The following is a 54,406-nucleotide window of genomic DNA, read 5'->3' as shown; positions in this document are numbered from 1 at the left end:
GCAAAAATTCTGGCCGTATTCGTCGTCGATACCAAGGAAATGGAGCTGACAACCGCCGATCCTTGATCGCGAAGCTGATACGATGAGCGGGAAGGGGTGTTGACTCATCACCTTCCCGTATTTTCGGTTTTTTACAACGCCCTTCGTTGTCGCTCGGCGATGGAGGCGGGATTACGGCCGACCGGGCCTCGCGGGAACGGAAGCCACCAACCGCGCAAATGCCGCTTGAGATCGCACACCTGTCCTGGGCAGAAGCCTTGCCGTATGCGTTTCGACCGTGTTGGGAGAAAGGGCAAGGACTCTTGCGGTCTCCGGAACCGAGCATCTTCTGCCGACGAGCACAGCAACCTTCGTTTCCGCAACGGTCAGGCTAAAGAGGCTGCGAAGCTGTTCCGCCTGCCCGTGGCCCCGGCTTTCCGCATCGACGATCTGAAGAAGCACGCGGACGCCGGAATCTGTCGAATCCCAGGCGACGAGAGAATTTGGCGGCAGGGGAGTTACCTGTGCGAGATAGGGCGGCAGGCCTGACGGACGGTGGATCTGGATCGCCCCGTGCAATTGCGTGGGTTCCGCTTGCGACTTCGACGGCTTGCCGTATCGCCTGTGCCAGGGCCTTGGAACTGCTGGAAACGCTCGTCAGCGCCGAACGTTCATGCTTGTTGATGGAGAGACCGTTGCCCCCTTAAGGTGGCGGTTTCGAAATCAACAGGACAGCAAATGATCAGCAGCCTATATGAGAGCTTGGTCGTTTTTCCACGGCCAACGCCGCATTGGCAGCGAGATAACCTATGAGTTGTTTGGATAATATTGACTATTCAAAATTAAGTAAAAAACAAGTTTTTCCCTCAAGGATTAGGCTATTCGACGCATGAGGGAATAATATGAGTGAAGAGCAGATTAAGCGGCCGATTTGGATCCGCATCACAGCCTACGGGTTCGCCGCCGTTTTGTTTGCAAGCGTGGCAATCGGTGGTCTTGCCTGGTATCGCCAGAACGTGATGAGCGATCAATCGCTTCAGAAGGAGCTCTCGGCGGACCTGCACGTGATCCAGGCGGACATGGAGGCTCAGAAGCGGGCGGCAGCCGGGCTTGCGGTAGCCCTTGCCGGTGAGCCTGAAACTGCTGATCTGATTGCCAAGAATGATCGAGCAGCCATCCTGGCAAAATACACGGCCAGCCTGCCGGCAATTAAGGTGCAAGGTCTTCAGCTCATTACCTTCAGCAATTCCGACGGGTCCGCGGTCGCACGTATCCATTCGCCCGATACCTTCGGCGACGACCTCAAGGGACGTCGCAAGATGATCGTTGCGGCGCTGACGCAGGGCAAACTGAATGCCGGCATCGAACCTGGACGCACCGCGGTCAGCATGTTTGCCTCGGCACCAGTCATCAAGGACGGCAAGACTGTCGGTGTCGTCGATGTCGGCACGTCGCTCACGAATGACTATTTTGCTCCCCTGGCAAATGCCGTCGATGCAGAAGTTGCGGTCCATATCCTGCAGGACGGGAAATTTGTGCCGCAGGCTTCGACCTTCGGCGACAAGACGATCCTCACTCAGGAGCAATTGCAAGAGGGTTTCAACGGCGACCGCGTCCGAGTCCATGCTTCTCTCGGCGGCAAGGATTATGAAGTTGCCGCCATTCCCTTCGAAGATTTCTCCGGCCGCAAGATCGGTGTTTTTGAAATCGGCTCCGATGTGACGGAGATCGTGGAAGCATCGCAGCAGGCGCTCTGGATGGCGGCGATCGGCGCAGTTGTCGTTTCGCTCATTTCACTGCTCGGTTTCCTCGTCTTTGCGCGTTCGATTGCGTCGGTCATGAAGAAGACGACCGGCACAATGGCACGTCTGGCCGCAGGCGATATCAATGTCGAGGTCGAAGGTCAGGCCCGACCTGACGAAATCGGCGCAATGGCCCGTGCCGTGCAGGTCTTCAAGCAGAATGCGATCGAGCGGGTTCGCCTCGAGCAGGAGGCAGAAGCCAATCGCAGCATGAGCGAAAGAGAGCAGATCGAGCGCGAGAAGGAAAAGGCGAAGGATGCTGCCGATGTCCAGTTTGCCGTCGACAATCTCGCTGCCGGCTTGTCGAAGCTCGCCGACGGCGATGTGTCCTACCGGATCGCGCAGCCCTTTGTCACAAGACTCGATGGCGTGCGCAGCGACTTCAATGACTCCGCCGACAAGCTGCAATCTGCGTTGAACCGGGTATCGCAGAATGCTCGCGGCATCGATTCGGGAGCAAACGAGATCAAGTCGGCTGCCGACGATCTCGCCAAGCGCACAGAGCAGCAGGCGGCAGCACTCGAAGAGACGGCTGCGGCTCTCGAAGAAATCACCACGACCGTCAAGGGTTCCAGCAAGCGCGCCCAAGATGTAGGTCAGCTCGTGGCGCGTGCCAAGACCGGCGCCGAACATTCCGGCGAGGTGGTCCGCAAGGCCGTGCTCGCCATGGAGCAGATCTCCAAGTCTTCCGGTGAAATCGGCAACATCATCGGCGTCATCGACGATATCGCCTTCCAGACGAACCTGCTGGCGCTCAATGCCGGTGTTGAAGCAGCCCGCGCCGGCGAAGCGGGTAAAGGCTTTGCCGTCGTCGCGCAGGAAGTCCGTGAACTGGCACAGCGCTCCGCAACGGCTGCCAGAGAGATCAAGGATCTGATCACGGCCTCGAATGCGCAGGTCCATGCAGGCGTGCAGCTGGTCGACGATACCGGCAAGGCGCTTCAGGCGATCGTTTCGGAGGTTCAGGAAATCAACCGCCATATCGCTGCGATCGTCGAAGCATCGCAGGAGCAGTCGTTGGGCCTCGACCAGATCAACACCGCCGTCAATCAGATGGATCAGGATACGCAGAAGAACGCTGCCATGGTCGAAGAGTCGACCGCTGCAAGCTACAATCTTGCGAAGGAGGTTGCATCGCTCAACCAGCTTCTGGCTCAGTTCAAACTGAACGATGCAGGCTATGCTTCGCATTCCGCGCCTGTTCGTGGCGCCGGGCGAAACGATGCGCCGGCGCCGTCACCCGCCCGGGCGCTCGGCCGCAAGATTGCCTCCGCATTCTCGGGAAATGCCGCACTCGATACGAAGGGCGGCAACTGGGAAGAGTTCTGAGGTTCGACCCGTCAAAGCAAGCTACGGTGCGGCGTCATCGCCGCACCGTTTTCATTCGGTGACTCAACGCAGCCGCTAGTCGATCGACAGGCGCTTTTCGGTCTTGGCGTCGAAGAGGTGCAGTTTGCCGATATCCGGCGTCATCCTGACAGTGTCGCCGGCGCGTAGCGAAAGCCGCTCCCTGACAGTGGCCACCAGCGGATCCGATCCGAGCCTGGCGTTAATCTGGGTTTCGGCTCCGGTCGGCTCGATCACCGCCACCTCGGCACTCACGCCGTCCTGCGTGATAATCAGGTGCTCCGGCCGAATGCCGTAAACCACCTCCGCGCCGCGCGCAGCCGCAGCGCTCTCCGGCAGTGGCAAGCGGGCCCCTCCGTCGGCGATGAATTCAAGCGGTCCGGACGCGCTGATCTTGCCCTTGATGACATTCATGCCCGGTGAGCCGATGAAGCCGGCAACGAAGAGATTGGCCGGCCGATCGTAAAGTTCGAGCGGCGAGCCGATCTGTTCTACGTAGCCGTCCCGCATCACGACGATCCGGTCGGCCATGGTCATGGCTTCGATCTGATCGTGCGTCACGTAGACCGTCGTCGTTTTCAGCCGCTGGTGCAACTGCTTGATCTCCGCGCGCATCTGCACGCGAAGCTTGGCATCGAGATTGGACAGGGGCTCGTCAAAGAGGAAGACTTGCGGCTGGCGGACGATGGCGCGACCCATGGCAACACGCTGACGCTGGCCACCGGAGAGGTTTCGCGGATAGCGGTCGAGCAGATGTTCGAGGCCGAGGATCTGTGCCGCATCGCGGACACGCGCCTTGATCTGCTCCTTCGGGGCTTTCGCCAGTCGCAGCGAAAATCCCATATTCGCTTCGACCGTCATATGCGGATAAAGCGCATAGGATTGAAAGACCATGGCAATGTCGCGCTCCTTCGGGGCGACATTGTTGACGACCTTGTTGCCGATAGAGACGTTGCCACCGGAGATTTCCTCGAGCCCCGCGATCATGCGCAGCAAAGTCGACTTGCCACAGCCGGAGGGACCGACGAGGATGACGAATTCTCCGTCGCGGATGTCGACGTCGACCCCGTGTAAAACTTCGAGGTGACCATAGTTCTTGCGGACATTTGCCACGTTGACGGACGCCATAACTGTCTCCGGCTGAAAAATCTGATTTCGGATCTGCGCTCGCTCGGAAAGAGCGACATGCGATGCTTCTGTTACCGAGGCGCCGTCGCGGTGGCGTAAGGAGCCAGCGCCGCATCAATGGCGGCTAGGCAAAGATCGCGGGCTTTCGGCGCGACACGCTTTTCGACCACATCAGGGTAGAGGCGGGCGAGATGCTGGCTGATCAGCGTTTCCGGGATTGCCTCCGGCAGCCGGGCGAGCAGTTCGTCGACTGCCGTTGCTGCCCGCGCGTCGGGCCAATAGTACCGGATGCGATCGCTATAACTGAAATGTCGCTGCAGGCGCTGTTCGTCAGTCGTGCCGCTGTAATGGCCGGCCCAGTGGCTGGGCCGAGCAAGCATGATCTCTTCCATCGTCGCCGCCAGCCCGCCGGCTCTCTGGCCCCCGGAGAGAATATCGGCGATCGCGTCGAGACCGTAGAGCGCCTCCCGCAATGCAAAGGTCAGGCCGGGACCGACTTTCAGGATCGCAAACCCGCCATCGACCAGCGTCGAAAGCGCGGCTGCCGGCTGGTAGTCGGTGGAATGGGCCTCGAACAGCAGTCCCTTCATCTCATCGAGCGCGGAGATCAGCTTCCGTGCACGCTCGGGCCTGTAGAGCGCGACATTGGCGTTGCCGAACTCGACGCCCGGCTGAACGACGATCGCGATGACGCGTTCCATCGCCGAACTTACGCCGGCTTCGGCAAAGGCCTGGCGGTGAACATCAAGCGTCCTGAGAGCTGCTTCCCGTCGCGTGATCTCCAGCTCGTCCAGCGCATGCGTCGCGCCACCGGGCGGTGGCACCTCGGTGCCGATGACATAGACCGGCAGACGTCGACCACTCCGACGAGCCGCCTCTTCGGCAGCTTTCGCCAGACGTGCTGCTCTTGCGGCGGTCAGTTCGTCGGCAAGCGCCACAGGCTCGCCAGCACAGCCCATCGAAGTGTCGAGATGCAGCTTCTCGAACCCGGCTTCGACATAGGCCGCCACCATGGTTTCGGCGCGCGCCATCGCATCCTCTGCAGCGAGCTTTCGCCATGGGTTCGGGCCGAGATGGTCGCCCCCGAGAATGATGCGTTCGGCGGCGAAGCCGACGCTTGCCGCGATACGCTCGATGAAGGTTCGGAAGTCCGCCGGCTTCATGCCGGTATAACCGCCTTCCTGATTGACCTGGTTGCAGGTCGCTTCGATCAGGACCGCCTCATTCTGCAGCACCGCACGTCGCAACGTAGCCTCGATGACCAGCGGATGGGCAGAACAAATCGATGTGATGCCGCGGGGCAGGGGCAGGTCTCTTGCGCCGAACAGCTTTGCCAGGGCGATCTGGCGGTTCGGATCGATGGCCGCGCTCATACCAATGTCACCACCTTGGTGAGATGACGCGGCGAGACGGTATCGATCTGCCTTGCCTGTGCGGCGCGTTCGCCGAGGATCTGCAGTGCCGGCAGAACGACGAGACCTGCAAGCGACAGATCGACGTCGACCTTAAGCTCCAGATCGCCTGGGCCGCCGAAACCGATAACGACGGCGCCTTTTTCGCGAAGCTCACCGGCGAGCTTTGCCTCGGCTTGTCTCTGGTCCGAGCTGTAGAGCATGATGGCGGCCGTCTTCTCGTCAACAAGGCTGATCGGCCCGTGGCGATATTCGAGCGGATGAAAAGCCTGCGTCATCAGCTGGCTCATTTCCATCAGCTTGAGCGCGCCCTCGAGCGCAATGCCGAAAAGCGGGCCGCCGCCCAGAAAGACGAAGTGTGAACGATCCTTGATGATGTCGGGCAGAGCGGCATCGAGCGTATTGGCGAGTTGACGTGCCGATGCAACGGTCGAGGCAGGCACGGTCTGACCGATCAGCTGCAGGCTGAGCAACACCATCAGGCTTGCCGAAACCGTCATGACGATGCCCTCTTCGGGATGGGTCGGGGAGCAGATCAGCTGGTCACAGTTCTTGGCAAGGGCGCTCTCGGGCTCGACCGTCACGGCAGTCACGAAGGCACCGGCGGCGCGACTTGCCTTTGCCGCGGCGACCGTTTCCGTCGTCTCGCCACTGCGCGACAGCGCGACTACATGGGTCTTCTGCCATTCCGGCCAGAAGTAGGCGGGTCGGTTCAACCATTCCGCGCCCGGAACCGCGATCGCCTTGCGCTTCAGGCTGTTGGCATAGGCGGCCAGAGACAAGGCGAGGTTGAAGGAAGTGCCGCAGCCGACGAAGACAAGGAGATCGTCCGCGCTGCCGCTTGCCGTATTCGAACCGATGGCTGTTTCCCAATAGGGAAACTGCTCGAAGATTACCTTTTCGGTCGTGTTCATGATGTCTCCGATTATTTGACCGAACCTGCCAGCAGGCCGCTGACGAGGTACCGGTTGAGGAAGATGACGACCAGGGCAGGGATGACGATGGCGATCGATCCGCTTGCCGTGATCAGTCCGTAGTCGATGAAGTTCTTGGTGACGAATTCGGGAATGAGAACCGTCAGGGGTTTCGTCGCTTGCGGCGAGAAAATGAGGGGAACGAGGTACTGGCCCCAGGCCCCCAGGAAGGTAAGGATGGCCGCCGCCGTCAGGCCGGGTCCGGCGAGCGGCAGCACGATGTTGAAGAAGATGAAGAGGCGGCCCGCGCCATCGAGCTGTGCTGCCTCTTCGAGGGCGATCGGAAGCTGCTCGAAGACGCTGCGCAACAGCCAGAGCGAGAGCGGCAGATAGGCCGAGACATAGATCAGCGAGACGCCGGTATGCGTGTCGACCAGATGCATCTTGATCATGATCTGATAGAGCGGGATGAGCACCGCATAGGCGGGGATTGCGAGTGTCGCGACGACAGCACCGAACAGCAGGTTACGCCCGGGAAAGCGCATCCTGGTGAATGCATAGGCGCCGAGCGCCGAGATCGCGACGCAGAGAGCCGTGGCGGCGGCCGACGTGATCACGCTGTTGAGCAGCGCAGCGCGGAACTGCTTCCACACCTCCACACCCCCAATCCGCGAAATGTTGATGCCGAGCAGGCGCGAATAATGGTCGAGCGTGAAATGCTGCGGGAAGAAATGGATCGGCCGCGTGGAAAAATCTTCCGTCGGCGTCACGGAGCTTGCGATCGTCCAGTAGATCGGGCCAAGCGACCAGATCAGCAGCACGGCAAGACCCGTCCATATCATCAGGCGATAGAGAATGGTTGGTTTCATCAGTCGAACCGTGTGTTGCGATAAACGCGGAGGACGTAGACGAGCGAGACGAGCAGCGAGACCAGCGTGATGACGACCGACAGAGCCATGCCGTAGGAGAAGCGAAGGTTCTGGAATGTCTCGAGATAGATCTGCACGAGGATCGGCCGCGTTTCGAGGCTTGATCCGGCGAGCACCCAGGCCTCGTCGAAGAGATTGAAGGCATTGACCGTCGCATTCGTCATGGCAACGGCGATGGCGCTGCGCACGAGCGGAAGTGTGACCAGGCTGAACATCTGCACGCGCGTCGCGCCGTCGATGCGGGCAGCCTCATAGAGATGCGCCGGGATGCTCTGCATGGCGGCGAGCACGATGACGATCGTCAGCGGCATCATGCGCCAGACATGCACGACGGTGACCGCGACGATGGCACTCGTCCGGTCGTTGAACCAGACATGATTTTCGAAAGGCAGGCCAAGCGCGACGAGAATGCCGTTCAACAGGCCGGCGCCGGGCTGATAGATCCACAGCCAGATGACGGAGTTGACGACGCCGGGTAAGGCCCATGGCAGGATGACAGCCGCAAGCACCCATTGGCGCCCGACTTTCATCTGATTGATGAGAGCCGCAGCAAGCACGCCGAAGACGGTCTCGGCAACGACGGCAAGGACGACATAGATGAGCGTGTTCGCCCAGGTCGTCGCCAGCTGGGCGTCCGACAGCATGCGTGTGTAATTTTCCAGTCCGACGAAAGGCGTTCCGGCCTGCATCGGATTGACCCGGTGCAGCGAGTCCCAGACCGTCCGGCCCATCGGATAGAAGACCAGAGCTGCCATCGTCACGAGGATCGGCAGCACCAGCAGCAGTCCGAGCATGGTGTCGGCGTTGAGGCCGACACTACGCTTGGCTGCGACACCTTGGGCGGTGACGACTGTCATTGCGCCATCGCCTGCTTGGCTGCATCGGCGATGCTCTGCATGGCCTGATCAACCGTGACCTGGTCCTTTGCCGCGCTGTTGATCGCCGTGTTCACCGCGCTCGAAAACTGCGGATACCACGGCGGCGTTCCCTGCTGGAACAGAGGCTCGACGGTCTTGGACTGGGCAACAAGTGCGTCGCCGCTCGTCAACTTGCCTTCCGTATTGAGTTCGGAGAGAGCCGAAGTGCGGGTCGGCAGGAAGCCGTTTGCCGCGTTCTTCTTCTGGAACTCCTTGCTGGTGAACCACTTGACGAAGGCGACCGCCGCTTCCTTGTTCTGCGAAACATTCGGAATGGCAAGCGCTTCCGGAAGGCCGAAGCTGCGCGTCTGACCGCTTTCGGTCGGCACGAGGATCGCTTCCACCTGGCCGGCGACCTTGGACTGCTTCGGATCGTTCATCTGGCCCAAGCGACCCGGCTCACCCGAGATCATGATGCTGGTGAGGCCCTGGGCAAACATGCTCTCATTGATCTGGCTGTCCTTGAGACCTGTCGAGGCCGGGTCGACCAGACCGTCCTTCAAGAGTTTCAGTTCGAAGGCGAGCGCCTTGTAGCCGGCTGAATCCGGGGTGAGGAACAGCGGCTTGAAGTCCTTGTCGAAGAGTTCGCCGCCAAAAGCCTTGGTCAACAGATACCAGCTCGTCGAAGCGCCTTCGGTTGCCGAGAGCGGCAGGCCGATCGGATAGGTCGAAATACCCTTCTCCTTGATCTTCTTTGCCGCCGTGACCAGCGCGTCAAGCGTCTTCGGCATTTCGGTAATGCCCGCATCCGCTAAATGCTTCTTGTTGACGAGCATCACGCGGAAGTCGTTGGTATAGGGCACGCCGAGCAACTGACCACCGACGGTGAAGATCTTGGCAACGCCGATATCCTCGATTGATTCCTTGTCGATCACATCATTCAGCGGCATGTACCAGCCGGCGGCGCTGAACTGACCCGTCCAAGACCAGTCGAATTCGGTAACATCGGCCGGCGCCGTGCCGGCGACCAGTGCCGTTACCAGCTTTGGGCGAATATCATCCCAGGAGAGGGTCTGGAGATCGACATGAATGCCGGTCTCCGCTTCAAAATCTGCCGCAACCGTGGCCCCCTGCGGCGATGGCATGAGCACGGTGATCGATTGGCCGGCAAGCGGCTTGGCGTCGTCGGCCATGGCGGGCAGGGCAATCGCAAGGGCGGCTGAGGCAAGCAAAGGTAATATGAATTTACGCATGTTCCCATCCTTTATCGTTGACAGTCATTGTCTTGATCGCGCGATCACGGTGTCGGCCGCAGCCGCGATTTGCCCGAACCAGCGCTCGTTCAGCGGCCAGTCGAGAAGTTGGGCGGCCGCCAGAAGCGCGCCGCCAATGGGAGGAAGTACGGGTGAAATCGCCCGCCGGCCGATCCGCCGTTCGACAGCTTCAAGCAAAAGGCGGCTGGAAAAGGTGCCGCCTGCATAGGTCCAGTCGGAGCCGGTTTCACAATGGCCCGATATCGCCCAATGGTGCTTGGCAAGCTCCTCGGCAGCCTTCTCGATCAGGTCAATCGCCATTTCGTCGCCTTGCTGAGCGGTTCGGTCGACGAGAATGGAGAGCGCGGCGATACCAGCGCGCGGCCTCGCAAGCCCGTTGATCCAGCCACCGAGAGCATTGATCGGATCGGAAATATCGAGCCGGAGGTGATCATAAATCGCCCTCGCCAGCGCCGTCGGCTTGCCACGTCCATCGAGGCTCTGGCTGATGAGATGCAGGGCTGCACGACCGATCCAGTAGCTGCTGCCCTCGTCGCCGATCAGATCGCCCCAACCGCCGGCGCGTGCGGAGGCTCCTGCTCCGTTGCGCGCCCAGGACATGGAGCCGGTCCCCGACAGAACGAGGATGCCCGGGCGACCGGCAAAGGCGCCGAGATGGGCGGCATCGACATCGTTGAGGACGGTCCTGAGGGTATCCRGAAAAGCTTCGTCGATGCATTGCTTCTGGAGAGCGGAGAGATGCGCAACTTCGCCATAGGCGGGCAGGGCAGCGCCGACGGCTGCCAGTCCCGGCTCATTGCGGAAGGGTTCGATATGCCGCTCCAGTTCCCGTCGCCAGTCCGGATTGTCCATCGGATTGACGCCGCCGCCGAGCGCGGCTCGCAGAATGTGGCCGTCCTTATTGGTCAGCGTGACGAGCACCTTGCTGCCGCCGCCGTCGATGCCGAGGATCAGCTCGTCGCTCATTCCTTTGCTCCCAGCTCGGCAAAGGTCGCATCGACACCGAAATTGGTGAGCTCGGAACGCCATTGCGGCGTCAGGCTCTTGTCGGTGATGAGCTTCGCAACATTCAGCGGAGCGACCTTGTAGGTGGCCATCGTCCCGAATTTCGAGGAATCGGCGAGCACATAGCCGTTGGCAGAACGGGTGAGCATGCGCCGGTTCAGGCTGGCTTCGGCACTGTCCACGCTGTAAATCGCGCCGTCGGGGCTGATGGCGCTGGCTCCGAGAAACAGCTGATCGAACCAGATCGTTTCGAGCATCGCCTCGGCCTGCGGGCCGACGAGCGAAGCGTTTTCGCTGCGCAGCTGGCCGCCGAGAAGGACGACCTCAAGGTTCGGAATGTTCAGAAATTCCTGAGCGACGATCAGGCCGTTGGTGAAGATGCGCAGCGGTATCGGGTTGATGCGGATGAGCCGGGCAAGCTGAAGAACCGTCGTCCCGGCGTCGAGGAAGATAGCGGTTCGGGGCAGCAGCAGCTCGTAGGCCGCATTGGCAATCGCGCGCTTGGCCGAAAGCTGGCGCTTTTCCCGCTCCTGGAAGGCCATTTCGACCGAGGAACCCTCGGCGATGCGGGCGCCGCCATGCACGCGGTCGATTGCTCCATCCTGTTCCAGAATCTGCAGGTCTCGGCGCACGGTGGCCAGCGAAGCACCCACCGCATCGGCCAGATCCTGAATGGTGGAAAAGCCATTCGCATAGAGATGGCTTCTGATGGCATCGAGCCGGTCAGTTTTCACTCCGCCACTCTGGTTCACCGACCATCCCCTGTCGTAATTTCGTTTATTTGCGTCAAAGTTCTCACTCGATACGATCAATGTCAATCATAATTATGATCGTTTATGATTTTTTTGATAGCGCCAGCTGAGCGCTGAAAAAGCAAACGAAAGGCGCGCCGTCCCGAAAGACGGCGCGCCTCATGATGGATCTGGAAGCCTCTGACCGGGCTCAGTGGTACTTCGGCAGAAGGTCGCCATGTTCGTCGATCAGGTCGTCGACCAGGCTCCAGATCTCGTCTGGCGAGAGTTCGGCCGATGTATGCGGATCGAGGAKGGCTGCCTGATAGATGCGGTCGCGTTTCCCCGTCAGCGCTGCCTCGACTGTCAGCTCCTGAACCGAGATGCTGAGCTTCATGACAGCGGCGAGCTGCGAGGGGATCCTGCCGATGCGGGTCGGCTGGATTCCGTTCCTGTCGACATGGCAGGGCACTTCCACGATGCATTCGGCCGGAAGGTTTTCGATCAGGCCATTATTGGGAACATTGCCATAGATCAGTGCCGGATTGCCGGTAACGGCGGCGTGAATGATGCCGGCTGCATATTCGTTGCTGCGGCAGACGTCGATCGGTTTGTCGCCTTCGAGCTCCCGGCGAAGGGCATGCCATTCGGATATCTGCCTTTCACAGCGGCTGATATATTCGTCGAGCGGGATGTTGAGCTTTTCGATGAGCTCAGGGCGCCGGCCCTTGATATACCAGGACGTATATTCGGAGAAATGTTCGCTCGATTCCGTCACGAAATGGCCGAGCCGCTTGAGTACATCGAAGCGCACCCGGTCATCGGATGGCACGCGTCCCTCGCCGGCCAGAGCCCTCAGGCGGGGATAGAGATCCTCGCGTCTGCCATCGGCATGCAGTTTCTCGTATTTCAGGAAAAAGGCGACATGGTTGATGCCTGCCGAAATGTAGTTGATGTCGGCGATATCCTCGTCGAGGCACGAAGCGAGATGAGCGGCCGTATGCTGGACGCTGTGGCAAAGGCCGACCGTGCGGATGGATGGCGCCAGCTCCTTGATTGCCCAGCAATTGATCGCCATCGGGTTCACATATTGCATCAGCAGCGCATCGGGGCAGACCTCTTCCATATCGCGGCAGATTGCCTCCAGCACTGGAATGGTGCGAAGTCCGCGGAAGATCCCGCCGATGCCGAGCGTATCGGCAATGGTCTGCCGCAGACCGTATCTCTTCGGCACGTCGAAATCCGTCACGGTGGCGGGCTTGTAGCCGCCAACCTGCATCATCAGGATAACGAAATCCGATCCGCGCAGCGCTTCGCGGCGATCAAGGGTGGCCTCGACCTTGACCCTCTGCAGATTGAGCGCCTCGCAGATGCGGCGCGCAACGATCTCCGATGTCTTCAGCCGTTGGGGATCGATATCAAACAGGCTGATCACATAGTCGCTGCCCGAGGGGGTAGAGAGCACGTCCCCCAGAATGTTCTGTGCAAAAACGGTGCTGCCGGCACCCACGAGGCAAATCTTCGGCATTTCGGTCTCCCGCGATTTAAAGGTGCCATAGTCGTGCCTCTTCCAAATCAGAATTTCTTCCTGTTATTGAAGGGAGTATTCCCGGATTGAAGCGTGGCTGAGCATGAAAGACGATCAACACAACAACAGCGGCGAGTGGACGGGGTCGCCACGAGGCTTCCTGATCGAGCGTCATACGGCCGATGCCATGAGCGCCGCGCACTGGCACGATCATGTCGAGATCAACCTGCTTCTCGATGGCGCCATGACCTATCTCTTCAATGGTCGGCAGGAACGGGTTGAGGCCGGGCGCCTTGTCCTCTTCTGGGCGGCCATTCCCCACCAGACGATCCTGGTGACGCCGGAGGCGCCGCTCATCTGCATCTACCTTCCGCTCGTCGACTTTCTCGCTCTCTCCATCGACAAGAAGGCGAGACAGGCGATCATGCAGGGTGCCTTCGTGGTCGAACCCAGTCGTCGCGAGACGACGCCGCTCAATGTTTCTGCCTGGGCCGAGGAGTGGAGCGGGGGCGATCCCGTCCGGCGCCAGCTGATCGCCGAGGAGGCCAAGCTCAGGGTGCGTAGGCTCATCCTCGATCACGCCACTGATCAAGGCTCGTCCATTGCAGCCGTTGTGACACCCGTCAGCCCCGCCATCCGCCATTCGGAGGTGCTGACCGACCTGATCAACCGGCATTTTTCCGAGCCGCTCAACCTGGCGGATCTTGGAAAACGCGCCAATGTGCATCCAACCACCGCCAACCGGGCATTTCGCGACGTGCTCGGCATTTCTGTGATGGAATATCTGACGCGCTATCGCCTCGCGAGAGCAATGCAGCGGCTGGTCGAGACCGAGGACGCAATCCTGGAAATTGCCCTCGATTGCGGTTTCGGCTCCAGCAGCCGCTTCTACGACATTTTCAAACAACGGACCGGCTCGACACCCAGGCAGTTTCGCCTATCGCTCGGCAAGTCGTGAGGCATGACAAAGTTGGATCAGAATTTCGGCGAGGCGCAGCTTCGGGACGATGCGGCTATCGAATCTTCTCGCCAGCGCGCTAGAGTTTGCAGAGGATCCACCCGAACGGATTGAGGCCCATGACAAGTGACAGCAAAGATCCCGCCGGCACCCTGGCGTCCCTGGCAACGATCGAGGACTTTTGCCGAAAGATCTTCCTCGCCGCGGGTGCGGACCAGCAGACGGCGGATGCGGCGACACGGGGGATGCTGCATGGCACGCGCTACGGCATCGACAGCCACGGTGTGCGCCTTCTCCCACATTATGTGAAGGGCTTGACGGAAGGACGCCTCAATCCACGTCCTCATGTCGCACTGGCAAACACGTTCGGTGCCGTCGCCTCGCTCGATGCGGACAATGGCCATGGTGCGCTCGCGACCTATACGGGGATGGAGCATGCGACGCGCCTTGCCGGGGAATTCGGGATCGGTGCGGTTGCTATCCGCAATTCTTCGCATTTCGGACCGGCAGGTGCCTATGCATTCCATGCCGCCCTGCGTGGCTTCATCGGCTTTGCCTTCTGCAATTCCGACAGCTTCGTGCGTCTGCACGATGGCGCCATGCGCTTTCATGGCACCAATCCGATTGCCTGCGCCGTGCCGGTCAGGGGTGGTAACCCGTGGCTTTTCGACATGGCGACGAGTGCCGTGCCCTATAACCGGGTGCAGCTCTATCGCAGCCTTGGCCGCCAACTTCCCGAAGGCGTCGCCTCCGATGAGCGGGGTTACGACACGACCGACCCCGATGTGGCCGACATGCTGGCGCCGCTCGGCGGGGAATTCGGCTTCAAGGGCGCGGGGCTTGCGGGTATTCCGGAGATATTGAGCGCAGTGCTGACAGGCATGAAACTGAGCTTCGATATCGCTCCGATGCCCGGCCCTGATTTTTCGACGCCACGCGGCCTCGGTGCCTTCGTCATCGCGCTTAATCCCACCGCTTTTCTCGACATTGAAACCTTCGATGCCGCCATGAAGCGCTACGTCGAAACCTTGAGATCTTCCCCGGCGCGCGAAGGCTTCAGGGTGCTGGCGCCCGGAGACCGCGAATGGGCCGTCGCCGCCGAGCGGGAAATGCATGGCGTTACGCTCGACCCTGCGACAATCGAAGCCTTCAGAACGCTTGCTGCCACTTATCAACTGGTCAGCCCGGCCTGAATGCTTGCGACAGATTGACGCACAACTTTCCCAATGATACCTTTGGTCTAATTGGTCAGGCCAGTTGACCAGTTGTGCGCTTGAGGAGAAGCGCGCCGGGGAGGCCACAATGTTTTCGGCAGTTGAATCACGCCGCCTTTACAGGCAGGTGGCAGATCAGATTCGTCTGATGGTCATCCGGGGCGAACTCGTCGTCGGCCAACGGCTTCCCGCCGAGCGGGAGCTCGCGGAGCAACTTTCGGTTTCGCGCCCTACGCTGCGCGAGGCGCTGATCGTGCTTGAAGTCGAAGGCTACATCAACATTCGCATGGGCTCCGGCATCTACATAACGGGCAAACACGCCGCCGAAGTGACCGGCAACGAGCGTGAGCCGGCAGAAGGCCCTTTCGAACTGCTGCAGGCACGCGCCATCATCGAATGCGCGATATCGGAGGAAGCAGCAAAGAGCGCCCGTCCGGAAGACATTGCTGTTCTCGACGAGGCGCTGAGAGCGATGAGCGGCGTGGTGGAGGATGCACGCGCCGTCCTTGTCGCCGACCGCGCCTTTCATACCGGCATCGCCGCAATTATCGGCAATGCGACCTTGATCCGAGTCACCGGCGAAATGTTCGATATGCGCATGACGCCGTATTTCGAGAAGCTCGCCAGCCATTTCGAAGGGCCGGTGTCGTGGCGCAGCGCGCTGGAAGAGCACCGGGCTATCCGCGACGCGATCGCCGCGGGTGACGCGGCGGGGGCAAAGGCGGCTATGCGCACGCATCTCACGAATTCGCAGAAGAGATTTTCCGAAAGCTTCGGGGAGGAGTTTTCGGGCGAGGAGGGGCGCGGCCACGCGGCCGGGCCAAACAAGGGAAAAGCAGCCACTTAACGAGATCTCAAGAGGAGAGAGCGATGAAGTTGAAACTGACGACGATACTCTGCACTGCCGCCGCAATCATGGCGACGACGGCGATCGCACATGCCCAGACGGTACTGAAGTGGGCGCATGTCTACGAGACCTCGGAACCGTTCCACACCGATTCCCTCTGGGCCGCGGAAGAGATCAACAAGCGCACCAACGGCCGTTACAAGATTGAAGTCTATCCGGCCTCGCAGCTCGGCAAGGAAGCCGATATCAACCAAGGCCTCAAGCTCGGAACGGTCGACATCATCATTTCCGGATCGAGCTTTGCCGCCCGCGACTACAAGCCGATCGGCGTCACCTATTTTCCCTATATCTTCCGCAGCCCGGAACACCTGATTGCCTATACCAAGAGCGATGTCTTCAAGCGCCTCGCCAAGGGTTATGAAGACAAGACCGGCAACCATATCGCCGCCGTCAGCTATTACGGCACACGCCATACCACCGCCAACAAGCTGATCGCCAAATGCGCCGACATGCAGGGCCTGAAGATCCGCGTGCCTGACGTTCCGGCCTATCTCGCCATGCCGCGCGCGTGCGGCGCCAACACCACGCCGATAGCCTTTGCCGAAGTCTATCTCGCTCTTCAGAACGGCACGGTCGAGGCCCAGGAAAACCCGCTGACGACGATCGAGGCCAAGAAGTTCTACGAAGTGCAGAAGAACATCATTCTGACCGGTCATATCGTCGACCACCTGAATACGGTGATCTCGAAGACGCTTTGGTCGAACCTTTCGGACGAAGATAAGAGGACCTTCGGCGACGTCATGCAGGAGGCGGCCGAGCGCACGACCAAGACCATCGAAGGCAAGGAAAACAGCCTGATCACAACCTTCAAGGAGAAGGGTCTGAGTGTGACCGAGGTCGACAAGGCCGATTTCGAGAAGACGGTTGCGGAAAAGGTCAAGTTCGAGGATTTCGGCTACGAAAAGACCGATTGGGAAGCGATCCGCGCGATCCAGTAAGTGCCCGGGGGCGCGCCGCCTGAGCGCCGCGCGCCCTTCCTTCCCAACCGGAACAAGGCCGATCATGTCACAAGAAGTCCATACGCAAGTCACTGCCGAGGAGATCGGCCACGAATTCGAAGGGCATGCGCCCACCGCCAATATCTCGGACTACGCCATCGAAGACTGGATCACCCTGATCGTCTTCTGGCTGATGGCTGGTTGCGTCTTTCTGCAGTTCTTCACCCGCTATGTTCTGAACAACAGTTATGCCTGGACCGAAGAGATCGCCGTCAACTGCCTGATCGGCGTCGTCTTTCTCGGCGCCGTCATGTGCGTGCGCACATCGCGCCATATCCAGGTGGATGTCTTCTACCACTACATGCCGGCAGGCCTCGCGCGCGTGCTCGCAACCTTCGTGGACATCGTCCGCATCGGCTTCTTCACCTATGGCTGCTATCTGATGTGGCGCTATGTGCAGATCGTCGCCGACGAGCAGATGGTCACCGTCGACCTGCCGCGCAACATCGTCTTCTACAGCGTGCTTGCAGCCTTCGTGCTGATGCTGATCCGTGCGGTGATCGTCTTCATCGCCAATATGCGCCGCGGCTACTCCGTTCTGGAGCGCCCCGAAGAATTCCACGCTGTCGAAGGATGACCTGATGCTGCTCTTGCTTGGCTCATTTCTGGTACTGATGCTGATCGGCGTGCCCGTCGCGATCTCAATGGCCGTCGCATCCGTTCTCTATATCGTCCTTTACGGCGTTGCGCCCGACATCATTGTCGCCCAGCGCATGATCGCAGGCGTCGAAAGCTTCCCGCTTCTCGCCGTGCCCTTCTTCATCCTTGCCGGCAACCTGATGAATTCTGCGGGTGTCACAGGCCGCATCTATTCCTTCGCCGTCGCGCTTGTGGGCTGGATGAAGGGTGGTCTTGCACAGGTCAACATTATCGGTTCCGTCATCTTCTCAGGCATGTCGGGCACCGCGCTTGCCGATGCAGCCGGCATCGGCACAATCGAGATCAAGGCGATGAAGGATCACGGATACCCGGTTGAGGCCGCGGTCGGAGTGACGGCGGCATCCGCAACGCTTGGTCCGATCTTTCCGCCATCCTTGCCCTTCGTGATCTACGGCATGATGGCGAATGTCTCGATTGGTGCTCTTTTCATGGCCGGCATCCTGCCCGGCATCGTCATGACGCTGCTGATGATGATCACCGTCGCCGCTTTTGCTTATGTGAAGCGCTGGGGCTCCGATGCGCCGTTCGACGTCAAACAGCTCCTTTCCGCAGGTTTGGAGATCGTCGTCGTTCTGCTCGTGCCGCTGTCGATCTACGTGATGATGCGATCAGGCGTATCGATGAACGCTGCGGCCGGCATTGCCCTTGCCGTGCTTCTGGCGCTCGACTGGTATTTCCGCTTTTCCGCCGTCATGGCGCTGATGACGCCGGTCATCCTGATCGGCGGAATGACGATGGGCTGGTTCACGCCGACTGAGGCTGCCGTCGCCGCTGTCCTCTGGTCCCTGTTTCTCGGCCTAGTGCGCTACCGAACGATGACGTTCTCGACGCTTGCCAAGGCGAGCTTCGACACGATCGAGACGACAGCCTCCGTTCTCTTCATCGTCACTGCTGCCTCGGTCTTCGCGTGGTTGCTGACGGTGAGCCAGGCCGCACAGCTTCTGTCCGATACGATCCTGTCCATCACTGACAATAAGTGGGTTTTCCTGATCCTGGTGAATCTGTTGATGCTGTTCGTCGGCTGCTTCCTGGATACAATTGCTGCTATCACCATCCTCGTGCCGATCCTTCTGCCGATCGTTGCGAAGTTTGGCATTGATCCGGTGCAATTCGGCCTCATCATGACCCTGAACCTGATGATCGGGCTCTTGCATCCGCCGCTCGGCATGGTGCTCTTCGTGCTATCGCGGGTGGCGAAACTTTCCGTCGAACGGACGACGATGGCGATCTTGCCCTGGCTGGCACCGCTCTTCATCGCCCTGATCCTGATCACCTTCATTCCCTCCGTATCCCTCTGGCTGCCACAGCAGCTCGGATTGCTGAAGTAGGAGGGTTCGATGCAGACTCGGCTGGCACGGCTTTATGCAAAGGGCGATCTCAGGATCGAGACTGATCCGGTCGCAGCCCCCGGCCCGGGCGAGGTGCTTTTGAAGATGGCAGCCGCAGGTATCTGCGGCTCCGACCTGCATTATTACCAGGATGGCGGTTTCGGGCCGGTCAGGGTTCGCGAGCCGATGATCCCCGGCCACGAGGCCGCCGGAACCGTGGAGCAGGCAGGTGAGGGCGTCACCCTGAAGGCCGGAGCGCTGGTCGCAGTCAATCCGAGCCAGCCCTGCGGTGCTTGCGAATATTGCCGTATCGGCTTGCCGATCCACTGCCTCGAAATGCGCTTCATGGGCAGTGCGATGCGCCTGCCGCATGAGCAGGGCATGTTCCGGGAATGGCTGGTGGTGCCGGCCAGACAATGCGTCGAGGTTGGAGCCTCGACAACACCGGCGGAAGCGGCCTGCAGCGAGCCGTTATCCGTCTGCCTGCATGCCGCAACACGTTCGCCCGGCATTGCCGGCAAAAAAGTCCTGGTGACGGGCGCCGGACCGATCGGTTCCCTGATGGTTGCCGTTATCAGACATTATGACGCCGGCGAGATCGTCGTCACCGACCTTGCCGATGCGGCGCTCGCGCGGGCGAAAGCAATGGGAGCCAGCCGCACGATCAACGTGGCGCGGGATACAGCTTCATTTGCCGAATTTCAGACGGGAAAAGGCTATTTCGATCTCGTATTCGAATGTTCTGCAGCCGCTCCGGCCATCCACAGCGCAATCGCCGCAATCCGCCCCCGCGGCACCATCATCCAGGTCGGCGTCACCGGAGACGTTCCGTTGCCCCTCAACGCCATCGTCGGCAAGGAGCTGCACATCCACGGGACGCAGCGCTTTCACGAGGAGTTTACGACCGCTGTCGACCTGATTTCCCGCCGGAAGATCGATGTGCGGCCGATCATCAGCCACAGCCTGCCGCTCCAGGACGCCGTTTCAGCCTTTACCATTGCGGGCAACCGTTCGCTGGCCTGCAAGGTGCAACTGACTTTCCAGTCGTCCTAGACAACGGTCTCGCCGCCATCGACGACGAGGATTTGGCCCGTCATGTAGGAGGAACGGTCCGAGACCAGGAACAGGATCGGTTCGGCGATCTCCGAAACATCCGCCCAGCGGCCGAGCGGTACCTTTTCGGCAATGTAGCCTTCGATCGCTTCGCGGCCGCCCATCTGCGCAATGAATGGCTCATTGAATGGCGTGTCGACCCATCCGGGGCAAAGCGCATTCACGCGAATGCCGAATTTCGCATAGTCGCCCGCCATCTGCCGGGTCATGGCGATGACAGCATGTTTGGTCGTCGTATAAGCGATCATTTCGCGGTCGTAGAGCACGCCCGACGACGAGGACGTGTTGAGGATTACGCCTTTGCCTGCCTTTTTCATTATGGGCATGACGAAGCGCGCGGCCATGAAATGCGCCCGCACATTCAGGCTCCAGGACCTGTCGAAGCCTTCGACAGCAACCTGTTCCAGATCGCCGGCCACCTGTGCGCCGGCGTGATTGTGGAGGATGTCGATCCGGCCGTGGCGCGCGGCAACAGCGGCAATGCCGGTTTCAAGCGCCTTGTCATCGGTGACATCGACCACCAGGCTTTCGGCGCTGCCGCCCGCCTCGGCAATCTGGCTGACGGTCTCTTCAGCGTTCCGGAAATCGATATCCGCAGCGACGATATGGGCGCCTTCGCGCGCGATGATCAGCGCGCCGGCCCGCCCGATGCCTGAGCCTGCTCCGGTGACGATTGCAACGCGATCTCTCAGTATCATGGCATTTCCCCGGTCAGTTTGTCGTTGTCTTTTCGCGCATCAGGAAGCGCGCGATGAGAATGAGGGCAAGCGAGGCGATCAGCACCATCGTCGCGACTGCATTGATTTCAGGTGTCACGCCGCGGCGGATGGAGGCGAAGACATAGATCGGCAGCGTCGTGTTGGAGCCCGCCACGAAGAAGGCGATGATGAAATCGTCGAAGGAAAAGGTGAAGGCGAGCAGAAAACCCGCCAGGATCGACGGCATGATCTGCGGCAGTACGATCTGCCGAAAGGTCGTGAACGGTGTCGCGTAGAGATCGCTCGAAGCCTCGACGATATCGCGCCCAAGGCTCGCGATGCGCGCCTTCACGATCATCGTCACCAGAGCCATGGTGAAGAGCCCGTGGGCGGCAATGATCGAGCCATAGCCGAGTGCGAGCTTCGGAGGCTGGTCACCCGGCCAAAGAGCGGCGATAGCAGGGTTGATGAAGCCGAAGACTTCGACGAGGGCAACCAGCGTCGCAATGCCGATGACGACACCGGGCACGACGATCGCCGCAGCAAAGAGACCGTCGAAGATGGCGCGCGTCCGGGCACCGAGCCGCTCCATGCCGATGGCAGCCATGGTGCCGAAGATCGCGGCGAGTGCTGCGCTGGTAAAGGCGATGATCAGGCTGTTGCGCAGCGCTTCCATCAGGAAGGTGTTGGAAAGCGCTCGACCATACCATTGCGTCGAGAAGCCGGTAAACTCGCTGGCATTGCGTCCCGCGTTGAAGGAGAACAGCACGACGAGCGCGATTGGCGTGTAAAGGAACAGATAGACGAAGATCACGAGTGCGCGCATCAGATGAGATCCACCTGGCGGGTACCTGCGACGCGCCAGGCAATGCGCATGGCGACAAGCAGCACGATGACGACGACGGCAACCAGTGTGACGGCAATCGCCGATCCAAAGGGCCAGTTGCGTGATTGCAGGAAGAGGTCAACAAGTGCATTGCCGATGAAGAACACCTTGCCGCCGCCGAGAAGCTGCGGGATCAGGTACTCCCCGAGAAGCAGGATCGTCACCAGCGCAACGCCGGTCATGACACCCGGTAGCGACAGGGGCAGCGTGATGCCGAAGAAGGTCGAGATAGGCTTCGCGCCAAGGTCGGCCGAGGCTTCGAGCAGCCGGCGGTCCAGCTTTTCGAGGCTGACATAAATCGGCATGATCATCAGCGGCAGGTAACCGTAGACGATGCCGAGCAGCACGGCGCCGGGCGTATTGATCAGCCTGATATTTTCGATGCCGACGAATTCAAGCAGATGCGGAATGCCACGGGCGCCGAGCAGATACATCCAGGCATAGGTGCGCACCAGAAGGCTGGTCCAGAAGGGAACGACGACCAGCGAGACGAGCAGCAGCCGGCGCTGCGGGCTCGCCTTGACCGCCAGGTAATAGGCAACCGGATAGGCGATGATGAGGCAGGCGGCCGACCCGATCGGCGCCAGGATCAGCGTATTGACGAAGGCGGCCGACCGCGCTCCGAGATTGGCAAACTGCTCGAAGGTGAAACCCGCCTGATAACCGCCTTCCGGCGCCCGCTCGCCAAAGGCGAAGACGATGATGGCGATAAAAGGCAGCACCAGGAAGACGAATAGCCAGGCGCTTGCCGGGCCGACAAGGGCGACGGTGATTAAACGCCGTTTGGTGGCATGGGTCAGGGACATGGCTGGTGTCGTTATCCGCCGGATCTGAGAGCTGAACCGGCCCCCATGGCAAAGTGTGGGGGGCCGGAATTCAAAGATGGAATTATGCGGACTTGAAGCGCGCCATCAGTTCGGCACGACCCGGATCGGTGAGCGTCACGGCGGCGCCGAATTCCAGCGGGGTAAGTGCTGCTTCGTCAGGATAGACGATTTTGTTGGACGTGACCTCCTTCGGCAGCAGCGCGATGACGCGGCTGTCGGTGGTCGGTGCACCGTTGGCGATGTGCTCCTTCACCGCGTTCTGCGGGTCCATCAGGTAGTTGAGCAGCGCATAGCCAGCAGCCTTGTTCGGCGCATCCTTGGGGATCGCATAATAGTCGGTCCAGATTTCGCCGCCGTCGGTGCCGAGGATATAGGCAAGTTCCGGCATGTCCCGGTTGAGCTGCGCGCCATCATTGGTCCAGCACATGGTGAGCCACGCATCGGTGGAGCGCATCGACGGCTGGTAGTCGGAATTGATTGCGAAGAGATGCGGCTTGACCTTGATCAGCAATTCTTCCGCCTTGGCAAGCTCGTCGGCCTTGATCGAATTGAAGTCATAGCCGAGCGAGACAAGCGCACTGCCAATCGTCGTCAGCTGGTAGTCGTGCACCATGGCACGGCCGTCGGCTTCCGTCTGGGCGATCTCGAAAAAGTCCTTCCAGCTCGAAAGCTTGGTCTTGATCTTGGACGTATTGACGGAGAAGCCTGTCGTGCCCCAGTTCTTCGGCACGGCATAGGTCTTGCCGTCGATCTGGCCCTCCTTGGTGAAACGCGGGCTTTCGCTTGCCTGGCTGAAATTCGGGATCTTCGAAAGGTCGAGTTCCTCGATCAGGCCGAGCTTGTGATGGGTCGAGATCGTGTAGTTGGTCGGCACGAAAAGCGACCAGCCGGAGGCGCCGGCCTGAAGCTTGGCAAGCATTTCCTCGTTCGAACCGAAGACGTTGACTTCGACGGCAACGCCGGTTGCCGCCTTGAAGTTCTCGAAGGTTGCCGGATCGTGATAGTTCGGCCATGTGGCGATCGACATCTGCGTGCCGAGGTCGTCTGCCGCATAGGCAGGCGTCGACAGTGCGCCCGGGAAGCGCGACAGCACGGCGGTCGCAAGACCGAGGCCGGTGATCCCGAGGAAGTGGCGACGACTGACTGAGCCGCGCTTCAGGCGCATGAACTCGTCCATGAAGCCTTCGGCGGAAATGGGGAGATTGTCCTTATAATCCTTGCTCATGATGCTGTTCCCTTGTTTTGATTTATGCATTCGACGCTGGAAAGACATGGATGGCTGCAGGGTCGAAACCGAGGAAAACCTCCTCGCCCGGCTCCACGAGATCACTCTCGTTCATGCTGCGGCGATCGGCGGTGATCAGGAAATCGCCAAGCCCCGGCACGCTCACGGCATATTCTGCCGATGAGCCGAGGAAAATGCGGTGCGTCACAGTTCCCTTGAATGACGTGCCTGTTACCGTCGCCTGACGCGTCAGACGGATTGCCTCAGGGCGAAGAGCCGCAATGACCTCTCCTGGCGCGAGCCGTTTGCCGGAGGCGATTGCTGAACCATCGGCCAGCCGCAGCGTGGCGCCATCAGCCTCCATCGCCGCAGTGATGCGGTTCGTCTTGCCGACGAAGTCGGCGACGAAAAGATCGGCCGGGCGGTCATAGACTTCCTGCGGGCTGCCCAATTGTCGGATGCGTCCGGCACTCATGACGCAGACGACATCGGCCATCGAAAGTGCTTCCTCCTGGTCATGGGTGACGAGGACGAAAGTGATGCCGAGTTCGCGCTGCAGGGTCTGCAACTCGATCTGCATCGCCGAGCGCAGCTTCTTGTCGAGTGCGGCCAGAGGTTCGTCGAGCAGCAGCACGGAAGGCCGGTTGACGATGGCCCGGGCAAGCGCCACGCGCTGTTGCTGGCCGCCCGACATTTCATGAATCCGCCGCTTGGCAAAGCCGCCGAGCCGGACCATCTCGAGCGCCTCGGCGACACGGCGGTCGATCTCGGCCGCTCCGATCCTCGGGCGCATTTGCTTCAGGCCGTAGGCGACATTCTGCTCGACGTTGAAATGCGGAAACAGCGCGTAATGCTGGAACACCATGTTGACGGGTCGGCGATAGGCCGGAACGCCATTCATCTCGTGCCCGTCGATCAGCACCGTGCCTTCGCTCGGCTGCTCGAAGCCGCCGATCATGCGCAGGCAGGTCGTCTTGCCGCAGCCGGAAGGCCCAAGCAGCGCCAGAAATGCGCCCTTGGGCACAGTAAGGTTGATGTCCGTTACAGCGGTCACGGCGCCATAGTTCTTTGTGACCGAACGGAATTCGATATCGTTCGTCGAAGCGGATGCCACGTCTGTTCCCTGCGGTTGGTTGGAATGGCAGTCTATCGCTGCCTTATTGCCACCGTCGTTAAGGAAAGAGTAAGCCTGAGCTTCCTGCACGGTATATACCCCGAGAGAGGTATTTTGGCGCACAACGTTTCGTGGAAGGTGTATATCCGGGCTGCGGGAAATTGCGTGGAACGGCGGAGGGGAAGGGCTAGTGAGTATCGAGCTGGAGACGCTGTTTGCCGCCTTCAAAACCACGGTCGGCAAGTCGGCCATGGCGGATGCGGGCTTCGGCGATACATTCCGCCAGATGATGGCCGCACTGGTGCGCTTCGACTATGTCGTCGTCTTCGCCTATCGGGCAAAAGAGCGGCCGATCGATCTTTACAGCACCTTCGATCGCGAAGAGAACGTCGTTTTCGTGACGCTCTATCAGGCAGGACCTTACCTGCTCGATCCCTTCTACCACACTGCTCGGGAGCGGCGCGAAGGCGTCTTCCGGATGCGCGAGCTTGCGCCGGACCGGTTCTTTTCCAGCGAATACTATCGCACCTATTATGTGCAGACCGGACTAGCCGAAGAAATTGGCTTCTTCGTGCCCGTCGATGGCGATATCACAGTCGTGCTGTCGCTGATGCGGCGCGAAAAGACCGGCGCTTTTCCGCCCGCCGAATTCGCTACTCTGAAGAAGGTCGAGCCGCTTGTGGCCAGCATGGTGAAACATTATTGGGCCGGACTTGCGCCACGCTTCGACGCGCAGCTTGCGGCAAGAGGCAGGAGCCGCCGCAAAAACGAGGGCATCCCGCGCGTCGATACTGTCTGGCACGACCTCAACCTCACGGGCCGCGAAACGGCCATCGTCGAACTGGTGCTGCAGGGCCACTCGTCGGAATCGATCGGACTGAAGCTCAACATTTCGACGGGAACCGTGAAGGTTCACCGCCGAAACGTCTATCGCAAGCTCGGCATCTCCTCGCAGACGCAACTGCTCTCGCTCTATCTGAAAAATCTGAGCTGACCGATCGCGGTGTGCGCCTGAACCTGCTGTTAGGTGCGCACCTCTGCCTCACGCAGTGAAATCAGCCGTCGTGCCGTCTCGTCCCAGAGGATGAGCTTCACGCAGCTGAGGCTGTCGCGAATATTGATGCGCCCAAGCTTCGCCAACTCCGGATAGTCACGCAGCACTTCCGGCAACCTGTAAAATGGCACTCGGCTCGACAGATGGTGGACATGGTGCATGCCGATATTGGCAGTGATCCATCGCAGGGGGCGCGGTAGATCATAATGCGAGGCGCCATGCATGGCGGAATAGGGGAACGTCCATTCCGGAGGTTTGGACCAGTGCGTGTCTTCGAATTGGTGTTGAACGTAGAACAGCCAGACGCCAGCCGATCCGGCAAGCAGAACGGTTGGCAAATGGATCAGCAGAAAGGGAACGATCCCGACGGCCCAGATGAGGAGAATGGCGAGTGCAGCAATGCCGGCGTTTGTCGCCATCGTCGAAATCCAGGGCAGCGCCCCGGAGCGCATCATGCCGAACGGCAGCCTTTGCTTGAAGAGAAAAAGATAGGCAGGGCCAATGCCGAACATGACCAGAGGATGTCGATAGAGGCGATAGGCGAGTTTTCCTCGACCCGTCAAGGCGCGATATTCCTCGACCGTCAGCGTGGTGATATCACCGACCCCCCTCTCATCCAGATTGCCGGCTGAGGCATGGTGTTCCGCGTGTGCGCGGCGCCAATAGTCGTAAGGTGTGAGCGTGAGGATGCCGATCACGCGCCCTGTCCAGTCATCCCACTGACGCCGTCCGAAAAACGAGCCATGCCCGCAATCATGTTGCAGCATAAAGAGCCGTAAAAGGAATCCGGCTGCCGGGACGACAAGGATTATGCCGAGCCAATAGCCGAAATGGATCGCGACCCCCGCTGCTGCCCAAAAAAGGACAAACGGGATCAAGGTCACGGCCAGTTCATATAGGCTTCGGCCTGTATTGGGTTTTCGGTAATTCGAGAGAATCTTGAGCCAGGCTTTTTCGGCACCGGCGTCTTGGCCGGCCGTCATCGTTACGTTCATAGTCGGTCGGCGTCTTTCTGTTGGGCAGCGCTGCGGAAGAAATGTTCGGCATGCTGATAGTCATTTTCTGCGCCGATCCGGTCACCGGCCAAAGACTTCAGCTCGGCAAACTGAAGGTACTGCTTGTATCGATCCAGCAGGCGCTGCTTCGATGGTGTAGCACTTCTGTTGGGGTGGGCGAAATGGTGATTATTCATGAGAAATCCGAACCGCGAAGGTTCGCTCCTGATTGTCTGGAAATGATTGCTTGGGCGCTCGTCGGCGATGATCCGCCGTCGCAGCTCGCCACTCGTGCCTTGGCACGGGGTCTATGCCCAGAAGCAGCATTCAACTGCGGCTACCACAAATTGCTGAGGGGAGGGTCGCAAGTGTGCGTCGGCAATCGGACAACGGAGCTTGTCTCATCGAGGATACAATGTCCCCGGATTTTTATGGTGTTACCGCAGCATTGTGGCTGCATCACGTCCGAAATGCCTTTCAATATCCGGATCGACAGAATTGTGCGGCCGTTTCCCTCACCGACTGTTGAGCTGAGGGTCGACGCGGGCTATCAGGACGGCGACACATTCCCGGCTCCGAGAGGCGCATCTGACAATGACTCCCTTATACTTGGTTACCCATTCAGGCGGCTTCCACGCCGATGAGCTGCTTTCGAGCGTCATTCTGACCCGGCTGTTCCCACAGGCCAGGATCATTCGCAGCAGAAATGTCGAATGGACCACACCGGCCACCGATCGCATCATCTACGACGTCGGCGGGCAGTATGATCCCGCAGCAGGTATTTTCGACCACCATCAGCGTGGCGCGCCCATGCGTGAGGACGGACGGCCCTACAGTTCCTTCGGGCTCGTCTGGAAACACTATGGGGCTGATTATCTTGCAGCCCTTGGCGTGCCCGAAACGCATATTTCATCGGTGCATGCTTCCTTCGACTTCAAGTTCGYCTTGCCGGTCGATCTGACTGACAATGGTGCGCTTGATCCTTCCATCGCAGGCGAGCTGGCAGGCCTTACACTGCCGGCCCTGCTGGAAACCTTGAAACCGGTTTTCGATGCCAAGGATCCCGAGGCCGATGACCGGGCGTTCCACGCCGCCCTTTCGATTGCGCGAAGCTTCGTGGAGGCCGGTATCGCAACGCAGGCTGCGAAACTCCGCGCGGAAGCCCTTGTTCTCAAGGCGATCAACGAGACAGGCGAGGGGCATGTTCTCGAATTGCCAATGGGCATGCCTTTTCGCGCGGCGATCGTAAGAGCGAAGGCGGATCATCTGCTTTTCGTCGTTCACCCACGGGAAAACGACTGGTGCCTGACCGGCATCCGCCGCGCTGACGAGGGCTTCGAGCTGCGCGCCGATTTGCCTGCATCCTGGGCGGGATTGACTAGCCAGGAGCTCGAGCGTGTCTGCGGCGTCGAAGGAGCGACTTTCTGCCACAAGGGCCTCTTCATCGCTGCCGCAAAAACCCGGGAGGCAGCACTTGCGATGGCGCAAATCGCCGTAGACGAGGCGCTGTCCTAGGACAATCGGCGTACGTCGGCGACGTCGTTCCGCGCCTATGAGGACAGCCGATCCGATGGTGGCGACGAAGCGATTTGTCGGCCGGCTTGCGCGCAGCTTCGCTTGCGATCATGGTCACCGGCATGATGATTGAGGTTATGCAACGTCCTCGTCTGCTGCCGCAGAGAAGCTTTCCGCGCTACGCCTATTTGCCCGGTCGGATGCCCCATCCCGTACGGGATCCGGCAGGGCACAGTTACCAGGTTGAGCCTGCACCGATTCTTCCGACACTCGATTCCGATGAATTCGCGTGGGGCGCGGACCTTTTCAACCATGGCTATTACTGGGAAGCGCATGAGGCCTGGGAGGGGATTTGGCAGGTCGCGGAGAGAGGCAGTGCGCTACGCGCCTTGCTCAAGGGCTTGATCCTGCTCTCCGCTGCCGGTGTGAAGATCCGCGAAGGCAAACGCACACCGGCTATGCGTCATGCTGGCCGCGCCGCCGGGCTGCTTCGTCAACTATCGAAAGTCCCGCATGACGCCTTTTCGCAGGCACTCGGAATGTCGCCAGCGATGCTTGCTGACAGAGCAGAAGCATCAGCAAGCATTCCGCCGGTTTTGCGGACGACCGGGCCGGGACAGCCTGAACCAGTCTACGATTTCATTCTTGGAAATTTGCGAAGCTTTGCGCCATAAAGGATTTATTGGCAGCTCTGTTTGAGACGACAATATGGGCAATCGCTATGTGCTTGGTTTTCCGATGATGATGGCCATGGACCCAACGCTCAGTGCCCATCGCCAGCGCTCTCATCAAACCTCCATGACGTCTTCAAACGCTTCCGGGAAATTCTGACGTGCTACCTTTTCGTCGATGACGAGCATCGCCTCATAGGACATCGCATCGAAGTCCTTGTCGACAGCCACCACTTCTCGTCCAAAGAGCAAGTTGAGCCGAGCCGCGTCGAGATTGCCGCGCTCGAAGGGCTCTGCCCCGAAATGATGCCAAAGCGCATGCAGGAAGGCTGCATCGACCCGGTGCTCTGCCGTCCCGGGTCGGGCGCGGCGGGGCAGGGCCTTGATCGGCGTCACGCCCCTGGGATTGGCACGGCGGATGGTGAACTGAATGCCGCTCCCTGGCATGCCCGACGGAAAGCCGCGGTGTTTCGTCATATCGGGAAGATTGGCCATAGTTGCCCCTCCTGCACAATGGAATCGTGTCTTGTTTCTTTTAAATGTCGGGCTGCCGTTGGCGACACCCGCGACCACACGAATAGCGATGTAGACGCCGCTTACGAGCGCTGCAAGGCTCTGTCCATTGAATATTCCGCGACGGAACGTTGAGCGCCATGGCTGCTCAGACGTCTCTGCCATCAAGGCGATCGGCGGTACGCTACGCGCAGGCGCCGATGACAGGCTGAATGGCAATACCCGACGAGTTTCGCTCGCCGGGCATCGATCTTAAGTTCATTCACTTTGGCGTAACGTCGAAGCCGAACCATTTTTCCGACAGCGTCTTGATCGTGCCATCCGCCTTCGCGGCCGCAATCGCGTCGTTGAACATCGCCTTCAATTCGGTATCGCTCTTGCGCAGGCCAACGGAACTGCCGCGACCGAGGAAACCGCCCTGGAAACGCGGACCGGCAGTCGTCATGTCATCATTGCCCGGCTTCTCAGAAGCCGTGGTCAGATAGGCCATCGATGCCATGACGATGTCGACACGACCGGCCTTGAGATCGAGATCATGCTCTTCCGTCGTCTTATATTCTCTGACCTCGACGATACCCTTCAGATATTTGTCGACGAAGGCGGCCGCGGTTGAGGCCGTCTGCACACCGATCGTCCTGCCCTGCAGCGCCGGCTTGATCTTCTCGATCTCGGCAGCAGCACCCGCTTCATCGCTGGCGAGCGAGAACACCTGGCCCTTTTCAGGCAGGTTCGCGAGATCGCCCATCTTCGAGGTTGCGAAGGCCTGGCCGGTGGAGCCGTAGGAATCGCTAAAGGCGATAACCTCTTCACGCTTGGCCGTCGCCGACATGCCGGAGATGATGGCGTCGAACTTGCCGGCGTTCAGCGCCGGGATCATGCCATCGAAGTTCTGGACGACGATCTTGCACTCGACCTTCATGTGGTCGCAGAGATATTTGGTCAACTCGATCTCGTAACCATCGAGCGAGCCATCCGGCTTGGTGAAGTTATAGGGCTTGAAGGCCCCTTCGGTGGCGATCGTTACCGTCGTCCACTTCTTGTCTTCGGCATGCGCGATGCCGGCCGTCGCGATGATGGCCGCGGCTGATGTCGCCATCAGAACCCGTGAAAAGAACGTCATGTTTTTGCTCCCCTTTTCTTTGTTTGGGCTGAGAAAACTATTTGCTGATGAACTGGCGGAAACGGTCCGACCGGGAATTGGCAAAGACCTCCTGCGGCTTGCCGTCCTCTTCGACGACGCCCTGATGCAGGAAGACGACCCGGCTGGAGACATCGCGGGCAAAGCCCATTTCATGGGTGACGACCAGCATGGTGCGGCCTTCTTCGGCAAGCGCGCGCATGACGCGCAGTACTTCGCCGACGAGCTCGGGATCGAGCGCCGAGGTCGGCTCGTCGAAGAGCATCACCTTCGGTCGCATGGCAAGCGCGCGTGCGATCGCTGCGCGCTGCTGTTGGCCACCGGAAAGATGCGAGGGATAGAAATTGCGCTTCTCGGCAATCCCCACCTTGGCAAGCAGGGCCTCGGCCTCCTCGATGCATTCTGCCTTCGGACGGCTGAGGACATGGACGGGCGCTTCGATGACGTTTTCGAGCACAGTCTTGTGGGACCAGAGATTGAAGCTCTGGAAGACCATTCCAAGCTGCGAACGGATGCGATCGACCTGTCTGCGTTCGGCCGGTCGGCTGCCGCCTTTGCCGTCGGCAACCATGCGGATCGTCTCACCCGCAACGGTCACCTCGCCGGAATTGGGCGTCTCCAGAAGGTTGATGCAGCGCAGGAAGGTGGACTTTCCCGAGCCGGAGGAACCGAGGATGGAGACCACATCGCCTTCATGCGCATCAAGCGAGATGCCTTTCAAAACCTCCACAGGACCGAAGCTCTTGTGCAGGTCCTTCACGCTGAGCGCGATCGGAGAAAGAGGGGCGTTCGCCGCAATCATCGAGCGTCTCCTTCGAGTGCGGATGCGGGGACTGCCGCGGGATGGTAGGGAAGGGGCTGGCGCAGATGCGGGCTCAGCCAGTATTCGACGAGATAGACGAGACGCGTCAGCAGGAAGTTGATCGCCAGATAGATGGCGCCCGCGACGATGAACACTTCGATTGCCCGATAGGTCTCGGAGATGATCCTGGCGGCAACGCCGGTCACTTCCATCAGGGTGATGATCGAGGCGAGCGACGTCGCCTTCACCATGGCGATCATCTCGTTCGAGTAAGCCGGCAATGCCTGCCGGATCGCGAGCGGCAGAACGATGCGACGGAACTGCATGAACCGTGGCATGCCGCAGGCACGCGCCGCTTCGATGTGGCCGAAGGGTACCGACTGAAGGCCGCCGCGGATGATCTCGCTCGCGTAAGCAGCGGTATTCATGGTCAGCGCGATCACGGCGCACCAATAGGGTTCGCGCAGGAGCGGCCAGAAGATGCTGTGCCTGACCTCGGGAAACTGGCCGAGCCCGTAATAGATCAGGAAGATCTGCACGAGTAGCGGAGTGCCGCGAAAGACGAAGACATAAGCCCGCGCAAACCATTCAAGCACCTTGATACCGGAAAGCCGGCAAAGTGCGATCGCGAGCGCCATGACTGCGCCGAGCGCGATCGAGGTCGCGGCAAGCTGAAGTGTCAGCGGGATGGCTGAAATGAGACTGACGAAGGTTTCGATGAGAAATTGCCAATCCATCAGCTTCTCCTTACGCCGCGAGAGAAGTGCTTTTCAGCTTGCCTCAAGAAAAGGCCGGAACCAGTTGATATAATAAGATAGATCGCTCCGGTGACGACATAGAAATCGAAGGGTAGACCGGTCGAGCCGGCGGCGACTTGTGTCTGGCGGAGCAGTTCGGCCACGCCGGTGATGGAAACGAGCGCGGATTCCTTCAGGACGACTTGCCAGACATTGCCAAGGCCTGGCAGTGCGTGGCGAAGCGTCAATGGCGCGACGATGCGGCGAAACCGCAATATACGGCCCATGCCGCAGGCAATTGCAGCCTCGATCTCACCGGCGTGGACCGCCTTGAACGCCCCTCGGAACACCTCGGTAAATTGTGCACCTGAGGTCACGCCGACGGCGAGCGATCCGGCAAGAAAACCCGGGAAGCCGAGGAAGCCTTCGGCCCCAAAAAGCCGGCCGAGTGCCGTGACGGCGGCGCTGCCTCCGAAATAGAAGAGGTAGATGACCAAGAGATCCGGTATGCCGCGAAGAACCGTCGTATAGGTATCGGCGGCGATCCTGACGCCGCGGCCGCCCGATATCTTCGCCCAGGCACCGAAAGTGCCGATCACCGCGCCGATCGCATAACCGGAAATCGCAACAAGAATCGTCATCCATGCACCGGCCATGAGCGCTTTGCCCCATCCGTCGGGGCCGAAACTAATCAGCTCGAGGATGCCGGGCTGGTTCATGATGCCTGCTTCTGCGGCAGCGGCGGCTGAACGTCATCAGGGATCGGATTGACGAATGACGTCCCATCGAGGCGACCCTTCAGGTCCGCCTTGGCCGCCTCGATGAGATCAGGATCGCGGATCAGGTCGATGGCGGTACTCGCCATGACTTTCGCCGCATGTTCCGTGCCTTTGTGGGCCGCCGGAAGCTTGCCCTGGGCGACGAGCTGCCAGGAATGGCCGGGCGTGCCGATCGCATAGGTCGCACCGCGCATCTGTACCGTCGGTACGACCCAGCTGACGCTGCCGACATCGGTGGAGCCGACGATCGTGCTGTCGCCGGCATAGAGCGGGAAGATTTCCTCGCAAAGCGGCTGGTCCTTCTTCGGCTTCAGGCCGAAACGCGCGTAGGAGGAGGCAATATCCTCGGTGCTCATGGTCGCCTGGAATTTCCGGGCGGTCGCGCGGTCGCCATCATCGAAAACGGGCGGACCGAGGCGCTCGAGGTTGGCAAACATCAAATCTTCGAGCGGAGCATTGCCGACGAGGTTGGCATCGCCGCTGATGACTTCGCTGCGGACTGACGTCTCGGTCATGAGGGCTGCGCCCTCGGCGACTTTCTTGACACGGGCGACGAGCGACAGGAGTTCGGGGAGATTTCGGGCACGAATGAGATAGCGCACCGTCGCACGGGCCTGCACCACATTCGGCGCGGAACCGCCGGTATCGGTGACGGCGTAATGGATGCGCGCCGTCGATGGCATATGCTCGCGCATATAGTTGACGCCGACATTCATGAGCTCAACGGCATCAAGAGCGCTGCGGCCGAGATGCGGCGTTGCCGAAGCATGAGAGGAGCGGCCGCTGAAATGGAAGTTGAGTTCGTTGCAGGCAAGCGACACAGGGTTATTGACGCCGGCAAAAGCCGCCGGATGCCAGCAAATGGCGATATCGACGTCATCGAATACGCCGGCACGAACCATGAAGCCCTTGGAAGACCCGCCTTCTTCTGCCGGGCAGCCGTAATAACGCACGCGGCCCTTGAGGCCGTTTGCGGCAAGGAAGTCCTTCACCGCGGCTGCCGCTAGCATCGAACCGGCGCCGAGCAGGTTGTGGCCGCAGCCATGGCCGTTGCCATTTGCCGTCACCTCACGCTTTTCAGCCAGCCCCGCTTCCTGGCTCAGCCCGGGCAGCGCGTCGAATTCACCGAGGATTGCGATAACAGGACCACCTTCGCCGGCTTCGCCCATGACGGCCGTCGGCAGTCCCGCAACGCCGCGCTCGACACGAAATCCTTCCGCTTCCAGCTGGCGGGCATGCTCTTCGGCGGAGCGATATTCTTCGTAATTCGTCTCCGGCATATCCCAGATCCGATCGCTGAGCGCAAAGAAGGCTGCGCTCTTGGCTTCAACGATGTCCCACACGGCTTCCGAGTTTTTCATGGCTTCCAAAACAGCTTTGTCTAGCATAGTATCCAAAATTGGCGCCAATTTAGGATACAAAAAATTTATGCGCAATCCGTGTGCACGAATAAATTTTCATCACGGCAAACAGTTCGGGCTGCCTTACGGAAATGCTTCAGCCCGTGGTATCGATGAGGAAAGTCAGGGGAAGTTAGAATGGCGGATGTCATGATGGATTCGGGGCAGGGAACATCTGCCGGGCGCGACGTGACGGATCTCGTGCTTCAGGACATCCTAGCCGGTGTCCTCCTGCCCGGAACATGGTTGAAGCAGATCGATCTTGAGCGACGTTACAACTGCACGCGGCCCGAAGTGCGCCGAGCTCTCGACCGCCTCGCCCAGAAGAGGCTCGTCGAACACGTGCCGAACCGCGGCTACCATGTCTACGAGCCGGATGGGCGGCGAGCGCGAGAAGTCAGCGAGATCCGTATCATCCTGGAAACGGCCATCGTCGGTACGATCATTCAGAACGCGTCGCTGGCAGATATCGCCAGTTTGCGCGGACTTGCGGAGCAGTTCGACTTCATGGTGCTGAATGGCACCATGCTGGAACTCTACGAGGCAAATCTCTCCTTTCATCGCCATTTGCTGATCCTCGGCGGCAATCTGGAACTGGTCGATCTCATCACGGAAATTCGCCAGCGGACCTCATCGGCGCCGGTTTCGCAGTGGCGGACACGCGCCCGTGTGGAGCAGTCGAGCCGGGAGCATCACCTGATGATCGATGCAATCGAAGCCGGCGATGCGGAGTATCTGAAGGGATTGGTGCGGCAGCACATTMTTCAGGGCTAAACGTATCGAGTCGGAGGTACATATATCAGCCGCTTCGCTTCGCCGTTGCTGTCTACCAGGTGACAATACGCCCCAACCTTGGGCTCGAATTGTAGGCGATATATTTCCAAACCTGTAACATGATACCTGCTAGTTTCGATCTTAACCGGTCGATCGAGCTTCGAGACCGTTCGAGCGCAGGGCGACATGACGGAGGCCAGGCATGCGAGGACAGCTTCAGCAGGAAATTCTGGATATGCTGGCACGGGGATCTTCCCTCGAAGAGGCCGGCGATCGCATTTGCGACCATGCTGAACGGCTTGCAGCCGGCGTCATTTGTTCAATCGTGACTGTTGACCGTGAAGGGCTCCTGCATCCCCTGGCAGGGCCGACAATCGCCAAGACCTATTCGGACGCGCTCGATGGGATACCGATCGGACCGGATGTTGGCTCGTGCGGTACGGCTGCCCATTTCCGCAGGCCGATCGCTGTTACTGATATCTTTGCTGATCCGCTCTGGATCCCCTATCGGCCGCTTGCCGACATCCTTGCGAAAGAACATGGCGTCAAGGCGTGTTGGTCCAGCCCCATCCTGCGCAGTGACGGACGCGTGCTCGGGGCATTTGGATTTTACTACAAGGACAATCGCGGCCCCACCCCCGAAGAACGAATGATCGTCGCCGAATGCCTCGACCTTTGCTCGCTCGTGCTTGAGCGCGAGGAGGTGAAGGCCGACAATCAGAGGCTCGCCTTTTTCGACAACCTCACCGGCTTCGGCAACCGCGCCAACTTTTTGAAAACGCTGGAGGCGGCCGTCGACAGTGCGTCTGCCCCTCTTTCGGTTCTGCTCGTCGATATCGATCAGCTCGGCCGGGTCAACGATGCCTTTGGGCATGCGACCGGCGACAGACTGATCCTGGAGGTCGGTCAAGTAGTTGCTCGGATCGCAGCGCCGGCCACTACCTTCAGGGTGGACGCCGATGAGTTCGCAGTCTTGATCGAAAATCGTCCCGCAACGGAATTGTCAGCAGTTTCGGCAGAAATTCTGCGCGCTCTGGAGAACCGGACACCGCAGCGCAACGAACATCTCCTGCCGGTCTCGGTCACCTGCGGGGGCGCGACCTTCGAACCGCCCGGGCCAGCCCACGTTCCGACCTTTCTGCAACATGCAAATCTTGCACTCCATCATGCCAAGCAGACGGCCAGAGGCGGTTTCGTGCTTTACAGCGACGATCTTGCCGGGGCGATCGCAAACCGGTTTCGGGCACTGCAGACCATGACAAGCGCCTTGGCCGAAGATCGGATAGAGGCGCATTACCAGCCGATCGTCAGTCTTCCGACGCAGGAAATCGTCGGCCTCGAGGCTCTGTGCCGCATTCGTACGGACAGTGGCCAGATCCTCTCACCCGGCGCGTTTGCCGAGGCGCTCCAGGATCCGTCGATGGGCCACCTCCTGACGGACCGGATGCTGGAGCAGGTCGCGCGCGACATCCGATACTGGCTCGATCTCGGGCTCTTGTTTCAATATGTCAGCGTCAACGTATCCATGGCGGATTTCAATCAGGGAAATCTCTGCGAGCGGATCAAAAGCGTTTTCGCCCGCCACCGCACGCCTCTCAAGCATGTCGTGCTCGAGGTCACCGAAACGGTCTATATGGACGAAAAAGACGGGAAGGTGGCAAGAGCAATCGAGGAGCTCCGAAGGGAAGGGCTGCTTGTGGCGCTCGACGATTTCGGCACGGGTTACGCCTCGCTCACACATCTGCTGAATTTCCCCGTCGATATCATCAAGATTGACAAGACCTTTATTGACCGGATGTCCGATGGACCCGGCGCAGTCATCGTCAAAGCCCTTATCGACATGTCGATCGGCCTCGGTACCCGCATCGTAGCCGAAGGTGTCGAAACGGAAGATCAGGCAGAACGTCTGCAGAGCCTCGGATGCCCCTATGTGCAGGGATATCTGTTCGGCCGGCCGGTTGACCGCGATAGGGCAACGGAAGCGCTGCGGCCCGAGACTTCCTCATCGGCAAGCAAGCCGAAACGAAAACTCAAGCGGCCGGTGACATTGATGCGCTGACGATCGGGCGCCTCAGATAACGCGGTTACTGTGACGACAGCTGGCCCGCGATCACTCAGCAGCCTCGTTGTGGCGTTCGAGATAATGCCCATTCAGGAAGGAGTGGTAGGCGTCCGCGATGCCCTCCTTCAGGCCGATCTTCGGTGACCAGCCGAGAGCGCGGAGCTTATCAGCGCTCATCAGCTTGCGTGGCGTACCGTCCGGCTTGGTGAGGTCTCGCGTGATCTCGCCTTCGAAGCCGACGACCTCTGCGACGAGCCCAGCCAATTCGAGGATGCTAATGTCTTCGCCTGAGCCCACATTCACGTGACCTTCGGCGGAATAGGTCTTCATGAGATGGATGCAGGCGTCGGCGCAATCCTCGACATGTAGGAATTCGCGCAGCGGCGTTCCGGTGCCCCAGATGCGTATTTCCTTCTCTCCCTTGTGCTTTGCCTCATGCGCCTTGCGTATCAGCGCTGGCATGACATGGCTTGAATCGAGGTCAAAATTGTCGCCTGGCCCATAGAGATTGGTGGGCATGGCCGAGATAAAGTCCTTTCCATGCTGTTTTCGGTAAGCAGCGCAAAGCTTCAGTCCGGCAATTTTGGCGATCGCATACCATTCATTCGTGGGTTCGAGCGATCCGGTGAGAAGCGCCTCTTCGACGATCGGCTGATCGGCGAACTTCGGATAGATGCAGGACGAACCCAGAAACATCAGCTTTTCAACGCGAACTTTATAAGCGGCGTGGATGATGTTCGCCTCGAGAATAAGGTTGTCGTAGAGGAAGTCGGCCGGATAGGTATCATTGGCGAGAATACCGCCGACCTTCGCAGCCGCCAGGAAGACGGCATCGGGACGGTTCTTTGCCATCCATGCCTCCACCTGATCCTGCCGTCTGAGATCGATCTCGGCGTGCGGGGCCGTCAAGATCTCGCAGCCCTCGGACGCGAGACGCCGGACGATCGCCGAGCCCACCATGCCTCGGTGGCCCGCGACATAGACCCTTTTTCCGGCAAGGCTGTAGATGAGCTCAGGCATGCACCAAGCCCTTATTCGCACCAACCGTCGGAACATTGCGGGCCATGACTTTCAGGTCCTCGCGAACCATCTCCGAAACCAGCTGATCAAGACTGACCTCGTGCTTCCAGCCGAGTTTCGTATGCGCCTTCGTCGGGTCGCCAAGCAGAAGGTCGACTTCAGTGGGTCGGAAATAGGCCGGATCGACCTCCACCACACACCGGCCGGATAGCTTGTCATATCCTTTTTCCTCGACGCCTTCGCCTTGCCAGTCGATCGGCATGCCCACTCTGGCAAAGGACTTCTCGACAAAGGAGCGAACGGTGTGCGTTTCGCCGGTCGCAAGAACATAGTCCTCCGGTTCATCCTGCTGCAGCATCAGCCACATGCCGCGGACATATTCTCGCGCATGTCCCCAATCGCGCTTTGCATCGAGATTGCCGAGATAGAGCCGGTCCTGCAGGCCGAGATGGATGGCCGCCGCCGCCCGGGTAATCTTGCGGGTCACGAAGGTTTCGCCGCGGATCGGGCTTTCATGGTTGAACAGGATGCCGTTTGAGGCATGCATGCCATAGGCCTCGCGATAGTTGACCACGATCCAGTAGGCGTACAGCTTGGCGGCAGCGTAGGGGGATCGAGGGTAGAAAGGCGTCGTCTCGTTCTGCGGGACCGCCTGAACCTTGCCGTAGAGCTCGGAGGTGGATGCCTGATAGAATCGTGTTTTCTTGGTGAGGCCCAGAAGGCGAATGGCTTCAAGCAGCCGCAGGGTGCCGGTTCCATCCGCGTTGGCGGTATATTCAGGCGTCTCGAAAGACACCTGGACGTGGCTTTGTGCAGCAAGATTGTAGATCTCGTCAGGCTGCGTTTCCTGAACCACCCGAATGAGGTTCGTTGCATCGGTCATATCCCCGTAGTGGAGGATGAAGCGAGGATTCTCGACATGGGGATCCTCATAGAGATGCTCGATACGATTGGTGTTGAAGGACGACGAGCGCCGCTTGATGCCGTGGACAATATACCCTTTCTCCAAGAGCAATTCGGCCAGATATGCGCCGTCCTGACCTGTTACGCCGGTTATCAGCGCAACTTTGCGGTTATGTCTTACTCCGGTATCCATGATCACCCTCCAACTCTGGTACTACAGTTGTTTCGAAAAGTTGATGTCGCCCCGCCAGGCGCGGTACGCTTGGCGAAGCAGTTTTTAGCTCGGCAGTTCGAATGCCCCCTCATTTCCAAAGCCCCGATACAGTGACTACCCGTGCCAAGTACCTTTCCATGAAAGTGAAATTTCATGTCTTGTAGTCATGGTATTTCATGAGCGCTCTTGAAAATAACTCCGAGTCACTGAAGTTGTATAGGGCGTGTTTTTTCGGCTTAACCTTATTTATTGCGACAACAATTTCGGAGATTCGTGCGCTTCTCAGATGCAGCGCGGTAATTTCGACGGCGCGACGGCTGGTCTTTGCCCATTTTACTATCATCAAGGTTCGCTCGACCAACGCAGTCATATGCATCGTGTCGGACGAGGCCAGTACAGGCGCACTGTCGAAGATCACGATCTGGCCATTTGCCCGTGCCATCTCGATAATGTCAGCCACATCATTCAAATGAGCGCGCCGGTTGGGACTGGGGCTACCGGCAGGAATGAAGTCGATACCGCTTGGATGGTGACAGATGATGTCCTGTAGTTGGGCTTGTCCGCTCAGGAATTCATTCAATCCTTGCTTTAAACCTGACTTGAAAAGCGCATCGAGATTTCCGCGTCGAAGGTCGCCATCGATAAGCAGCACCGAATTCCCGTTGGCCGCCAGTTCGATTGCCAGCGATCTRGCGACAAGCGACTTGCCTTCGCCGCTGTGCGCAGACGTCACCACAATGCTGTTGGGCAATTTTCCGCCGTTGGACTGTTTGAGCGAAATCATGACAGTGCGCATCGCTTCGTCAAACATCCCGCCTTGTCCATGGCCGAACAGTGCCGAAGGATTATTCCGGCTTTTCCTGGTCAAGCGCGGTATAAAACCGCCGGGTATTATGCGTGCCATTCCGGCCAACTGGTCGAAGCTGCGGACCGACCTGTCCACCATCTCAACCACGAAGGCGACCGTCACCGCGATCGAAATCGAAGCGACCATGGCGCCGATCAGGTAGAAAAGCCGTCCGCGACCCTGCGGCCCGAGCGGCTCTGCAGCCGGTGACAAAACCTCAAGTTCCGCTCCCGGCAGCATGGCCTGTCCAGCAAGACCACGGCGTTGCTTTTCGAGTTCGTCCAGCGTCGTTTGCTCTCTGTCAACGATGCGCTGCAGTCGCAACAACTCGGTTTGCGCCAGGGCCGAGTGGGAACGTTGCACCTGGGCGGCTGCGAACGCAGAGCGGACCGCACTATTTTCATGATCAAGCGCTGCCAGCTTGGCGCGCATGGACTGGAGATACCGATCGACCGCACGGCCGAGGTCGGTGTGGGACTTGGCAATCTTCTCGCGCAGGTCGACCACTGCTTCGGCATCGTTGCCATAGGTCTGAAGAAGGCGCTCCAGATCTAGCTTCTGTGCGCGCAGGTCGCGTTCCATCGCGCCGATGCTATCGGGAAGGGGTATGTTCTGGAGAGCAAGCGAAGAATCGTCGGCTGTTTCCAGCGTCGAAATCGTTGCTTCGACTTCAGCGCGGCTTTGTTCGATTTTTGTTTGCCGCTCACTCAACTCCATCAGCGACTTGATCTGCTCACCCTGAGTGTCATCGTCCGAAACGACACTGGCCGTTTCCTGATATTTGTCAGCAGCTTCTCGCGCTGTCTTCACGCGATCCTGTTGTTCGGCGATGCGCTGCAGAAGCCATTCTTCCGCAGCGTCCAGGCGGCTGCGGATGCTGTCCTTGCGCTCTTCAAGGTAGATGCTCATGAGCAGGTTCGGGACTGCGGCGGCCAGTTTGGGATCGCTCGCATCGAATCCGATCTGGATAACGTCACCCTGGCCGTCACTCCATACGCGCAGCGCCTTGTAATATGCGGGGATGATAGGCTCGATGCTGTCTCGTATCGGCAAGGACGGTTTTTCGCTGTCGACCAGGCCGCGCAACATTTCCCGGACCTTTGCGGCAACAGAGGCCTTACGCAGTGCCGCATTGAATTCTGGCCGCTCATCGAGCTGAAGATCGCGGATCACCCGTTCGGCGGCGCTTCTGGAAAGCAATCGCTCGATCTCCGATGTAAGGTCCAGAGGATCATTGCGACTGTTATCTTCGGCGCCGAGCGTTGTTGCTAATGGCCTGTGAATGATCAACCGGGACTCGGCGTGATAGTTCGGCTTAAATCCGGAAATCATCGTAATGGCAGGCACCATAAAGAGTGCTGTCAGCGCCGCGATCATGACGACCCTTCGGCGGATGAGGCGCATGCCTGATGTCAGATCAAAGTCGTCCGATTTGGTCTCTGTCTGAAACCTGGGGTCATAACGCATCGACGACAGCGGGACGTTACGATCTGGGGGAACAGTTGAAATTGTCATGGCGCGCCAACCATTGTTTGAGGTTGCGCAGAGACGGCTTCATATAGTTTTTCCATCGATCGCATGTATGCCTTCATACTGAAGTGATTGAGGTAGAGGGCGCGGCCCCTGGACGAGAGGTGGTTGCGAATGTCCGGATCGATCACGAGTTTCGCCAGCGCCGCGGCTAAGGCATCCTTGTCTCCGACAGGCACGAAAACACCGGTTTCGCCGTCGGAGATGACTTCTTCGTGGGCGCCGACACGTGTCGTGACAACCGCGAGCCCATGGGCAAGTCCCTCGATAACCGCCATTGCCAGGCCTTCGGCATGTGAAGGCAAGACAAGGATATCCGCACGTGCACACAAGGCCCGCGCCTTGTCGGCGTCGAGCCAGCCCGGCATCTCCACCCGATCCGAAAGTGCCAAAGCTGTGGCCTGGCGTCGGTAGTCTTCGACAGGTCCATCGCCCGCCAGCACGGCGCGCCACCCCAGTTCCTTCATGAGCGGATGGCTCAAGGCATGGAGAAGCTCGGTAACGCCTTTACGCTCGCTCAGCCGACCAAGAAATACGATCAATGGTGTCTCGCCGACCCGAACACCGTGTGCGCCCGGATCGGAGACGCAATTATGAGCGACGACTATGCGGCGTTCCTCGACGCCCAGAAGTGCCGACAGCGTTGTGCGATCACGCTGGCCGAGCGCCACAACGCAGTCCGCATGTTGAAACATTCGACGTATGAGCGATTGCTGGCGTGGCGAGCGTGTGGCGAAATCGCTTGCGTAATCATAGTCGTGCAGATGCAATATGTGACGACATCCAAGGAGGCGGGCGGCCTCAGTCAAGATCAGTTTTCGGGAAGTGCTGCCGCGACCCGCGACATGGATGTGATGAATTCGTCGCGGAGCAACGAGCCGATCCTTCACCATCATCAAGATGGCGCCGAGCAAGCGCGCAGGCGACGCCACGACTGACCACCGAGGCCCCCTGGTATCGGTGACCAGATGTTTTTCTCCTGCCTCCTTCGCCGTGCTGGATATATATCCGACCAGCCTGCCGATGCCGCCGCCGTTCTCGCAACCGCCCGGCACATAGTGACGGACGCTTGCCGCGTTCCGCATCGTTATCTGGTGGCCGGCCGCGAATACCTTCATCAGCATGATCCGACCACCTCGCGATAAACGGCCGCGGCCTGTGCCCCGACCTGTTCAGGTGAATTCGGTCCTGTGGCCCATTCGAGCGCATTGGCACCGAAATTGTTTCTGAGTTCGCGGTTCTCCGCCAATATCCGGATGGCTCTTGCGAGCTGCTCCGCATCCCCCGGCGGCACAACCACCCCCAATCCATTTGGCTGAACTGTCGCGCGCAATTCGCCGACATCCGTTACGATAACCGGTTTGCCAAAGGCCGCAGCAAGGTTGAGGACACCGCTTTGAGACGCTTCCGTATAGGGAAGGACAACGATATCGGCGTCCAGGAAAAGCTGCGCGACCTCCTCGTCTTCGATAAAGCGGTTGCGGATATCATAGCGACCGGCTTCCCCCATAAGTGGCTGGAAGATCCTGGGGTCGTCGCCACGGCCCGCCACCGTAATGCGCAGATTGGGGAGCGTATCCTTGAGCATGGCCTCGGCTCGGACCAGATGCTCCAGACCCTTGTAAGCAAAAATCCGCCCGAAGAGCAGGACCCGAATGGTTCCGTCTGCCTGGCCCCGCGTCATTTTCCTCCGACGGGCGAGCTCCGCGTAGCGATGAATGGCTGGATGCGACAGGACATGGACGCTATCTGGGGATTTTGAATATCTGTCGAGGACCATCCTTTTCAGCCCCTCGCCATGCACGACGACATGACGCGATTGCCTCACCATCAATTCAGGAGCCCAGGCGGGCAGCGTGCGGGTATCGGAATCGCCAGGATGCACTGTCACATCGTGTACGGTCGTTACGAGCGGAATCGGGCGCCAGAATGGAGCGGCAAAATTCAGCCAGAGCGTAGAATTGCTCAGAAGGTGAATAAGGTTCGGCTGTTCATGCCGGATGAGACGTGTGAGCTGGTGCAGGAACCAGGGATTGGAAAGCGAGCGGTGCCGCGGCCAATCCAGAAGGTGCAGATCGACAGCCGGATCGAACCAGGAAGCAAGGTGTTCGAAGCGCCGGCGCGGAACGCCCAGCACGACCTGCATGTGTTGTGCCAGGCCGCTGGCGTAGGAGATGGTGTAGTCTTCGAGTTCGGAAACCAGCATCAGGGCTTTCATCGTGCTGACTCCGACAAGCCAATATCCTGACCAGGTCGAGGGAGGTCGCCGGCTCTGCGCAATGCATCACGCGTCCGCCTCCATAGCGCTTCGACAGCAAGTTTGAGCCGGGTGCATGCCTCGGCTCCGCCCGGACTTGCCGAGGCTACACGGTACCAATGGTGGTGCGGCAGCAGGATGTTGCCCGCGAGCTCGACATTGCTGTCGCCACCGAGGTTGGGAGCCTCCGTAATAGCGATATCCGAAGTATCACCTCGCTCGATCAGGATCTTGTATAGGGCTGGTGAGGTCCTCGCCAACAATACCGCGACGAATGACGCTCCTGCCGTGTAGCGTGCGGAACCAGGACCATGACGCAGAACCATAGCAATCCCAACCCTTCTAATCGTCAACTGCGAACAGTCAGCGTGCACCAGAATCGTTGCCTCGCTTCACCGGAGACTGGGGCCTAGCAATGTCTTTCGCGTATGCACTCATCGCTAAACTACCGGCGAATGGACTCGCACAACATCTGCTCTTAAGGGCAGTCCCGTAGACCCTGTCATCAACCTTTGGAGGGGATGTGCCTCCCAAGGACTTAGGCGCGACAACATAATTAGATGGTGGGCATGCGCGCTAACGTAGCCCGCCTCGTTTGCGTTTGTTTGCGCTCCGGATGTGACCGGGCGATTGTTACTTGATACGCCAGGTAGCCATGAACGAAGACTTCGCCGTCCGAGGAGCGGCCATCCGGCTTGATTCGGGCGAAGCCTGTCGGATCAGCCTGTGCTTGAGCCTTCCTGCTTATGCTGAGTGTCCGGTCGAAAATGGGGGCAGTTCACGGCGATCCTGAAGGCCGATCGAAGGAGTATTCGAGGCTCTGAGCCCGGCGGCTTGTCGGGACAGGTTTCGCATCTCACCACGGCGTCTTCCTGAGGGGAGTCCGCGATCTAAAGAGTCACGGCTTTTCGAAAGTGGTATAGTGGATGATTTTAGGTCGGCGACGCGCCTCGTGTGTGGCAGTCGTGCGGYGCTGCCCGCCTGCCGCATCTGTACATTCTGGCCTGCAGGTTCCAGCGGCAGTCCAGCGTCTTTATTTCATCGAAGAAAACGGCGTTGATGGCGTCCTGATCGTGCAGCGCGAGGTCGTAGCMCCGCTGCCGAACAAGGACACGTAGCCTAATACCGGTCGATGAACAGCCCACCCAGCACCCGTCCGTCGATGTAGTGATCCGGAAGGAAAGACGCTCGAATCCGGCGAAACCTTCCGCGAGGCGCTGGAAATTTTCCGGATTGGCGCAGAACACGATCCTAATGACGCTCTGTGCGCCCTTCCTCATGCCATGCCTTGCCCTTGTGATTTCGCATCTGCGCTCACTCCCGCCGCTCGGCCTCGGCGCCTCGGAATAGCTCGCGTCGTTCCCGCCGCGCCTTGAAGAACCGGCGCGTGTCGGCGGTAAGGTCCCAGAGCCGGGTCTTGCGGATGGCGCGGCGCAACTGCCGGGACACATTTCGCAGATAGTCGAGTTCTCCCGTTGGGGGGATGTTCGGTCTTAGGGCGGTCAGGCCCGCCCGTGTCACTGTGTATTCTGTCGCATGGGCCAGGAGTTGCCTTAACGTCGCCCGTCCGGCGCGGCGCGAGGCCGCCGGTGCCCGTCCACCGCCCTCCGGGACGCTTCGCTCGGAGGGCGGCGGGAGCCGGGACAGTTCTGTCAGCAGCGCCTGCCATCCCTGTGATTCTGCCGCGACGAACCTGTCGTGGATGCTCGGTCGTCTCGTGAGCGCGTCGCCGGTTCCAGACCAGGCATCGGGTGCAAAGAGGAGGCTGCGAATGTAATCAAGCGCGGGATGGGACAGTCGCGGATACCAATCGGCTAGGCGTCGAGCTTCCCAGTCCCGTCCAAGACGGGAAAGCGCAAAGAGATAGACGGCCCATTCGGCAGGGTCGGGATCCTGTGCGCCGTAGACGACGGCCGTCGTTTCGATCAGGTGTCCAAGCCGGATGGCGGCCTCGGCAGGATCGCCACTCGCCAGATCGCACAGCGCTAGACCAAACAGGCCCTCCGGCAGATCGCTGACATAGATGAGGCAGTCGGAAAACCCCTTGCGCGCGGCTCCAAGCTCGCCGCGCCGAAGGCTCTTGTATCCATTCGCGAGCAGGGTGCGGTCGGCGCCTCCTCCGCTCCGCGCCGGAAAGCGCGGTCCGGTCCGTTCGACCCCCACAAGGTCGCCGAACGGGCCGTCCTGCTCGATCCGGCGGCCTGGCGATGGTGCCTTCTGTAATTGAAACCACTGATAGATCTGTGGGCGATGCGCGATCGTGTGGCGGGAATGGACCAGGTCGTGCCCGGCGTCTGTTATGCGCCGGAGCCGGTCTCGATCCTGCATGAGGTTGTCAAGGACGTCCAATACGTCGTCCGCGTCGGCAAAGACACAATTCTCCATATGCGCGAAGCCGGCCGCCTCGGCCATCGGTGTGCGTTCGGCGATCAGGCAGGATCCGGCGCCCGGGATCTCGAAATGCTTGCGCACGATCTCCCGTGCCATTGTCCCGCAAGATGGGGCGAAGAGGCTAGCGTTGAGCGTGCGGGCGTAGCGTTCGCCGGTGAGGGCCCGCGCGGCACTGGCGTCGAAGTAGCCGTGCGGCGGACAGATGAGGCAGGGATAGGATCCTGAAAGGAGCGGGAAGACACGGCGCCGCCAAGGATAGAGCTCGGCCCGCGAGCCCGTCAGCATGATCGGGATGGACTTTTCCGCGCCATAATCGCGGAACACGGCTGGGTCGATGAAGTTCGGCCAGACATAAAGACCATCCAGACTGTCGGGCAGGTAATCCTGGATCGTCGTGCAGATGGAGAAGCAAACGCCGATTCCCAAGCGATCTATGTCCGACAAGATGCCCGAGCGCGTCGGCGCCCATGAATCGGCGTTGAGGAGGCCGGCTTTCGGAACTTGCGAATGGGCCGACACGTTCCGGATCTCAATGCGATGCGATTGGTTCGACTGATAACCGAGCTCGAACAGCGTGAGGTCCGGTTGGTACCGGTCGCAGATCCGGCCATAGTCGCAATCCTCGTTGACGACCACGACTTCGAAATGCTGCTCCATGCAGCGTACATGATCCTGCGCGTGCTGCGTCATGTATTTCGCATATCGGGAATTGGGACTGTGGTTCCATTGGAAGAAGACCAGCTTCGGCTTGGTTGCAGGCGAGGCAGAAAATGGGGTCGACACGAACATTCTCCATTCTTGCGGCCGTCACCCGAACGGCCCGCAGATCCGACCCTGCGACCATCGCATGGCGGCCTTTTCAGCGCGGATCGGCAGTTCAATCATTGCGCGCCCCCAAATCGGACGAGCGTTTCCCGCGTCACGTGCGCCTCCGCCTGCGGCTCGGGCCGCCCGGACCGATCGGGGCCGGACCCGGTCGAGGATTGCGAGCCTCGTCGCGAGTCACGATCGATCCACGATGCCCTTGCGACGACTGCGCGAAGCTCCGGTGCGGCTCGCAACACGGCGAAGCCCAAGAGTGTGAGTGTCGGCCATTGCAGGAGGATTTCGACGCCCTGCTGAGCTGCGGCTAGGAGTGAGAGCAGGACAAGGAAGATCAGGTACATGAGATTATGCGGCAGATCCCATGAGCCGCCACGGAGCCGGCGCACAAAGTAGGGCACAAAATTTTCGATGACGTGGGCACCGATTGCGGCCGGCGCGATCGGCACAATCGGCACGAGCGTTGCAAAAGCTGCGCAGCGGGCGAACTGCAGACCGGCGTAGGGCCAGACGCGCGTAGCCTTGTCCAGGCGGTTGAAAAAACGAAAGCAGAGCCACGTCGCAACAAGCACTGCGGTCCAGATGGCGCAGTCGATGAAGCTTGGCGGTTGTGGCCAACGCAGCAATGTGATTCCGCCGATGCCGGCCGCCGCCGCCCAGAACCAATGAGCTGCTTGCGGGACCGCCACCTCCACGTTCTCGAACTCGGCCGTCAACTGCGGACTCTCTTCGAATCGAGCTGCGATCTGGTCGTTATCTGCATAGCCTTGCTCATATACTGCCCAGAACGAAATCAACAAACCAAGCAAGCCGAGCAGGTGCAGTGGCAGCACCGCCGCAAGCCAGATCGACGACAGAACCCACAGTACAAAATCCTTTTGCAGGATGATCCGGCGGATATATTGCGCGTTCGGCCGCTTGATCAGCGTCAGGTACCGTCCGGGAATATAGAGACCGGCGAAGGCGGGCCGGTAGCGCGCGTGTGGCCAAATCGTGCGGAGCGGATACGCGCATGCCTTGAGGACCGCCAGATCATTCAACGAATCGGTGAGACAAAGGCTGCGTTGCAGCGTCTCGGCGCCCAATGCCCCGCCGACAAGCGCTAGCTTTCCATCTCGGCGATCCGTTGCAGTCCAGACGCGCGCCGCGACCACGCGCACGGAAGGAAGACCGAGTGCGGCGATGAGTGGAGTAACGATCGGCCGGAATCCCAAGGTTGCAATGATAGGCAAGTTCGGCCGCGCATTGACCGCGCGCAGCAATGGCACATTCCCGAACTCGCGAGCCAACGCCGTAACGCGTTTTTGCCAAAGGTGTATCACCCAAGGGAAGAGCACAAGAACGAGCCGGACGCGCCAGACATCTCGCGTCTCCGCTCCGGTCCAACGCCATGGGCGCAATAGGTCGAGCAGCTTCAGGAGCATGTACGCCGCCAAGGCCGGTCGTGCACAGTCGATGAAATCTTCCGTGGAATTTCTCAGATAAAGTGTCTCGTCAAGGTCAATCAGAAGCGGCCCATCGAAGTGTTGTACCGCCTCGATGGCCTTATCGGGTGTCGCGTCATATTCGCCAGCACCCGGATCTAATGAGAATGACAACTCCATTACTTCTCCTCCCGTATGGGTATCACGGGCACTCGGATCTGCGATAACTGATCAAGGTCACAGCCACCTGAAGTAACAACACGAACGCCGTCGTTCAGTCCGCCTAAACGAAGTAGGCCGGGGCAGTCTTGGCTGACTGGAAGCGCGATCGCCTCTCGGACGCTGCGCAGCGCGCGCTCTTTGACGGGTGCGGCGCCTTCCGGGCGGCCGGTCATGTCAGCACATCCCTGAACCGTTCGTAGAGCGTCTCAAGTTTCGTCCGGGCGATCTCGGGATTGTAGCGCGTGCGCGCCGCGGCGAGGGCGCCGGCGCTCAGTATCTGGTAATCACGCCTTTCCTCCCACGCTTCCGTCAGCCTGTCTGCGAGAGCGTCCGCCAGCTTGAGGGTCGCCCCGTGATAGGCATCAAGGTAGCCGCTCTCGGCGTTGCGGTAGAGCCAGCGCCACTTGCCGACCTCGTCCTCGTTCTCGAAGGGCAGAAGCCAACCGGTCTCGCCGGGGATCACCACTTCCGGCATCACGCAGGTATCGGTGGCAATGACGGGCGTGCCGCCCGCCAGCGCTTCGACCGTAACGAAGCCGAAGGTGTCGTGGAAGGTCGGAAAGACAAGCCAGTCGGCGGCGTCCATCAGGCGGTGCACTTCGGCTGGGGGCTGGCGTCGGTGATGGACCACGCCCTCTTGCGACAGCCGCGCGAGTTCGGCTTGGACATAAGCGGCGTCAGGCGGCCCCACATAGTCATCCGCCGACCATCCAAGGCTCGAGACAATTGTCGTCTCGACCGGCACGCCTCGCCCACGCAGAATCTCGTGCGCGCGGAGGACGACCGGCCCGCCCTTTCGCATGAAGTCGTACCCGACGAAGAGGAGGCGCAGCCGGTCCGAATGGTGCTTCGGCCGGTCCCGGCGGATCGGCGTCGCCGGCGGGACCACCGAGATCTTCGCGAGCAGGTCCGGCAAGCCGCTCCAGCCGTGGTGCTGCTGGCGGACCTGACGCACGGCATAGTCTGAGAGCGCAACGATCCCAACGCAGCGCGGCTCCACGAGCCGATCCCGGAGCCAGCGCTCAAGCCAGGCGATCCGCCGATCTTCGGGCGTGCGAGGCAGGAAATCCTCGAAGGTCACGATGTACGGGCGCCGCGTAAGCAGCGGTACGGTGTTCCAGGTGTGGATGGCGTCGAAGCCCGGTTCGGGGACGAAGCTCATGCTGTCCACCCAGCGCCATCGGCCGAGCCGCGCGAGCGGGGTTAATGCGCGTTGCACGAACCTCGCATTCCTCTGGCCGAGCGTGATGGCGAGGGGCACGTGGTAGCTGTGCCCCGTCCGTATCCGGATGGGTGCGTGCGGTCGGTCTACCGGAGACGGCGCGCCGACCGCTACCGCGGCCTCCCGCTCAAGCGTCATAAGCGTTCTCCATCTTTCTTCGGCGGCGGCGTGTGGGTGGGCGTGCTGTCTCAGCCTTGCGCAGCGTCCACGAGGGGATGTCTCGCGGGAGCTGTCCGGTCCGACTCCCCCGCCTTACGACCACGACCTCAAAATGCTGCTCCAGGCAGTGCACATGATCCCGCATGTGCTGCATCAAGTACTTCGCGTATCGGGAATAAGGACTGTGGTCCCATTGGAGGAAGACCAGCTTCGGCTTGGTCGCAGACGAGGAGGCAGCAGATCGGGCCATCACAAACATTCCTCTGTACAAACATTCCTCCGTCCCTGCGGCTGTTACCCGAACGGCCCGCCGATCTGACCCCGCCACCGTCAAATGGCGGCCTGGTTACCGCGGATCGAGATTCGGTGATTGCGGCCCCACCGGAAAGAACTGCGGCCTAGCGCGATGTCCTTCGCGGTATTGCATTCATCGCCAACCTACCGGCGATTGGATACGCGCAACACCTGCTCTTATGGGCAATCACGTGCATCCTGCCATCAACCCTCGGGAAGAGAAGTGCCTCCCAAGGGCTTAGCACCCCAAGGTCATTGGATAGTGTGTATGCGCGTTAGAGGTAGCCTCGCCTTCGTTTGTGTTTGTTGCACTGCGGATGTGACGGGACGATTGTTCCTTGGCGCAACCAAGAACGATCACATATGTCTTTCCAGATTGCTACGATCAACGATCTCTTGCCTATCCCGTTCAGTGGGGACCGACAATGAGAGCATATGGGCCTGGAACCGCGATTGGGCCGGTCATCGCTTGGCGGACCATCGAATGCTGGGGCGCCGGATTTTCCCTTTTTCTCCAAACGGGTGCTGTCTTTCCACTCATGTTGGTAGATGCCGGTGGCGCGCTCAGCGATCCGGCCAAAGCCATATTGCGCCTCCTTGTCTTACCCGTTTACGCGTTTACCGGATTGATCCTGATGCGGAATTTTCCGCAATTTCTCACAGCACTCAGGCGAAATCTGTTGTTACCCATCCTACTTGTTCTGCCATTTTTGTCTGTCTTGTGGTCAGTGAGCCCGTCAATAAGCTTGAGGCGCGCCATCGGCCTCCTGTTTTCGGTGCTCCTGGCCTATGTGTTGGCGATACGCTTCACACCGAGGCAGCTGCTTCTGCTCGTATTTGCGAGCTTGGGAACATGTGTCGTCCTCAGCGTGGCCATTCTTGGAGCGTCACCGAATCTCGCCCGCATGCCCTCGGACGGCGCTTTGCGGGGCATCTTCTTCAACAAGAACAGTCTCGGTTGGTATGCCGCCATCATGATACTGGTGGCGACGGCCGTGCTGATTGACGGTACCTTGGGCTGGCGGCGAACCGCTATCATTTTGTTGAGCGCGGGTGTCTTCTGTCTTGCGGGCTCCGGATCGATGACCGCGATAATTGCGACGGCATCGGCATTCTGCTCGCTCGGGTTCTACTCCATCTTGCAGAGAACCCGCGGCATCGGCCGCATCGTCATCATCCTGTTTTTCGTTCAAGTGTCAGTCGGCCTTCTCATTTCGCTTCACGAATTCCTGGTTCCGTTCCTCGAAGGGCTCGGCAAGGATGCCACTTTGACGGGCCGAGTGCCGTTGTGGGAGCTGGTCGATCGTCAGATAGCCGATCATCTGGCGCTCGGCTTCGGCTACCAGGCGTTTTGGACAGAAGCGAACCCCGAAGCGTGGGTTATCTGGTCAAAAATCCAATGGTTGGCCCCTCACGCCCATAATGGATATCGCGATACCATGCTGAGCTTCGGAATAATTGGAATGACCCTGTTCGCCCTGATACTTCTCCGTGCAGTACGCCAGGGCGCGATCCTTCAATGCCGTGATCCGCAGTATGGCTGGCTCTGGCTAAACGTCTTCACGATCATGATTTTGGTGATGAATCTGACCGAGAGCATATTTCTGGTCCAGAATGACGCCATTTTCGTTCTGTTTGCCACAGCCATGATCATGTTTTCGCTATACGCGCCCGTCGTTTCAGCCAGCTCCTGTCCACCGCGGCAGGCGCCCGCACGCAGCATGATGACGGAGCTGCAACTCTCATGAGCCTGCGCTTTGCACTGATCTTGAGCATTTTGCCTGCTACGCTCTTTCCGCAGCCAGGCAACCCGACATCGGTGAGGTCGGACGCAAATGCGCCCGACCAGATGCAGAGGACGCTCAGGGACGCGACCTGCGCGGAAGCTTCGGCGGCGACCTTATCGGCCAAGCTGAATGGGACTTCCTTGAGCGACGTAGTGACCGGCACATCCGCGGCAAAGGCAATGTTCTATGTTTCTCCGGATGGCGAGGACACCTGGAGTGGCCGCCTTCCCAGACCAAATCCTAAACGTACCGACGGTCCTTTCGCCAGCATTGAAAGAGCTCGCGATGCTGCGCGCAAGAAGGGTGGCCAAAGCACAATTGCAATGGGCAACGGAGACTATTATCTCGCTCAACCGATAGTCTTTGACTCTCGCGATGYTGGCCTGGTCATCACGGCGAGATGCAACCAGACGCCGGTTTTGCACGGGGGCCTGCTTGTGCGTCGCTGGACATCGCAGGCCGATGGCCGCTGGACGGCACCGCTGAGGTTACCGCCAGATCAGGCGGTGGGCGATCTTTTCGTCAATGGGGTCCTCCAAACCCAGGCCCGCTTTCCCAACGCGCCCATCGACGGAGATCCTCGCAAGGGATGGTTGTTTGCGGCCAAGTGCGAGTCGGATGATGAAGGCTGGGAAGGCAATACACGCTTTTGCTTCCGGGCTGGCGATCTTCCCGCCTTGGGAGATGCCGCGGGACTTGTCGCCCACATTGTTGGTGGCTTTCACCCTGGGAGCCAATGGGGGAGCGATACGCTCCCAGTGGTCTCAATCGACACTGCAAACCGAATTATTCATACCAAAGGCACTGGCTATTTCTTCACGGCAGAGGGCAGCCGCTATTTCCTGAGCGGGGCGGCCGCATTCCTCGATGCCCCCGGGGAATGGTGGTATGATCCTGTTACAGGCCAACTCGACTACATACCTGCCGACCGGCCGTTCCCCGACTCTATCGTTGTCGCGGGCGTTCTCCCAACATTCTTTAAGCTGGAGGGAGCCAATGGCATGATTGTCTCGGGACTTCAATTTCGTGATGGAAATCCGCAAGGCAGCGGCAAATTCTTTACGGAAACCAGAGGGTTTGGCGCCATCAGGCTGGAGCACGCGGATGGCGTCAGGCTGCTTGGCAATGTCATCGAAAATGTCGGCGTCGGTATCCATGTATCTGAAAGCAAGGATGTTTTGATTGCCGGCAATGCGATCGCAGATGTCGCCGGTAACGGAATCTACATCGGCACGAGTTACGGCAGCTTCGGCAAATCGGACGGTGCCAGGATCCTGTCGAACCATATCCGCGACGTCGGAAGGGTTTACTTTGAGACCGCAGGCATATGGTTCCAGGCGGCCGACGATGTGAAGATCGCCGACAACCTGATCGAAGATGCTGCACAGTTCGGCATCACCGGCGGCTCGCTCTGGGGGCCGGAAGATGCAGTCCATCACGCGGTGATCGAGCACAACGTGATCCGCAACGCCAATCAGCAGACGGCGGATGGCGGTGCTATCAAGATGATGGGCGAGCAGACCGACCCCTTAGACAGCAGCATCCGATTCAATCTCGTGACCGGGACAGGTCATCTTATGAACAGGGCCGACGGGACGTTCTGGCCTCCCGGATATGAAAATACCAATGAATGGCCGAGCCCCATCAGTTGGGCGATCTACACCGATGGTAAGGCTAGCGGCGTGCGCATCGAAGGAAACACGCTTTCGGGCAATGTATCGGCGATCGGCATCAACGGCGGCTGGAGCAACGTCGTGACAGGAAACGTCGTCGCACACGGATCAGGCGCGGCTTTTCGCGTCGATGACAGTACCGGGCGGGATTGGCATCCATCATGGGCGCACCCAAATCGCATCGAGGACAATATCGTGTCGGTCGATAATAGCAGCGGACTTGCAGCATATGTCTACGCTCCCGGCCATAAGCGCGGATATGTGCAATTCGCGCGCAACCGCTATTACGGCAATCTGAACGATAAGAGCTTCCGAATAAGCCCGAAGATCATGTCTTCAGGGGAATATGGCAGCCTGAGGGATCTTC

45 protein-coding genes are annotated in these 54,406 nt (G+C 59.8%); 15 read left to right on the top strand and 30 right to left on the bottom strand.

Translation table 11 applies throughout. The annotated features are described in order from the left end of the window. Window positions 1–881: 881 nt before the first annotated feature. Window positions 882–3,110, top strand: a complete 2,229-nt coding sequence (locus AC1D35_RS22235) for a methyl-accepting chemotaxis protein (RefSeq protein ID WP_113307539.1) — start codon at window positions 882–884, stop codon at window positions 3,108–3,110. Window positions 3,111–3,185: 75 nt separating this feature from the next. Here AC1D35_RS22235 and AC1D35_RS22230 read toward each other — a convergent pair whose 3' ends face one another. The 9 genes from AC1D35_RS22230 to melA form a co-directional block, all read right to left on the bottom strand. Next, the gene (locus tag AC1D35_RS22230) at window positions 3,186–4,256 is read right to left on the bottom strand and encodes an ABC transporter ATP-binding protein (RefSeq protein WP_477853530.1); all 1,071 of its coding nucleotides are present in this window, start codon (window positions 4,254–4,256) and stop codon (window positions 3,186–3,188) included. Window positions 4,257–4,327: 71 nt separating this feature from the next. Further along, entirely contained in the window at window positions 4,328–5,629 is a 1,302-nt protein-coding gene (locus AC1D35_RS22225) for a D-tagatose-bisphosphate aldolase, class II, non-catalytic subunit (protein WP_477940094.1), read from the bottom strand. Then, window positions 5,626–6,582, bottom strand: coding sequence for an SIS domain-containing protein (locus AC1D35_RS22220; RefSeq protein ID WP_113307542.1), 957 nt, complete (start codon window positions 6,580–6,582; stop codon window positions 5,626–5,628). Before AC1D35_RS22220 ends, AC1D35_RS22225 begins: the two co-directional genes overlap by 4 nt. Window positions 6,583–6,593: 11 nt before the next feature. Beyond that, window positions 6,594–7,451: a carbohydrate ABC transporter permease gene (locus AC1D35_RS22215; protein ID WP_113307543.1), complete on the bottom strand. Its 858-nt coding sequence runs from the start codon at window positions 7,449–7,451 to the stop codon at window positions 6,594–6,596. Continuing rightward, a complete protein-coding gene (locus tag AC1D35_RS22210; protein WP_477853526.1) occupies window positions 7,451–8,368 on the bottom strand; it encodes a carbohydrate ABC transporter permease in 918 nt (305 codons plus the stop codon). The genes AC1D35_RS22215 and AC1D35_RS22210 overlap by 1 nt, the downstream gene beginning before the upstream one ends. Next, the gene (locus AC1D35_RS22205) at window positions 8,365–9,621 is read right to left on the bottom strand and encodes an ABC transporter substrate-binding protein (protein ID WP_477940091.1); all 1,257 of its coding nucleotides are present in this window, start codon (window positions 9,619–9,621) and stop codon (window positions 8,365–8,367) included. Before AC1D35_RS22205 ends, AC1D35_RS22210 begins: the two co-directional genes overlap by 4 nt. Before the next feature lie 24 nt (window positions 9,622–9,645). Next, entirely contained in the window at window positions 9,646–10,608 is a 963-nt protein-coding gene (locus tag AC1D35_RS22200) for an N-acetylglucosamine kinase (protein WP_477940089.1), read from the bottom strand. After that, entirely contained in the window at window positions 10,605–11,399 is a 795-nt protein-coding gene (locus AC1D35_RS22195) for a DeoR/GlpR family DNA-binding transcription regulator (protein ID WP_113296557.1), read from the bottom strand. The genes AC1D35_RS22200 and AC1D35_RS22195 overlap by 4 nt, the downstream gene beginning before the upstream one ends. A gap of 190 nt (window positions 11,400–11,589) precedes the next feature. Further along, window positions 11,590–12,906, bottom strand: coding sequence for an alpha-galactosidase (gene melA, locus AC1D35_RS22190; protein ID WP_477940086.1), 1,317 nt, complete (start codon window positions 12,904–12,906; stop codon window positions 11,590–11,592). Window positions 12,907–13,009: 103 nt separating this feature from the next. Between melA and AC1D35_RS22185 the strand changes: the two genes are divergently transcribed. The 7 genes from AC1D35_RS22185 to AC1D35_RS22155 all read left to right on the top strand — a co-directional run bounded on the left by AC1D35_RS22185 (window position 13,010) and on the right by AC1D35_RS22155 (window position 20,024). Further along, entirely contained in the window at window positions 13,010–13,864 is an 855-nt protein-coding gene (locus AC1D35_RS22185) for a helix-turn-helix domain-containing protein (protein ID WP_477853518.1), read from the top strand. Between the two features lie 119 nt (window positions 13,865–13,983). Beyond that, complete coding sequence (locus AC1D35_RS22180) at window positions 13,984–15,057, top strand: Ldh family oxidoreductase (RefSeq protein ID WP_477853516.1); 1,074 nt, start codon at window positions 13,984–13,986, stop codon at window positions 15,055–15,057. Between the two features lie 109 nt (window positions 15,058–15,166). Beyond that, window positions 15,167–15,925 carry a FadR/GntR family transcriptional regulator gene (locus AC1D35_RS22175; protein WP_113307551.1) on the top strand — a complete coding sequence of 253 codons (759 nt, stop codon included), beginning with the start codon at window positions 15,167–15,169 and terminating at the stop codon, window positions 15,923–15,925. 23 nt (window positions 15,926–15,948) lie between these two features. Beyond that, entirely contained in the window at window positions 15,949–16,923 is a 975-nt protein-coding gene (locus AC1D35_RS22170) for a sialic acid TRAP transporter substrate-binding protein SiaP (protein ID WP_477853515.1), read from the top strand. A 64-nt stretch (window positions 16,924–16,987) separates the two neighbouring features. Then, a complete protein-coding gene (locus AC1D35_RS22165; protein WP_113296551.1) occupies window positions 16,988–17,560 on the top strand; it encodes a TRAP transporter small permease in 573 nt (190 codons plus the stop codon). A 4-nt stretch (window positions 17,561–17,564) separates the two neighbouring features. Next, the gene (locus tag AC1D35_RS22160) at window positions 17,565–18,971 is read left to right on the top strand and encodes a TRAP transporter large permease (protein WP_113307553.1); all 1,407 of its coding nucleotides are present in this window, start codon (window positions 17,565–17,567) and stop codon (window positions 18,969–18,971) included. A gap of 9 nt (window positions 18,972–18,980) precedes the next feature. Continuing rightward, entirely contained in the window at window positions 18,981–20,024 is a 1,044-nt protein-coding gene (locus AC1D35_RS22155) for an L-idonate 5-dehydrogenase (RefSeq protein WP_477853511.1), read from the top strand. Here AC1D35_RS22155 and AC1D35_RS22150 read toward each other — a convergent pair. The 5 genes from AC1D35_RS22150 to AC1D35_RS22130 form a co-directional block, all read right to left on the bottom strand. Beyond that, the gene (locus AC1D35_RS22150; protein ID WP_477853509.1) at window positions 20,021–20,782 is read right to left on the bottom strand and encodes an SDR family NAD(P)-dependent oxidoreductase; all 762 of its coding nucleotides are present in this window, start codon (window positions 20,780–20,782) and stop codon (window positions 20,021–20,023) included. The two genes, AC1D35_RS22155 and AC1D35_RS22150, sit on opposite strands and share 4 nt — an antisense overlap. 13 nt (window positions 20,783–20,795) lie before the next feature. Beyond that, window positions 20,796–21,608: an ABC transporter permease gene (locus AC1D35_RS22145; RefSeq protein WP_477853507.1), complete on the bottom strand. Its 813-nt coding sequence runs from the start codon at window positions 21,606–21,608 to the stop codon at window positions 20,796–20,798. Then, on the bottom strand, window positions 21,608–22,474 hold the full coding sequence (locus AC1D35_RS22140) for an ABC transporter permease (protein WP_115037314.1): 867 nt from the start codon (window positions 22,472–22,474) through the stop codon (window positions 21,608–21,610). Before AC1D35_RS22140 ends, AC1D35_RS22145 begins: the two co-directional genes overlap by 1 nt. Before the next feature lie 82 nt (window positions 22,475–22,556). Then, on the bottom strand, window positions 22,557–23,720 hold the full coding sequence (locus AC1D35_RS22135; RefSeq protein WP_113296545.1) for a polyamine ABC transporter substrate-binding protein: 1,164 nt from the start codon (window positions 23,718–23,720) through the stop codon (window positions 22,557–22,559). A 22-nt stretch (window positions 23,721–23,742) separates the two neighbouring features. Then, on the bottom strand, window positions 23,743–24,834 hold the full coding sequence (locus tag AC1D35_RS22130) for an ABC transporter ATP-binding protein (protein ID WP_113296544.1): 1,092 nt from the start codon (window positions 24,832–24,834) through the stop codon (window positions 23,743–23,745). 190 nt (window positions 24,835–25,024) lie between these two features. On the opposite strand from AC1D35_RS22130, the gene AC1D35_RS22125 reads away from it, so the two are divergent. Then, window positions 25,025–25,828 carry a helix-turn-helix domain-containing protein gene (locus AC1D35_RS22125; RefSeq protein ID WP_113296543.1) on the top strand — a complete coding sequence of 268 codons (804 nt, stop codon included), beginning with the start codon at window positions 25,025–25,027 and terminating at the stop codon, window positions 25,826–25,828. A gap of 29 nt (window positions 25,829–25,857) precedes the next feature. Here AC1D35_RS22125 and AC1D35_RS22120 read toward each other — a convergent pair whose 3' ends face one another. After that, entirely contained in the window at window positions 25,858–26,883 is a 1,026-nt protein-coding gene (locus tag AC1D35_RS22120) for a fatty acid desaturase family protein (protein ID WP_113296542.1), read from the bottom strand. Continuing rightward, entirely contained in the window at window positions 26,880–27,080 is a 201-nt protein-coding gene (locus AC1D35_RS22115) for a DUF4167 domain-containing protein (RefSeq protein ID WP_477853504.1), read from the bottom strand. Before AC1D35_RS22115 ends, AC1D35_RS22120 begins: the two co-directional genes overlap by 4 nt. A gap of 397 nt (window positions 27,081–27,477) precedes the next feature. Between AC1D35_RS22115 and AC1D35_RS22110 the strand changes: the two genes are divergently transcribed. Together AC1D35_RS22110 and AC1D35_RS22105 are read left to right on the top strand one after the other, a co-directional pair. Continuing rightward, window positions 27,478–28,398, top strand: a complete 921-nt coding sequence (locus AC1D35_RS22110) for an MYG1 family protein (RefSeq protein ID WP_477940078.1) — start codon at window positions 27,478–27,480, stop codon at window positions 28,396–28,398. A 74-nt stretch (window positions 28,399–28,472) separates the two neighbouring features. Continuing rightward, window positions 28,473–29,072 (top strand): DUF309 domain-containing protein, encoded by a 600-nt coding sequence (locus AC1D35_RS22105; protein WP_477940076.1) that lies wholly within the window; start codon window positions 28,473–28,475, stop codon window positions 29,070–29,072. A gap of 114 nt (window positions 29,073–29,186) precedes the next feature. Here the strand turns inward: AC1D35_RS22105 and AC1D35_RS22100 are convergent, their stop codons facing one another. From AC1D35_RS22100 to AC1D35_RS22075, 6 genes are all read right to left on the bottom strand, one after another. Further along, window positions 29,187–29,564: a hypothetical protein gene (locus AC1D35_RS22100; RefSeq protein ID WP_113307563.1), complete on the bottom strand. Its 378-nt coding sequence runs from the start codon at window positions 29,562–29,564 to the stop codon at window positions 29,187–29,189. 280 nt (window positions 29,565–29,844) lie between these two features. Further along, entirely contained in the window at window positions 29,845–30,702 is an 858-nt protein-coding gene (locus tag AC1D35_RS22095) for a transporter substrate-binding domain-containing protein (RefSeq protein WP_477853500.1), read from the bottom strand. Window positions 30,703–30,739: 37 nt separating this feature from the next. Beyond that, complete coding sequence (locus AC1D35_RS22090; protein WP_477853498.1) at window positions 30,740–31,522, bottom strand: ABC transporter ATP-binding protein; 783 nt, start codon at window positions 31,520–31,522, stop codon at window positions 30,740–30,742. After that, the gene (locus AC1D35_RS22085) at window positions 31,519–32,259 is read right to left on the bottom strand and encodes an ABC transporter permease (RefSeq protein ID WP_477853497.1); all 741 of its coding nucleotides are present in this window, start codon (window positions 32,257–32,259) and stop codon (window positions 31,519–31,521) included. Before AC1D35_RS22085 ends, AC1D35_RS22090 begins: the two co-directional genes overlap by 4 nt. Then, window positions 32,259–32,978, bottom strand: coding sequence for an ABC transporter permease (locus tag AC1D35_RS22080; RefSeq protein ID WP_477853496.1), 720 nt, complete (start codon window positions 32,976–32,978; stop codon window positions 32,259–32,261). Before AC1D35_RS22080 ends, AC1D35_RS22085 begins: the two co-directional genes overlap by 1 nt. After that, a complete protein-coding gene (locus tag AC1D35_RS22075) occupies window positions 32,975–34,399 on the bottom strand; it encodes a M20 family metallopeptidase (RefSeq protein WP_477853495.1) in 1,425 nt (474 codons plus the stop codon). The genes AC1D35_RS22080 and AC1D35_RS22075 overlap by 4 nt, the downstream gene beginning before the upstream one ends. 177 nt (window positions 34,400–34,576) lie before the next feature. Between AC1D35_RS22075 and AC1D35_RS22070 the strand changes: the two genes are divergently transcribed. Further along, window positions 34,577–35,212, top strand: a complete 636-nt coding sequence (locus AC1D35_RS22070) for a GntR family transcriptional regulator (protein WP_477940071.1) — start codon at window positions 34,577–34,579, stop codon at window positions 35,210–35,212. A 202-nt stretch (window positions 35,213–35,414) separates the two neighbouring features. After that, entirely contained in the window at window positions 35,415–37,271 is a 1,857-nt protein-coding gene (locus AC1D35_RS22065) for a putative bifunctional diguanylate cyclase/phosphodiesterase (RefSeq protein WP_477853493.1), read from the top strand. Window positions 37,272–37,322: 51 nt separating this feature from the next. Here AC1D35_RS22065 and fcl read toward each other — a convergent pair whose 3' ends face one another. The 8 genes from fcl to AC1D35_RS22025 all read right to left on the bottom strand — a co-directional run bounded on the left by fcl (window position 37,323) and on the right by AC1D35_RS22025 (window position 50,264). Next, window positions 37,323–38,294, bottom strand: a complete 972-nt coding sequence (fcl, locus tag AC1D35_RS22060) for a GDP-L-fucose synthase (RefSeq protein ID WP_113507049.1) — start codon at window positions 38,292–38,294, stop codon at window positions 37,323–37,325. Next, window positions 38,287–39,390, bottom strand: a complete 1,104-nt coding sequence (gene gmd, locus AC1D35_RS22055) for a GDP-mannose 4,6-dehydratase (RefSeq protein WP_113296531.1) — start codon at window positions 39,388–39,390, stop codon at window positions 38,287–38,289. The genes fcl and gmd overlap by 8 nt, the downstream gene beginning before the upstream one ends. Window positions 39,391–39,562: 172 nt before the next feature. Continuing rightward, window positions 39,563–41,773, bottom strand: coding sequence for a polysaccharide biosynthesis tyrosine autokinase (locus AC1D35_RS22050; protein ID WP_113507048.1), 2,211 nt, complete (start codon window positions 41,771–41,773; stop codon window positions 39,563–39,565). Then, window positions 41,770–42,912 carry a glycosyltransferase family 4 protein gene (locus AC1D35_RS22045; RefSeq protein WP_113296529.1) on the bottom strand — a complete coding sequence of 381 codons (1,143 nt, stop codon included), beginning with the start codon at window positions 42,910–42,912 and terminating at the stop codon, window positions 41,770–41,772. The genes AC1D35_RS22050 and AC1D35_RS22045 overlap by 4 nt, the downstream gene beginning before the upstream one ends. Further along, window positions 42,906–44,006: a glycosyltransferase family 4 protein gene (locus AC1D35_RS22040; protein ID WP_113296528.1), complete on the bottom strand. Its 1,101-nt coding sequence runs from the start codon at window positions 44,004–44,006 to the stop codon at window positions 42,906–42,908. Before AC1D35_RS22040 ends, AC1D35_RS22045 begins: the two co-directional genes overlap by 7 nt. A 1,353-nt stretch (window positions 44,007–45,359) precedes the next feature. Continuing rightward, window positions 45,360–47,225: a glycosyltransferase family protein gene (locus AC1D35_RS22035; RefSeq protein WP_477853485.1), complete on the bottom strand. Its 1,866-nt coding sequence runs from the start codon at window positions 47,223–47,225 to the stop codon at window positions 45,360–45,362. A 92-nt stretch (window positions 47,226–47,317) separates the two neighbouring features. Then, window positions 47,318–48,862, bottom strand: a complete 1,545-nt coding sequence (locus tag AC1D35_RS22030) for an HAD family hydrolase (protein ID WP_477940067.1) — start codon at window positions 48,860–48,862, stop codon at window positions 47,318–47,320. A 211-nt stretch (window positions 48,863–49,073) separates the two neighbouring features. Then, window positions 49,074–50,264, bottom strand: a complete 1,191-nt coding sequence (locus AC1D35_RS22025; RefSeq protein ID WP_477853482.1) for a glycosyltransferase family 4 protein — start codon at window positions 50,262–50,264, stop codon at window positions 49,074–49,076. 740 nt (window positions 50,265–51,004) lie between these two features. On the opposite strand from AC1D35_RS22025, the gene AC1D35_RS22020 reads away from it, so the two are divergent. Continuing rightward, on the top strand, window positions 51,005–52,327 hold the full coding sequence (locus tag AC1D35_RS22020; RefSeq protein WP_113296521.1) for an O-antigen ligase family protein: 1,323 nt from the start codon (window positions 51,005–51,007) through the stop codon (window positions 52,325–52,327). Then, window positions 52,324–54,406: right-handed parallel beta-helix repeat-containing protein (locus AC1D35_RS22015; RefSeq protein ID WP_477940064.1), on the top strand; the 2,083-nt coding region annotated here is incomplete at its 3' end. The genes AC1D35_RS22020 and AC1D35_RS22015, both read left to right, overlap by 4 nt.

Source organism: Rhizobium sp. P1_E6, assembly GCF_056405875.1.
This window is presented reverse-complemented; position numbering and strand designations above follow the sequence as displayed.

What these genes read in the sequence shown, in the direction of transcription:
- gmd (WP_113296531.1), bottom strand. Translation starts at nt 39,390, where the DNA reads ATGGATACCGGAGTAAGACATAACCGCAAAGTTGCGCTGATAACCGGC.
- AC1D35_RS22170 (WP_477853515.1), top strand. Translation starts at nt 15,949, where the DNA reads ATGAAGTTGAAACTGACGACGATACTCTGCACTGCCGCCGCAATCATG.
- AC1D35_RS22185 (WP_477853518.1), top strand. Translation starts at nt 13,010, where the DNA reads ATGAAAGACGATCAACACAACAACAGCGGCGAGTGGACGGGGTCGCCA.
- AC1D35_RS22090 (WP_477853498.1), bottom strand. Translation starts at nt 31,522, where the DNA reads ATGATTGCGGCGAACGCCCCTCTTTCTCCGATCGCGCTCAGCGTGAAG.
- AC1D35_RS22025 (WP_477853482.1), bottom strand. Translation starts at nt 50,264, where the DNA reads ATGACGCTTGAGCGGGAGGCCGCGGTAGCGGTCGGCGCGCCGTCTCCG.
- AC1D35_RS22035 (WP_477853485.1), bottom strand. Translation starts at nt 47,225, where the DNA reads ATGTTCGTGTCGACCCCATTTTCTGCCTCGCCTGCAACCAAGCCGAAG.
- AC1D35_RS22180 (WP_477853516.1), top strand. Translation starts at nt 13,984, where the DNA reads ATGACAAGTGACAGCAAAGATCCCGCCGGCACCCTGGCGTCCCTGGCA.
- AC1D35_RS22085 (WP_477853497.1), bottom strand. Translation starts at nt 32,259, where the DNA reads ATGGATTGGCAATTTCTCATCGAAACCTTCGTCAGTCTCATTTCAGCC.
- AC1D35_RS22150 (WP_477853509.1), bottom strand. Translation starts at nt 20,782, where the DNA reads ATGATACTGAGAGATCGCGTTGCAATCGTCACCGGAGCAGGCTCAGGC.
- AC1D35_RS22100 (WP_113307563.1), bottom strand. Translation starts at nt 29,564, where the DNA reads ATGGCCAATCTTCCCGATATGACGAAACACCGCGGCTTTCCGTCGGGC.
- AC1D35_RS22140 (WP_115037314.1), bottom strand. Translation starts at nt 22,474, where the DNA reads ATGTCCCTGACCCATGCCACCAAACGGCGTTTAATCACCGTCGCCCTT.
- AC1D35_RS22160 (WP_113307553.1), top strand. Translation starts at nt 17,565, where the DNA reads ATGCTGCTCTTGCTTGGCTCATTTCTGGTACTGATGCTGATCGGCGTG.
- AC1D35_RS22080 (WP_477853496.1), bottom strand. Translation starts at nt 32,978, where the DNA reads ATGAACCAGCCCGGCATCCTCGAGCTGATTAGTTTCGGCCCCGACGGA.
- AC1D35_RS22065 (WP_477853493.1), top strand. Translation starts at nt 35,415, where the DNA reads ATGCGAGGACAGCTTCAGCAGGAAATTCTGGATATGCTGGCACGGGGA.
- AC1D35_RS22175 (WP_113307551.1), top strand. Translation starts at nt 15,167, where the DNA reads ATGTTTTCGGCAGTTGAATCACGCCGCCTTTACAGGCAGGTGGCAGAT.
- AC1D35_RS22145 (WP_477853507.1), bottom strand. Translation starts at nt 21,608, where the DNA reads ATGCGCGCACTCGTGATCTTCGTCTATCTGTTCCTTTACACGCCAATC.
- AC1D35_RS22045 (WP_113296529.1), bottom strand. Translation starts at nt 42,912, where the DNA reads ATGCTGATGAAGGTATTCGCGGCCGGCCACCAGATAACGATGCGGAAC.
- AC1D35_RS22155 (WP_477853511.1), top strand. Translation starts at nt 18,981, where the DNA reads ATGCAGACTCGGCTGGCACGGCTTTATGCAAAGGGCGATCTCAGGATC.
- AC1D35_RS22115 (WP_477853504.1), bottom strand. Translation starts at nt 27,080, where the DNA reads ATGAATAATCACCATTTCGCCCACCCCAACAGAAGTGCTACACCATCG.
- fcl (WP_113507049.1), bottom strand. Translation starts at nt 38,294, where the DNA reads ATGCCTGAGCTCATCTACAGCCTTGCCGGAAAAAGGGTCTATGTCGCG.
- AC1D35_RS22215 (WP_113307543.1), bottom strand. Translation starts at nt 7,451, where the DNA reads ATGAAACCAACCATTCTCTATCGCCTGATGATATGGACGGGTCTTGCC.
- AC1D35_RS22135 (WP_113296545.1), bottom strand. Translation starts at nt 23,720, where the DNA reads ATGAGCAAGGATTATAAGGACAATCTCCCCATTTCCGCCGAAGGCTTC.
- AC1D35_RS22165 (WP_113296551.1), top strand. Translation starts at nt 16,988, where the DNA reads ATGTCACAAGAAGTCCATACGCAAGTCACTGCCGAGGAGATCGGCCAC.
- AC1D35_RS22220 (WP_113307542.1), bottom strand. Translation starts at nt 6,582, where the DNA reads ATGAACACGACCGAAAAGGTAATCTTCGAGCAGTTTCCCTATTGGGAA.
- AC1D35_RS22210 (WP_477853526.1), bottom strand. Translation starts at nt 8,368, where the DNA reads ATGACAGTCGTCACCGCCCAAGGTGTCGCAGCCAAGCGTAGTGTCGGC.
- AC1D35_RS22095 (WP_477853500.1), bottom strand. Translation starts at nt 30,702, where the DNA reads ATGACGTTCTTTTCACGGGTTCTGATGGCGACATCAGCCGCGGCCATC.
- AC1D35_RS22230 (WP_477853530.1), bottom strand. Translation starts at nt 4,256, where the DNA reads ATGGCGTCCGTCAACGTGGCAAATGTCCGCAAGAACTATGGTCACCTC.
- AC1D35_RS22225 (WP_477940094.1), bottom strand. Translation starts at nt 5,629, where the DNA reads ATGAGCGCGGCCATCGATCCGAACCGCCAGATCGCCCTGGCAAAGCTG.
- AC1D35_RS22020 (WP_113296521.1), top strand. Translation starts at nt 51,005, where the DNA reads ATGAGAGCATATGGGCCTGGAACCGCGATTGGGCCGGTCATCGCTTGG.
- AC1D35_RS22075 (WP_477853495.1), bottom strand. Translation starts at nt 34,399, where the DNA reads ATGAAAAACTCGGAAGCCGTGTGGGACATCGTTGAAGCCAAGAGCGCA.
- AC1D35_RS22040 (WP_113296528.1), bottom strand. Translation starts at nt 44,006, where the DNA reads ATGAAAGCCCTGATGCTGGTTTCCGAACTCGAAGACTACACCATCTCC.
- AC1D35_RS22120 (WP_113296542.1), bottom strand. Translation starts at nt 26,883, where the DNA reads ATGAACGTAACGATGACGGCCGGCCAAGACGCCGGTGCCGAAAAAGCC.
- AC1D35_RS22205 (WP_477940091.1), bottom strand. Translation starts at nt 9,621, where the DNA reads ATGCGTAAATTCATATTACCTTTGCTTGCCTCAGCCGCCCTTGCGATT.
- AC1D35_RS22235 (WP_113307539.1), top strand. Translation starts at nt 882, where the DNA reads ATGAGTGAAGAGCAGATTAAGCGGCCGATTTGGATCCGCATCACAGCC.
- AC1D35_RS22030 (WP_477940067.1), bottom strand. Translation starts at nt 48,862, where the DNA reads ATGGAGTTGTCATTCTCATTAGATCCGGGTGCTGGCGAATATGACGCG.